Here is a 54,496-nt window from a genome sequence, read left to right on the forward strand (position 1 = left end):
CCGATTGCGTGTTTGTTGCTGGTATGCCGGTTTTGCGGGGGGGTGGTGAGTGGCAAGTGTCGTTAGAACCCCACTTGCCACTCACGACCTCCGCGCGAAGATGCGCAAAGTTCCCAAATCGGTCACTTTAGGCTGAAGAAGTGTCCTTTGTGGATGCTCGGGACCGTCTTCGTTCGACTGAAGGACGTCTTCCTCGCATGTGACGCGGTGAAAGCGCCCTTCGCTGCGTCTCATGCGGGGAAAGACCCCCCCTTCAGCCTCCCGGCCTTTCGTGGGTTGCGGCAGTGAGGCCCATCACGTAGCGTCCCGGCCACGAACATGAAGTCGGTTCATGTTCGTGGCCGGGAGGTGCGATTCATGACGGTGAGCCGGAGGCGGGTTCTCGCGGGCGCGGCGGCGTTGCCCGTCGCGGCGACCATGCTCGGCGCCCAGCAGGCGCAAGCGGCGCCGGCAAAGAATTTCCGCGTCGGCGTCGGCATCTCCGACGTCACCGGCCCGGCCGCCGAGAACGGCATGATGGGCTATTCGATGCCGCAGCAGCAGACCGCCGGCATCCACCTCCGCACCCGGGCGCGGGCGTTCGTGGTCGACGACGGTGCCAAGCGGATCGTCTTCGTCACCGCCGACCTCGGCGCCCTGTTCCAGTCCGTCCACCAGGGCGTCATGCGCAAGCTCCAGGCCGCGTACGGCGACCTGTACACCGAGCAGAACGTGCTGCTCAACGCCACGCACACCCACTCCGCGTGCGGCGGCGATTCCCATTACGCCGCTTACGATCTGGCGATCCTGGGTTTCCAGCAGGAGGTCTACGACGCCGTCGTCGACGGGATTTTCGAGGCCATCGGCCGCGCGCACGCGAACCTCGCGCCCGGGTCGATCCGGCTCGGCCGCGCCGAGCTGACCAAGGCGAGCGTCAACCGCTCCCGCAAGGCCTTCGACCTGAACCCGCAGGCCGACAAGGACCACTTCCCGCAGGCGATCGACCCGGCCGTCACGGTGCTGCGGTTCAGCCAGAACGGCGTCGACGTCGGCGCGATCAGCTGGTTCGCCACGCACGGGACGTCGATGAGCAACGGCAATCACCTGATCAGCGGCGACAACAAGGGTTACGCCGCCTACGAGTGGGAACACGACCACGCCGGCGTGCGCTACCTCGACGGGAACCCGCGGTTCGTCGCCGCGTTCCCGCAGACCAACACCGGCGACATGAGCCCGAACCTGAACCTCGAACCGGGCACCCCCGAAACCGAATTCGAGAACACCCGCACCATCGGGGATCTCCAGTTCCGCGCGGCGAAGAGCGCCTTCGACGCGGCCGCCGAAGCCGTGACGGGCGGCGTCGACCACCGGATGTGCTACGTGGACATGTCCGATGTGGCCATCGACGCGAAGTACACGCCGAACGGGCGGCCGCAGCGTACCTGCACGGCCGCGATCGGGGTCTCGATGCTGGCGGGCAGCCGCGAGGACGGCCCCGGCCTGCCGCTCCCGGAAGGCGTGAAGAACCCGTTCATCGACTGGCTCGGCGGCATCGACGCGCCGATCCCGCAGGCTCTGGCCGACGCGCACGCGCCGAAGGTGATCGCGGTGCCGTTCGGCGCGATGAAGCCGTATCCGTGGACGCCGGAGGTCCTGCCGCTGCAGCTCGTCCGGATCGGGCAGCTGCATCTCGTGGCCGTACCGGCCGAGCTGACCATCGTCTCCGGGCTGCGGTTGCGCCGGACCGTCGCCGCCGAACTCGGTGTCCCGCTGGAGAACGTGCTCGTCCAGGGCTACTCCAACGCCTACAGCCAGTACGTCACCACGCCGGAGGAATACGACTCGCAGCAGTACGAAGGCGCGTCGACTCTCTACGGTCGCTACACGCTTCCGGCGTACCAGCAGGAATTCGCCAAACTCGCGGCCGCGATGAAGGCGGGGACGTCGGTCCCGCACGGGCCGACACCGCGGGATCTGCGCGGCAAGCTGATCAACTTCCAGCCCGGCGTCGTCTTCGACAGCGCGCCCGCGTTCAAGAACTTCGGCGACGTCCTGGCCGACGCGAAGAGCACCTACGCGCGCGGCGAGCAGGTCGCGGTCGAGTTCGTCACGGGGCATCCGAAGAACGATCTGCGGCGCGGCGGCACCTTCCTGGAGATCCAGCGGCTGGTCGACGGCAAGTGGATCCGCCACGCCGACGACGGTGACTGGGACACGAAGTACCACTGGGCGCGGACGTTCGTCGCCGAATCGAAAGCCGTCGTCCACTGGAAGATCCCCGCGAACGCCCCGATCGGCAAGTATCGCGTGGTCCACTTCGGCAACTGGAAGAACGGCTGGAACGGGGCGATCTCCGCGTTCAGCGGAACCTCGCGGACGTTCGTCGTCTCCTGACCCCGGAAGGAATCTTCGTGCGGAAGCTCGCCGTACTCGCCATCGCCGCCGCGATGTTCGCCGGAACCGCCGTGCCCGCCCAGGCCGCGGTCTCGGTGAAGGTCATGGCGTTCAATATTTGGCAGTTGCCTTGGATCGCCAGCCCGAACACCTCGGACAAGCAGGCGCGGGCGCGCGCGGCCGAGGCCGTCATCCGCGCGAACGACGCCGACGTCGTCGTCCTGGACGAGGCTTTCAGCGCCCAGGCGGAGGAAATGCGGAACCGGCTGAAGGACGTCTGGCCGCATCAGACGCCGCTCGTCGGCCAGTACTGCTCCACGTCACCGGGCTGGACCACGGTGAACGGCAACTGCTCGAATTCCCCGATCGTGGTCAACGGCGGGGTCACCGTGCTGAGCAAGGCGCCGGTGACCGAACAGCACCAGCTGGTCTTCCGCAATTCCTACTCGGGCACCGCGGACTACCTGTCCAACAAGGGCGCCGCGCTCGCCCGCCTGGTCGTCAACGGGAAGCCGGTCTGGATCGCGGGTACGCATATGCAGGCCGACGAGGGGCCGGAGACGCTGCCGAAGGCGCACGACATCCGGATGGCGCAGCTCGGCGAGATCCGGGAGCTGATCACGAAATACGCCCCCGCCCGAGAGTCGGTCGTCGTCGCGGGCGACCTGAACATCGAGTACTGGGCGGGACAAGCGCGCAAGGACTCCCTCGGCCGGACCCAGGTTCAGCAAGGTGAAGCCTTCCTCGACGGCGTTCTCCGCACGACGGGCGAAGGCGCGTACACCTTCGACGCGGCGACGAACCCCAATGCGGCGAAGTCCGTTCCGGCGACCTACCGCGACTCGCTCGACTATGTGGGAGCCGTCCGCGCGGGTGGCCGTCCACTCGCCGCTGTCGGCCCGGTACAGCTCGTGCATTACGACGGTGGCACGATTCCCTCCGACCACTACCCGGTGGTGGCCAAGATCCAATACTGAGGCCTTCATCGGGAGAATCGCCTCGAGGAGGATCATGGCATCGCTGCCAGCACGGACGAGGTACCGCTACTCGCTCGGCTCGTTCGTCACCGGCGCCTTCGGCACGGTTCCCGGCCTGCTCCTCCTGAAGTACCTCACCGACACGATGGGCGTCGCGGCGGGCGTGGCCGGCCTGATCGTGTTCGTTCCCAAAGCGTGGGACGTGCTTTTCAACCCGATCGCGGGAAGGCTGTCGGACGCGGACATGGTCCGCACCGGCAGCCGCCGCCGGTTCCTGCTCTACGGGGGCATCGGTGTCGCGATTCTCTTCGCCGCCCTGTTCGCGCACCCGGGCTTCGGCGGCCCGGTGCCCGACGCGATCTACGTCGTTGTCGTCTTCCTGTTGTGTGCCACCGCGTACGCCTTCTTTCAAGTGCCGTTCAACGCGTTGCCCGCCGAGCTGACGGACTCGGCCGAAGAGCGCACGAAGCTGACCAGTGTCCGGATCGGCTTCCTCGCGGTCGCCATCCTGGTCTCCGGTGGCGGCGCGCCCGCGATCACCGACCTCATCGGCGGCATCGCCGGTTACCGGGTGATGGGCCTGTTCATCGCCGTGGTCATCCTGCTCGCGACGCTCGGCGTGTACTTCGGGCTCAAGGACGCTCCCGTCGGCGCGCTGCGGCCGAACACGGTGAGCCCGCGTGAACTGCTCCGGACACTCGCGCAGTGGCGGCCGTTCCGCTGGCTGCTCGGGGTCTATTTCATCCAGGCGCTCGGCATTGGCACGGTACTGGCCGCGATCCCGTTCTTCGCCGAGCGGATCCTCGGCAGCTCCGGCTACTCGACGGTCCTGTTCGTCGGCTTCGTGGGCCCGGCCCTGCTCACCATGCCGCTGTGGCCGAGACTCGGTGCGAGCGTCGGGAAACTGGCCGGGTTCCGCATCGCCACCGCCGCGTTCGGCGTCGGCCTGCTCGGGCTCCTCGGCGCCGAGGTGTTCCCGTTCGCCGTCACGATGGTGTTCGTCGCCTTCTGCGGGGTCGGCTACGCGGGGATTTCGGTCTTCCCGCTGGCGATCCTGCCGGACCTGATCAGCGACGAGGAGGAGCGGACCGGCAAGACCAGGGCCGGGGTCGCGGCCGGCGTCTGGACGGCGTCGGAAACGCTGGGGCTCGCGCTCGGACCGGGTTTGTGGGGGCTCGTGCTGCAGCTCGGCGGATACCAGTCCAGCCTCGACGCCAAGGCCGCCCAGCCGGACAGCGCGCTCACGGCGATCCTGCTCGGCGCGTCGATCCTCCCGGCCGTGCTGATCGTGCTCGGCATCCCGCTGCTGCGCAAGTCGGTGCTGGAGCGCCGGTCGTGACCGCCGAGGACATCCTGAAGGAGCTGCGGGAGCTGCGCGCGGGGGACCTGCCGACCCACGGCGGCCGGACGCTCGCGTACGTCTACGACAGCGGTCTGTCCGAAGTGGACGAACTCGGCGCCGCCGCGCACGCGCTGGCCTCGTCGGCCAACGGGCTCGACCCGACGGCGTTCCCGAGCCTGCTGCGGATGGAGAACGACCTCGTCGGCACCGCCGCCCGGTTGCTCGGCGGTACGGCGGAGACGGTCGGTTCGGTGACGTCGGGCGGCACGGAGTCGTGCATGCTCGCGGTCCTGGCCGCCCGCGACGCGCGTCCGGACGTGTCCTCGCCGAGCATCGTGCTGCCGACGACCGCGCACGCCGCGTTCCACAAGGCGGCGCATTTCTTCGGGGTGCGCGTGGTTTCGGTGCCGGTCGATCCGGTGAGCTTCCGCGCCGTTCCCGAGGCGATGGCCGCGGCGGCCGACGACAGCACGGTGCTCGTCGTCGCGAGCGCGCCGTCGTACGCCCATGGTGTCCTCGACCCGATCCCGGAGATCGCCGCGCTGCTGGACGGCGTCCGGTTCCATGTCGACGCCTGTATCGGCGGCTGGGTGCTGCCGTACTTGGGGCTCGGCCCGTTCGGCTTCGACGTCCCCGGCGTCACCAGCGTCTCGGTCGATCTGCACAAGTACGCGTACTGCCCGAAAGGCGTGTCGGTTCTCTTGCACGCCGACGCCGGGCTGCGCCGTTCGCAGTACTTCGCCAGTGCCGACTGGCCCGGCTACACGATGCTGAACACCACCCTGCAGAGCACGCGTTCGGGTGGTCCGCTCGCCGCGGCGTGGGCCGTCGTGCGGCATGTCGGCGAAGAGGGCTACCGGAAGCTGGCGTCGTCGGCGCGTGAGGCGGCCGTGGAGATCCGCACGGGAATCGAGGCGCTGGACGGCTTGCGCGTTCTCGGCGATCCGGTCTCGACGCTGCTCGCGTTCACCGTGGCGGACGGCGCCGGATTCGACCTGTTCACCGTCGCGGACGAGATGCGCGAGCGAGGCTGGTACGTCCAGCCGCAGTTCGCCCACGAGTCGTCACCCGCGAACCTGCACCTGACCGTGACGGCCGCGAACCGGGGGAGTGAAAAGGAGTTCCTGGCCGATCTCGCAGCTTCGGTCGTGGCCGCCCGTGAAGCGGGGCCGATCGTCGTCGACCCGCAGGTGGCCGAGTTCGTCGCGGCGCTGGACCCGGCGACCTTGACGCCGGAGCAGTTCGCCGGACTGCTGGCCGCGGCCGGTCTCGGTGGCGACGCGGGGCTGCCCACCCGGATGGCGGAGATCAACGCCCTGTTGGCCACGGCACCCGGCCCGCTGCGGGAGCGGCTGCTGCTCGAGTTCCTCGGCGCGCTGTACACGGCTTCCTGAGCCGCACCTTGACGCAATCGCTCGGTTGCTATACAAAGTTATAGCAACCGATTGATTGCTACTTGAGGAGGCCGTCGTGGGATTCCCCGACCGGATCGAACGCACCGTCGAAATCGCCCATCCGCCCGCGAAGGTCTGGGCCGCGCTGACCACGGCCGAGGGCCTGGGCACCTGGTTCGGGAACCAGGCGAGCATCGACCTGCGGCCCGGCGGTCAGGCCGAGATGAAATGGGACGAGGGGCACAAGGCGAACATGCGCGTCGAGCGCGTCGAGGAGCCGGAGATCTTCGGCTTCACCTGGAACATCTACGGCCTTCCCGACGACGATCCTCGCCGCACCTATGTCGAGTTCACCCTCGCCCCGAACGGCGACGGCACGCGTCTCACCGTCGTCGAAACCGGTTTCTCCCAGCTGCCGGACGACGTCCACGGTGTCGCTTTCGATGGGAACACGAAGGGGTGGGCGGCGGAGCTGGGCGAACTGATCGAATACCTCGATGCCGCCTGACACCGAAGCGATCGCCGAACAGGTCTTCGTCGCATTGGCCGACCCGAGCAGGCGGAGCATCCTCGCCACGCTCGCCTCGGGCGGCCCCGCCACGGCGACCGACCTGGCCGAACGGCTGCCGATCACGCGGCAGGCCATCGCCAAACATCTCGCGCTGCTCACCGACGCCGGCCTGGTGACCCCGGAACAAGGGGAACGGCGCCGCGTCCGTTACCGGCTGCGGTCGGCCCCGATGCAGGTCGCCCAGCAGTTCCTCGCCGCGCTCGCCCGCGATTGGGACGGGCCGCTCGCGGCCTTGAAAGACCATCTGGAGGGAACATCATGAGCTTCACGACGAGTTTCACCGCGGATCAGACGCCGCAGCAGGTCTTCGACCCCGCGGAGCCGGCGTGATGAACACGGTGTCCGCGGCCGAATGGGAGGAAGCGCGCCTTCGGTTGCTGGTGAAGGAAAAGGAACTGACCCGCGCCCGCGACGCGCTCGCGGCCGAGCGGCGGCGGATGCCGTGGCTCGCGGTCGAAAAATCGTACGAGTTCGACGGCCCGTCCGGGACGGTCAACCTGTTAGACCTGTTCGAAGGACGCCGTCAGCTGATCGTCTACCGGGCCTTCTTCGACCCCGGCGTGGACGGTTTCCCTGACCACGCCTGCAAAGGCTGCTCGCTGGTGGCCGACCAGGTCGCGCACGTCGCGCATCTGAACGCCCGCGACACCACGCTCGCCTTCGCCTCGCGAGGCACGCAACCGGACATCGTGCGGCTGAAGACGCGGATGGGCTGGACGATGCCGTGGTACACGATCACCAGCGACTTCGACGCCGACTTCGGTGTCGACGAGTGGCACGGCACCAACGCCTTCATCCGCGAAGGTGATCAGGTGTTCCGCACGTACTTCGTCAACGATCGCGGCGACGAGGCGATGGGCGGCACCTGGAGTTACCTCGACATCACCGCCCTGGGACGGCAGGAGGAGTGGGAGGACTCACCGGAGGGGTATCCGCAGACGCCGCCGTACGAATGGTGGAACTGGCACGACGCTTACGAGGGTGCCGCTCCGGCCGGTGGCTGCTGCTCGGGATCTTGACCCTGGGCTAGGGTCCGGCCGGTGGAGAGTCTGTTCCTGGCCCGGGTGCTGGACGCGCTGCGTTCGGGGGGCGACGAGGTGCTGTTCGTCCAGGACGGCCGGGAGACCGGCTACGGGCAGGCGCTCGAACTGGTACGCCGGATGTACGCGGCGCTGCCGGAGCGCGGGGTGGTCGCCATCGACGCCGGCAACCGGCCGGAAACCGTCCTCCTTCAGATCGCCGCGCAGCTGCGGGGTTCGACGGTGTTGCTCGTCGCCGCGTCGGCGAGTACGCCGGACCGGCTCGCCGCGGTCGAGGCGGCCGGGGTCACGACCCTGGTGACCGAGCGGCCGGCGGACTGGCCCGCCGTCGACGCGCGGGTGACCACGCTCGACGACCTGGTGGACCGCGACGGTACCGACCCGGGAGAGCTGCCAGGGTCGGTCACCGTCATCTTTCCCACCGGCGGTACCACCGGGGCGCCGAAACTCATCCGGCACAGCGGGATCTACGACGGGATGGCCCATATCTTCGCGCCGGATCCGGCGGGGCTGGGACGCACGCTGCTGATCGCGCCGATGACACATATGACCGGCAACGCCACCGTGCTGGGAGCGATCCTACGGCGGGAGAGTGTCGTGCTGCTGCGGGGTTTCGACGCGGGCAAGGTGCTGGACGCGATCGCGCAACACCGGATCACCGCGTTGTCCCTCACTCCCGCGCGCCTGGCGGAGATGCTCGACCATCCGGCCATGGCGTCGAGCGACGTCAGCAGTGTGCGGCAGCTTTCGCTGGGTGCCGCCCCGCTTCCGCCGAGACGGCTGGCTCAGGCGCTCGAGGTGTTTGGGCCCGTCGTCGGGCAGGGATACGGGCTCACCGAGGCGCCGATGATCGCGAGCATCTCCGCGGCGGAGCTCGCCGGACGGCCGGAGCGGCTCGAGTCCGTGGGCCGGATCGTGCCGGGCATGGAGGCCAGGATCGACGACGGGGAGGTCCTGGTGCGCGGACTGTCCATGATGGTCGGCTACCACGGGGCGGCGCCGATCGGGAACGGCTGGCTGCGGACCGGTGATCTCGGGCGCTTCGACGACGAGGGATATCTCTACCTGCTGGACCGGGCGAACGACGTCATCATCACCGGCGAGCACGGCACCAAGGTGTACTCGACCGTGGTCGAAAACGCGCTCGCGCGGCATCCGCTGATCCGTTCCGCGGCCGTGTTCGGCGTGCCGGGCGACGGCGGCGAGGGCGAGCGGGTCCACGCCGTGGTGGTGCCGGTCGCCTCAGGGGCGCTGTCGGTCGAAGAAGTCCGTTCGCATGCCCGGGAGTTCTTCGGGCGGGAACATTTCGTACCGTCCGATGTGGACTTCGCCGAGGCGCTGCCGCTGACGGCGATCGGCAAGGTCGACAAGCGGGCGCTCCGGGAGCCGTTTTGGGCCGGGCATCGCCGCCACATCGCTTGACCGTGAAGAGCACTTGACCTCCAGTCAAGTGGAGGTCGCACGATGGGCTCATGAAACTGGGTGTGATCCTCCCGGCCGACGATCTCCGTGTGTCCGCCCGGCAGGCAGAGGACGCGGGTCTCGACAGTGTGTTCCTCGGCGATCACCTGATGACCGGACGTCCTTCGCTGGACAGCACGGTCGGGCTGGCGGTCGCCGCCGCGGTCACCACCCGGATCCGGATCGGGCTGAGTGTGTTCGTCCCGGCGATGCGCCCGTTGGCGTGGGCGGCCAAGCAGATCGCCTCGTTGCAGCAGGTGTCGGGCGAACGGCTCATCCTCGGCATCGGCTCGGGCGGGGGAGAGGCCCAGTTCGCGGCGGCCGGGATGCCGTTCGCCGAACGCGGCCCGCGCACCGACCAGGCGCTTCGCCTGCTGCCGGAGCTGCTGGCAGGCAAGGAGGTGCGGATCGGCGACGCCGTCGTCGAACTGGCCCCGCCGGCGGCGGTCCCGCCGATCTGGGTCGGCAACCGGGGCAGGCTCGTGCTCCGGCGGGTCGCCGAATACGGCACCGGGTGGTTCCCCTCCCTCCTGTCGCCGGAAGCCGTCGCCGCCGGACGGCGACGGCTGATCGATCTCGGTGTCGCGGATCCGGTGATCGCGGTCGGCGCCACCGGCGCGGTGGGCGGGGACGCCGACCTGCCGCCGGTGGAGGACCTGGCGAAAGGGATCGGCGACGCCTACGGGATGCCCCTCGACCAGGCGATCTCCCTGCCGCTCAACGGTTCCGCCGAGGCCGTCGCCGAACGGCTGTCGGCTTACCGTGAGGCGGGAGCGGCCCACGTCGTCGTCGGACTGGCGGGCCCGCTCTGGGCCGACCAGGTGCGGACACTCGGTCGGGTGAGCACGCTGCTGGACCGGTAGTCCGGTGCTACGGTCCGCCTGATCAGGCGTTTTCGATCAGGAAGGATCCAGTGACGACCGCCGCGCACACCGAACACGCCGGCCATACGCACGCTCACGGTGAGGGCTGCGGCCATGTCGCGGTGCCGCACGGCGACCACGGCGACCACGTCGACTACGTGCACGACGGCCACCGGCACGCCGCGCACGGCGACCATTACGACGACCACTGACTCACGACGACCCTGACCCGCCTGTCGCGAAAGCCACTTTCGAGACGTCACACGTCGCGAAAGTGGCTTTCGCGACGTACGCCCAGGCCATGAGGCCTACCAGAGCCCCGCTACCTGGCCGACCACCGCTGCCGCTGACGTTACGAAAGATGGCTTTCGCAACCCGGCACCCTGCGCACCCGGTCGCCGCACGTGTCCCCTGTGGACACTCGTGGCATGGTCGCGACACCCGAACCACGACCTCAGTGGACGTGCACGGCTTCCCACTCCGGAAACGGATCCGCACCGGCCGAGCCGGCGGCCAGGCAAGACCGGAGCGAGTCCAGCAGCGCGTCCTTCTCCAGCCCCACCCCGATGAACACCAGTTCCTGCCGCGGCGCCTCCTCGACGCCCTGCGGTTCGAACCGGGCGACCGAACCCGCCTGCGACCACAGCCCGGTCACCCCGGGCCGCGACGCCAGCGAGAAGAACCCCTTCGACCGCAAGACCGTCCCGAACTCCCCGGTGTCGAGCCGCGCGACGAAGTCCCACAGCCGTTCCGGATCGAACGCGAGCCCGGCGCGGAAGACCACGCTGGAGATCCCGTACTCCTCCGTCTCCGGAACATGATCGCCGTTGAGCTCCGCCACCCAGCCGGGTGCTTCCTGCGCCCGCTCGACGTCGTAACGCCCGGTGCCGAGCAGCCTGTCGAGCGGGACCCGGCCGTGCGTCGAGACGACGACCTCCGCGACCGGGTTGAGCCGCCGCAGCATCGCCGTCAGCCGGTCGAGAGAGCCGGCCGGGACCAGGTCCGCCTTGTTCAGCAGGAGGACGTCCGCGAACTCGATCTGGTCCATCAGCAGGTCGCTGACCGTCCGCTCGTCCCCGTCGTACTGGTCCAGCCCGCGTTCGGTCAGCGCGTCCCCGGCCGCGAGTTCCCGCTCGAAGTTCACCGCGTCGACCACGGTCACCATCGTGTCGAGCCGCGCGGAATCCAAGAAGGAGAACGTCGCCGCCACGGGCATCGGCTCGGAGATCCCGCTCGATTCGATGAGCAGGTAGTCGAACCGGCCGTCCTCGCACAGCCGCGAGACCTCTTCCAGCAGGTCGTCGCGCAGCGTGCAGCAGATGCAGCCGTTGGTCATCTCGACGAGCCGTTCCTCGGTGCGGGACAGGCTGTTCCCGTCCCGCACCAGCGCGGCGTCGATGTTGACCTCGCTCATGTCGTTCACGATCACCGCCACCCGCAGCCCGTCGCGGTTGGCGAGGACGTGATTGAGCACGGTCGTCTTGCCCGCCCCGAGGAATCCGGACAGCACCGTGACCGGCGTCGTCATTCCCCACCTTCGTGAAAGTGTTTCATCAGCTTGCGTGGCACGAGCTTCGTCTCACCGTTCACCTTGATCGGCACCAGATCCGGCACGGCCGCCTTCCACTGCGAACGCCGGGACCGGGTGTTGCTGCGCGACATCTTCCGCTTCGGGACGGCCATTACTTCGACCCTCCGCGGCGTCCGTAGCGGCGGTGGAACTTCTCGACCTGGCCGGCGCTGTCCATGATCCGCTGGTTGCCGGTCCAGAACGGGTGCGACCACGAGCTGATCTCGACGTTCACCACCGGATAGGTGTTGCCGTCGCTCCACTCGATGGTCTGGTCCGAGGTGGCGGTGGAGCGCGTCAGGAAGGCGTCCCCGGTGGAGAGGTCTTTGAACACCACAGGGTGGTAGTCGGGGTGGATTCCCGGTTTCACTGCGTTTCGTCCTTTCGGTTCGACGCGTTCGCGTCGTGCTTCTCGGGGTCGGTTTCCGTGTCCTCACACGGTTCTTCGTGCCACTCGCCGAACGGATCGGGGTAGCTGAGCCATTCCTGCTCTCCGGCGGCGAGTTCCTCTTCGGTCAGCAGGGCCCCGTTCAGGGCGGCTTCGATCTCCTCGGGGGTGGCCTGATCGGTGACGACGACGAGTTCCTGCGCGCGGTCGCCGAACAGCGGGTCCCAGCGCAGGGAGGCGAGAGTGCGGCGTTCGGGGGAGACGTCGGCCCAGTCCGGACCGTCGGGGGCGGCGAGCCACGGCCCGGCGTGCCCGACGGCGAGACCGCCGCCCGCGGACTCGATCCACAGCGCCATGTCCGGCTGGCTCGCCACCCAGAGCCGTCCCCGGGTGCGGACGACGCCGTCGAGCAGGACGTCGATCGCGTCGTGGAGGCGTTCGGGGTGGAACGGACGCTGCGAGGTGAAGGTCAGCAGCCCGATCCCGCAATCGGTGTGCAACGGCGGCTGGCCGCGCAGCAGCGGTCCGTGCATGTCGGTGACCTCGCCGCGCCGGGCGTCGGCGGGGACGGCGTCGAGCACGGTCTTCCCGTCCACAGAGGACAGTTCCACGCGGGGGATCGACGGTGCGACGCGGTCGAGTACGGCCGAGGCCTTCGCCGCGGACCACGCGTCGGTCGCCGCGCCGGCGAGGACGATCAGGTCGGCGAACTCGACTTGGGTGAGCGCGACCTGGGCGACTGTGCGCTCGTCTTCGGGGCTCGCCCGCAGGTTCCGTTCGGCGAGGGTGTCGTCGCCGGTGCTGTCGGCCAGCCAGCCCGCGCAGTCGACGACCGTCAGCACGGCGCGCAGATCGACGTCCTCGATCACCGGCCGCTCGCCGACGAGGACGTGGTGCAGCGCCCAGCTGACCGGCTCGGGCTCCATCGCCTCGTCGAGCCGGACCACGATGCGCCGCACCTGCGGCATTTGGGAGAGCTCGCGCAGCAGCGGCAGCAGATCCTCGCGCAGCGTGCACGAGACGCAGCCGTGCGCGAGTTCGAGGACGGTCAGCTGGTCGCGGTCGCCGAGCCGGATCCGCCGTCGGACCACTCCGGAGTGGATCTGCCTCAGGTCGTGATGCACGACGGCGGTGCCGGGTTCGGCGAGGCGCAGCCGTTCGGCGAGGTCGGCGTTCGGTCCCGGTGCGAGGCCACCGATCAGGACGAGGGGCACGCGGGGGTTGTCGGTCACTGAAGCTCCGGGGCGTCGGGGGCGTTCTGGTTCGGCTGTGTAGAGTAAATGAAAACGACAACCGATATCAACTCGGGAGGGTGTATGTCCGCCGTGTGCCAGGTCACCGGCCGCAAACCGGGCTACGGGAAGCAGGTGTCGCATTCGCATCGGCGCACGTCCCGGCGCTGGGAGCCGAACCTGCAAGCCAAGCGGTACTTCGTGCCGAGCGAAGGGCGCTGGGTCCGGCTGCGGGTCTCGGTGAAGGGCATGAAGACCATCGACAAGCGGGGGATCGAGGCCGTTGTGGCCGAACTCCGCGCGAAAGGGGTGAAGCTCTGATGGCCAAGAGCACCGACATCCGGCCGATCATCAAGCTCCGCTCGACCGCGGGCACCGGCTACACCTACGTCACCAAGAAGAACCGGCGGAACGACCCGGACCGCATGGTGCTGCGCAAATACGACCCGGTCGCGCGCAAGCACGTCGAGTTCAAGGAGGAGCGCTGATGGCCAAGAAGTCCAAGATCGCCATGAACGAACAGCGCAAGGTCGTCGCCGCCCGCTACGTCGAACGACGGCGTGAGCTGAAGGCCACCATCGCCTCGCCCTCCGCGTCGCCGGAGGAGAAGGCGGCCGCCGTGTCGGCCCTGCAGGCGATGCCGCGCGACGCGAGCGCGACCCGGATCCGCAACCGCGACGCCGCAGACGGCCGCCCTCGCGGTTACCTGCGGAAATTCGGGCTCTCGCGGGTCCGGATGCGGCAGATGGCGCACAACGGCGAACTGCCCGGCGTCACGAAGTCGAGCTGGTGAGGCCGAACCGGGACCGCCCCGTCAAGCGCAAGACGAACCTGTTGCACGCCAACAAGATCACCGAGGTCGACTGGAAGGACGTCGATCTGCTGCGGAAGTTCATCTCCGATCGCGGCAAGATCCGCGCCCGCCGGGTCACCGGGCTGACGCCCCAGCAGCAGAAACAGGTCGCCACGGCGATCAAGAACGCCCGCGAGATGGCGTTGCTGCCCTACCCCAACGCGGGGCGCTGACGCCACCGGTCCGGGTGGTGCGACGCGCCGCCCGGACCGCGGCTCGGCGTGGGAGGATCGGGCCCATGACGGAGAACCCCGGACAGGCCGAGGAATTCGATCCCGAACTGCTGGAGTTGTGGGCCAAGGTGTTCGGCTTCGCCCGCTCCGGCGCGACGGCCGAGCTCGCCGCGTACGTCGACGCGGGCGTTTCGGCGAACCTGACCAACGACCGGGGCGACACGCTGGTCATGCTCGCCGCCTACCACGGGCACGCGGAGACCGTCGCGGCGCTGATCGACCGCGGCGCCGATCCGAACCGTGAGAACGACCGTGGTCAGAGCCCGCTCGCCGGCGCGGTCTTCAAGAACGAACCCGAGGTCGTGAAGGCCCTTCTCAAGGGCGGCGCGGACGCGACGGCGGGGGAGCCGTCGGCGATCGACGCGGCCAGGATGTTCGGCAACACCGAACTGCTGGCGCTGCTCCAGGGCTGAGGCGGTTCTCACTCGGATCGCGGTCCGGGCCGCTGAATCCTTACACTGCCCCGCATGGATGACCCGCATTACCTCTCCGGCCTCGACCTGGCCGGCCGTCGTGTCGTGATGATCGGTGGCGGGACGGTCGCCCAGCGCCGCTTGCCACGGTTGATCAGCGCCGGCGCGCGGGTCGAACTGGTCTCGCCCCACACCACGCCGTCGGTGAGCGCCATGGCCGACGCCGGCGAGATCGTCTGGCACGAGCGCCGCTACACCGAGGGCGACCTCACCGACGCCTGGTACGCGCTGGCGTGCACGAACGACCCCGAGGTCAACGCCGCCGTCTGCGCCGAGGCCGAACGCGCGCGGGTGTTCTGCGTCCGCGCCGACGACGGAGACCTCGGCAGCGCGGTCACCCCGGCCTCGGGCAGGCACGGCGGGCTCCTGGTCGGCGTCCTCTCCGGCGGCGAGCCGTTGCGGTCGGCCACCGTCCGGGACAGCGTCCTCGACGGCCTCCGCGCCGGCACCGTCGCTGACGGCCGCGTACCGGACGCCGGTGACGACTTGCCCGGCGTCGCCCTCGTGGGCGGTGGCCCGGGGGACCCGGAGCTGATCACCGTCCGCGGCCGCCGTCTCCTCGCCAGGGCCGACGTCGTGGTCGCCGACCGGCTGGCCCCGCGCGAGCTGCTCGACGAGCTCTCGCCCCACGTTGAGATCGTCGACGCCGCGAAGATCCCGTACGGGCGCGCCGCCAGCCAGGACGTGATCAACTCGACGCTGATCGACCGGGCCAAGGCCGGGAAGTTCGTCGTGCGGCTCAAGGGCGGCGACCCGTACCTGTTCGGCCGTGGCTTCGAAGAAGTCCTCGCCTGCGCGGAAGCGGGCATCCCGGTGACGATGGTCCCCGGCATCACGAGCGCGTTCTCCGTCCCCGCCGCGGCGGACGTCCCGGTGACCCACCGCGGCGTCGCCCACGAGGTCGTCGTGGTGTCCGGGCACGTCGCGCCGGACGACGAGAAGTCGCTGGTGGACTGGGATCAGCTGGCGAAGATGCGCGGCACGATCGTGCTGATGATGGGCGTCGAGCGGCTTCCGCTGTTCGCCAAGGCGCTGCGGGCGGGGCGGCCGGGCGACACGCCGGTGGCGATCGTCGAGGACGGCACCATGCGCACGCAGCGGGTTCTCCGCTCCACTTTGGACAAGGTGGTCGAGGACGCGGCCGCGGCCGGGGTGCGGCCGCCCGCGGTGATCGTGTTCGGTCCGGTGGCGGGGCTGGCTCAGCCCTCGTAACCACGGTCCGAGACGTAGAACCAGTCGGCCCCGTCGTCGCCGGGGGAGTCGAGGTACTCCGCGCGGACCAGCCCGGACCGCAGTGCCACCCGTTGCGACGCGACGTTCTCCGGCCGGACGCGGGCGATCACGAGGTCGTCCGGCCGGTGGACGCGGGCCCAGCCGACCGCCGCGGTGGCGGCCTCGCCGGCGTATCCGGCGCCCCACGAGGACGGGAACAACCGGTAGAAGAGGTTCAACACGGGACGGCGCCGGAAGCCGACGATCTTCACCCCGCAGAACCCCAGCACCTCCGGCGAGTCGTGGCGCCGGATCGTCCAGTACCCGAAGCCGTACCGGTTCCACTGGTGCGTCCAGCGGAGCAGCAGCAACTCGGCCTCTTTGCGCGTGCCGACCATGTCGGACGGGTTGTGCGCGCAGGCCTCAGGATCGGTGTGGAGAGCGAAGATCGCGTCGAGGTCCTCAGGGCCGGGACGGCGTAGGAGCAGGCGCCCGGTCCGCAGCTCTTCCGCGGCCGTGTCCCGGGTCGGCGCCGGTTCAACGGTCATGGCAGCGCGCCGAGAAGTCGGTGATGGCCTCGGTCAGGCGGGTCGGATCGAAGCGCAGTTCGACCGGGCTGCGCGCCTGGACGAACTCGGCCGCCGGCATGTCCGCGGCCAGCGTGTCGGCGTCGCCGAACGGGTGGATCGGGTCGCGCTCGTGCCCGATGACCAGTGCCGGGGTCTCGATCTTCCGCCGGATCGACTTGGGCGGCGCGATCCGGCCGAACAGCACGCCGTGCAGGAGCGCGGCCATCGGCGCGGGCTCCTGGGACAGCGTGTCGGTGACGACGTCGACCCACTGGTTGCCGTGCGGCACGAGTTTCGCCGCCAGCGCCACTCCCTGCACAGTCACCGGCAGGAACCTGGCGGCCATCAGTAGTGGCGCGAACGTGATCAGCCCGGCGACGATCGCGTTGTCCAGCACGGGCATCTCGACGACCAGGCCCAATGCGCGCTCCGGCGCGGCGACGCCCACTTCGAGCGCGACGTTCGCGCCCAGCGACGTCCCGCCGATGACGGCGGTGTCGATCTCCAAGTGGTCGAGCAGTGCGACGGTCTGCTCCGCGAACGCGGGCATCGAGTACAGCCACGAGTCGGTCGGCCGGTCCGAATCGCCGTGACCGAGCAGGTCGAGCGTCACCGCCCGGAAGCCCGCCCGCGCCAGCCTGCGGGCGAGCGGCGCGTGCATCCGCCTCGTCAGCATGATGCCGTGGGTGAGCACGACCACCCGGTCGCCGGAACCGAATTCGGTGTACGCGAGCCGGTGACCCTCATGGGTGAAGGATCCCGACAGCTCGATCGGCCGGGAGGATCGTTCCCGTCGCCGTCCGGGGGTCGGCGCGGGCAGGTCGGCGACCGCGGTGGCGCTGCTGACCGGGCTCATATCCCACCGTCCTTCGTCGATCGTCGGTACTCACCGGTAGTACTCGCTGGTACCAGGAAAGCATCTCGTGGCCACCGTGGCACAGTGGCCGTTGGCAGCCTGTCAATCACATGAGTCAAGATGACCTCATGACCGCTACAGCTGACAGTCTTCCCGATCTCGTTTCGCTCAAGGTGGAGATCGACGGGCACGTCGCCGAAGTGACGCTGCTCGGTCCGTCCAAGGGCAACGCGATGGGCCCCGATTTTTGGCGTGAGCTGCCGATCGTCTTCCGTGCGCTGGACGCGGACCCGCAGGTCAGGGCGGTCGTGCTGACCGGGAGCGGCAAGCACTTCTCCTACGGGCTCGACCTGCCCGCGATGATGCCGAGCTGGGGCGAAATGCTCGGCGGCGACGCGCTCGCGGGCCCGCGGACGAAGTTCCTCGACGAGGTCAAGACCCTCCAGGCGAGCGTCTCCTCGATCGCCGAATGCCGCAAACCGGTCATCGCGGCCATTTCCGGCTGGTGCATCGGCGGCGGTGTCGACGTGGTCGCGGCCGCGGACATCCGCCTGGCGAGCACCGACGCGAAGTTCAGCGTGCGCGAGGTCAAGGTCGCGATCGTGGCCGACCTCGGCAGCCTCCAGCGGCTCGCGCCGATCATCGGCGAGGGGCACCTGCGCGAACTGGCCCTCACCGGCAAGGACGTCGACGCCGCCCGCGCGGAGAAGATCGGCCTGGTCAACGACGTCTACGCGGATCAGGAGACCCTTCTCGCCGAGGCGCGCAAGCTGGCGGGGGAGATCGCCGCGAACCCGCCGCTGGTCGTGCAGGGCACCAAGAACGTCCTCTCGGCCAACACCGAACGCCAGGTCGCGGACGGCCTGCGTTACGTCTCGGCCTGGAACGCGGCGTTCCTGCCCAGCAAGGACCTCGGCGAGGCCGTGCAGGCCTTCCTCGAGCGCCGCGCGCCCGAGTTCAAGGGAGAGTAGAAAGAACCGGCGGCCACCCAGGACCAGGAGGACGATCGTGAGCGCTTCGGAGGCATACCGCACGTTCCGCGAGGCACGGGACTATCTGCAGGCCCATCGCGAGGACTACGAAACCGCCTATCGGGACTTCACCTGGCCCCAGCCCGCCGAGTTCAACTGGGCGCTGGACTGGTTCGACGTCGTCGCGGCCGATCCGGCCAATCAGGACCGGTACGCGCTCTGGATCGTCGAAGAGGACGGCATCGAGAATCGCTGGACCTATCCGGAGATGGCGCGGCGGTCCAATCAGGTCGCGAACTGGCTGCGCTCGCTCGGCGTGGCCAGGGGCGACCGGCTGATCCTGATGCTGGGCAACCAGGGTGAGCTGTGGCAGACGATCCTCGCCGCGATCAAACTGGGCGCCGTCATCATCCCGGCCTCGACCCTGCTCGGCCCGGCGGACCTCACCGACCGGGTCGAGCGGGGTGCGGCGAAACACGTCGTGATCCGGTCCGTCGACGCGCACAAGTTCGAGAACGTCGAGGGCGGCTACACCCGCATCGCCGTCGGCGAACCGGTCGAGGGCTGGCGGTCCTTCGTGGACGCCTACGAGGAAGCGGACACCTTCACGCCCGACGGCCCGACGGCGGCGGAAGACCCGCTGCTGCTGTACTTCACCTCGGGGACCACCGCGAAGCCGAAACTGGTGCAGCACACGCAGGTCTCGTACCCGATCGGCCATCTGTCCACAATGTACTGGATCGGTCTGGAACCGGGTGACGTCCACCTCAACATCTCCTCGCCCGGCTGGGCGAAACACGCGTGGAGCAACGTTTTCGCGCCGTGGAACGCCGAGGCGACGGTGTTCCTCTACAACTACGCGCGGTTCGACGCGGTCTCCCTGATGGCGCAGATGGAACGCTGCGGGATCACCAGTTTCTGCGCCCCGCCGACGGTGTGGCGCATGCTCATCCAAGCGGATCTCACCGTGCTGAAGACGCCGCCGAGCAAGGTGGTCGGCGCGGGCGAACCGCTCAACCCCGAAGTGATCGACCAGGTCGAAAAGGCTTGGGGCGTCACGATTCGCGACGGTTTCGGGCAGACGGAAAGCAGTGTCCAGATCGCCAACACCCCGGGGCAGGAGGTCGTGCCGGGCTCGATGGGCCGCCCGCTGCCCGGCTTCACTGTGGCGCTCGTGGACCCCGTCACCGGCGAGCGTGCGCAGGAGGGCGAGATCTGCCTCGACCTCGACAAGCGGCCGGTCGGGCTGATGGCCGGGTACGCGGACGACGAGGAGCGCTCCGCCGCCGCCTTCGCGAACGGCTTCTACCACACCGGGGACGTCGGTTCGATCGACGAACGCGGCTACATCACCTATGTGGGCCGCACGGACGACGTCTTCAAGGCGTCGGACTACCGGATCTCGCCGTTCGAACTGGAAAGTGTCCTGCTGGAACACGAAGCGGTCGCCGAAGCGGCGGTGGTCCCCGCGCCCGACCCGATCCGGCTCGCCGTGCCGAAGGCCTACGTCGTCCTGACGAACGGGCACGAGCCCACGGCCGACACCGCGGTGTCCATCCTGGCCTTCTGCCGGGAACATTTGGCTCCGTACAAGCGAATCCGGCGGCTGGAGTTCACCGAGCTGCCGAAGACCATCTCCGGCAAGATCCGGCGGGTCGAACTGCGCGGACGGGAGAACGAGGCCGACGGACGGCCGGCGGGGGAGTTCCGCGAAGAGGACTTCCCACAGCTGAAGGGCTGACGGCCTGTCCGTGAAGGCCTCCTTGAGGGAACCAGAGTCCCTCAAGGAGGCCTTCACGGACTTCGACAGGCCCGACTGGGCACGTGTGGGTCGAACGACCCACAGCGCGGCAACGGGAACCGCGTTAGCATCCTCGGCAGTGAATCGTTGACAACCCGTGGGGGTCACGGGTCTCACCTTCCCTGCTTTGAAAGGTGTTCCTGTCATGCGCATTCGTTTCCTCCTGCCGATGCTCGCCCTGGTGGCCGGGCTCGGTACCGCGGTGGCCGCCCCGGCCGCCGCAGATCCAGGCCCGGTGACGGCGGGCGAAGTGTCCGTCGCCGACGCCTGCTACTCCTGGGGACGCACGTTGTCCCAGGGCGCGTCGGGCGAGGACGTCCGGCAACTGCAGATCCGGGTCGCCGGGTACCCCGGTTACGGTGGCGTCCTCGCCATCGACGGCCAGTTCGGCGCGGGCACCAAGGCCGCGGTCACCCGCTTCCAGCAGGCGTACGGGCTGGGCGCGGACGGCATCGCCGGCTCGGCCACGTTCTCGAAGCTCTACGCGTTGCAGGACGACGACTGCACGCCGGTCAACTTCACCTACGCGGAACTGAACCGGTGCAACTCCGACTGGTCGGGCGGCAACGTGTCACCGGCGACGGCGAAGGCCAACGCGCTGGTCTCGATGTGGAAGCTGCAGGCGATGCGGCACGCCATGGGCGACCGGCCGATCGACGTCAACGGCGGCTTCCGCAGCGTCGCCTGCAACAACGCGGTCGGCGGCGCGACCAACAGCCGTCATCTCTACGGTGACGCCGTCGACCTCGGCGCCGGTTCGCAGGGCTTCTGCGGGCTGGCGAAGCAGGCCCGTAACCACGGGTTCGCCGAGATCCTCGGGCCGGGCTACCCCGGCCACAACGATCACACCCACGTGGCACACCGGTCGACGCGGTTCTGGTCGGCGTCCTCCTGCGGGATCTGACCTCGTCACTCCCAGCGCCACAACGACGGCGGCCGTCCTCCCTTGGGGAGGGCGGCCGCGTGTTCGGTGGTGCGCCGCAGTCCGGGGACCCGCTCCATCGTCCGGCCGAGGTTAGCCGGATAGGGGCGGTCCCCGGTCAGCGCTTCGGTGGCGTCCAACGCCTGCGCGGTGGTGAAGATCGGTCCCAGCAGCCCGGCGGTGAAGGCGACGTCGCGCCACAGCCGTTCGGCCAGCATCGGGCGGCAGTCGGCGACGATCCGGTCGTGGTCGAAAGCCAGCGGCGGGACCTCGTCCAGCGGCGCCCACACGACGTTCCCCGGGACGTCCAGCGCGGGATTCACGGTGGCCCACAAGGCGATGGAGAGCGTGGGGCCACGGGGGTCACGGTTCGGCTCGTCGAAGGTGGCGAGCTGTCCCGTCGCCGAGACCGCGTCGGGCGGGAGGCCGAGTTTGCCGACCACCGCCCGGCTCGCCGCCTCCCGCAGCCGTTCCCCGAGCCCGAGCAGCACCCCGGGCAGGGCCAGTTCCCCCGCGAACGGCTCGGCCGCCCGCGGCGCGATTCCCAGCAGGACGTTCCGGGTGCCGGGGGCGAACCGCACCACGAGCACATCAACGGACACCGGCGTCGACTCGATCACGCGTAGATTGTCGACCTTGCCTCCGCGACCCGGTAACCGGCCCTGTCCGGGCCATACCCGGTGACGGCCACCGGCAGCCGCGCGCCGAACCACGCCAGCGGATCCGGCAGGTCGACGGCGGGGGAGCCGTCCCCGGGTACGACCTTCAGCCCGGTCGCGTCGAGATGCGTCACCGCGAGCGCGTCCACGCCGTCGCAGGCCGCGATCGCGTAATCCAGCAGGGCCGCGTCGAGATGGCCCGCCCGCCACGCGCCCTGAAATTCGCCGGTTTCGTTGTGCGCCTCGGGAAAGCGGGCGAGGACGGAGGCGGATTCCGTGGGCAGCGGCCCCGCCCCGTGCCGGGTGAGATAGGTCCGCGTGACACCCACGACGGCGTGCGGTCGCCCGCCGAGCAGTGCGCGGGCATTGTGCGGCGTGGTCGTGGACCAGGTCGTGTGCGGGTGGAACCCGTGGTGCTGGTCGAGGAGAGCCCCCTGCGCTCCCTCGAAGACCAGCCGCCCGGAATCCGCCAGCCGTCCCGTTTCGTCCCCGTCGGTGATGCGCACCGCGCCCGCGAAATCGCGGTACAGCGCCACCAGTTCGTCGACGCTGTGCGGCGGCGTGGCGAGCGGCGCGTAGAACCGCGCGAGTGCGTCCAGCTTGCGTCGCAGCACCGACGGCCGGGCGCAGTCGGCGACCGTGGGCGCTTCCCCCGGCGTCCCGATCACCTCCTGGCTCTCCACGACGTCACCCGGCGCGGCCCCGGGCAGCAGCGAGTACCAGACGGTCTCGCCGATGCCCTTGCCGCACGAACCGTGCCGGTTCACGCCGCGGGCCCCCTCCCTGGCCCGGTTGGCGTGGATGTGGAACGGCGTCGTGAGCAGCGCCCGGCCGTCCACGCTCAGCAGCGAGAGCGGATTCCGGACGCCTGCCGCTTCGAGCCGCCGCGCTTCCGCGGCCAGGGCGAACGGCTCGACGAGCACGTACCGCGACAGATGGGTGGGCACGCCGGCGAACGTGCCCGCCCCGAACTGGCTGAAGGTGTGGTGCCGCCCGTCCACGACGACGTTGTGCGCGGCCTGCGCGCCCCCGTTGAAGCGGACCACGGCGGTGGTGGGCCGGGCGGCGCAGAGCGCGTCGACCACCGCGCCCTTGCCTTCGTCGCCGAAGCCGAGCCCGACCACCACCACGTGACCGTCCAGGAGACTCATCGCAGCACCACGTCGCTCGGCCCGTCGTCCGCGGGCACCGCCGAGGTGACGACCGATTTGGTGCCCAGCTTCGCCAGCGCCTTGCCGACCGCCTTGCTTTCGGCGACCGAGCCGACGTCCGCGAGATCGGCGAGCGCCCGGTCGACGTCGACGACCCGCTCTTCCAGCCCGATGGTGGCCGCGATCAGCTCGCACACCGCGCCAGGGTCGTCCAGCTTCAGGAAGTTCTGGCCGAGCAGACCGCTCCAGTGCTCGCCGATCTGCGGGTCGTTGTAGTACGAAGACTGGTTCGGCAGCACGAAGTAGACGTTCCACTTGCGGGCCAGCTCCCGGTACACCGAGGCCGGGTCGATGTCTTCCCGCACGTCGTCCCCGATCACGCGGCGGATGTGGCGGGCCTCCAGCGCGGGCTTGTTCAGCTCGTCGCCGATGATGAACAGATAGCCCTTGCGGCCGCGGTTCTGCCACGCGTCGGTCACCACGTGCCTGGCCATGAAGTAGGCGGCCAGTTCGTAGGACTCGCTCTTCTGCCCGCCGCCCCCGCCTTCGAGGAACATCGTGCGCAGCTGCTCGTCCATCCGGTTGTCCGATTCGAACTGCCCGACCTGCAAGGGAACCCGGTCGCTGTCGGCGTCGCCGATCGCGCCGAACAGCACCTGCGGGTCGGTCAGATACCCCCGGCGCTTCAGCAGGCCGTGCAGTTTGCCGAGCTTGCCCTGCATGATCCTCGGCACCCGGCGCATCGACCCGGTGACGTCGAACAGCACCGCGATCGGCGTCGAATCGGTGTGGTCGGCCGAATCCCGGCATTCCCGCACGGCGTTCAGCGGGTCGAGCGCGGGCGCGACCTTCCATTCCTTCGCGGGTTTGGAGCGGAGATCGGCGGTGTAGCCGAAATCGTCCTCGCCCTTGGCCGCGCGGAAGGTCTTCGCGGCGGCGTAGGCGTTGTCGTCCCAGTGTCCGTGTCCCATGGTCAGGCTCCTGTCTCGGGGATGGTGAACGGTCGGAAGGTGCGAGGGCCGTACAGGTCGTCGAGCAGTTCGTCGTACTCGTCGAGCAGATCGGCGGCCTCGGGTCGTTGTGCCGGGATGTCCTGTGTGCACCACGTCGCGAACTCGCGTTGGCGGGTTTCGTTCGGTGCCAACAGTTCCAGCATCATGCGGTGGAGCATGTGGACGTCGGTGGCCGTGGTCATCGGTAGTCCTTTGTGGACTTCCGGTGGATAGTGGACGGACTTGTCCGCCGCGAGCGGGAGCGCCCCGGCTTCGACGGCGAAGGACCAACCGACCAGGACGATGCCGTGCTGTCCGGGATGGACGAGCACGTTGTCCGCGGTGAGATGGCCGTGGACCAGACCCGCGCGATGCGCGCCCGCCACCGCCCGCAGGAGGCGACGGTGCATCCAGGCGTAGTCGCGGCCGTCGAGCCCGCCGGGGAAGGCCTTCCCGATCTCGGCGAGAGTGACGAAACCGTCGACGAGCGGATCGAGGACGCTGAACGCGCGGTCGCCCCTGGCCACCGGACCGGAGGTATCGAGCAGCCGCGGGTAGTAGGGCCGGAGCCAGCGGTGCCGTTCGGTGAAACCGTCGAGCGCGCGCAACGCCTCCCATTCGGCGTGGATCAGCAGATTGAGCGCCGGCTCGCGGACGAGTTTGACCAGATGCGGGCCGGTGGTCCGGTAGGTCGTGGCGACACTGCCCACCGCGTGCGGCGCGACGAGGGTGTAGGACGACGTCGCCGTGGTGACCGTCTGGCGCCGGGCGCGTTTCCAGTCGTCGTGAAGGCGGTTGAGGGTGGCGGCGGCGCGATGGACGCGCTCGTCGCCGGGGTTGCGGTCCGGGTGGAGTACGGCCGCCAGTTCGCGGTAGCGATGGTGGGCGAACAGAGTGGCCGCGTCGACCGTGTTCTCGATCATCGTCACGGCGTCTTCCCTGGTGAGCATAGTTTGAGTCTAGACGACTCTTACTTCGGCCCGCAAGGGGGTGGGTACAAATCCCGTGCCGTCCGGTGGCCTCGGAGCACTAGGCTCGGCAAGCCGGACAGGGGGTGTTGGTGGTCTTCCAGGAACTGGATCGGAACGCGGAACGGCGGACGAACGCGATGGTCATCGTGTTCCTGATCGGGATCGTCTTCGGATTCGTCGCGGCCTTCGTCGGACGGTGGACCGTCGAAGGGATAGCCGGCACTTACGACGTGCGCGCGGTGATCTCCGAATGGAACTCCAAGACCACCGAAGGACAGGACGGCCCGCATACCGGCTACGAGGTCATGGCGATCACCGAGGACGGCCGTGCGATCGAGGTGCCGACACGAGACGCGTTCGGCCTCGCGGATCCGGTGGTCGCCCGGTTTTCGTCGGTGACGGACAGGGTGTTGTCCGTGCGCGGGGCGGACAGGGTCGTGGAAGCCCACCATCCGTGGGAGAAGATCACGGCGATGTCGCTCGGCTGGGCACTCCTGGTGCTCGCGGCCGTCGTGCTGGTCAAAGTTGCGAGACCGGGGAAGTCGCTGCCGTTCCTGGCCGGACTGGCTTTCGGCGCCTTCATCGTGCTGACGCCGGTCGGATTCGGCGGCACGGCCTATCGCGAGGCGGCCGACCCCGTCCCGAATTTCTGGGAACATCGTCGCGACTTGTGGGGACCGCCGCCGGTGTTCGCCCCTGGGCAGACCGCCGTATCCGGGGAGTCGGCCGTGCGTGTGCTCGACAGCAGGCCCGGAGCGCCCGATGGAGCCGAGGCGTGGTTGAGCGGATTCCACGTGCTCACCTTGCGGATCGAGGCGTCTCGCCTCGGTGACACGGCACTGGAGTTGTCAGCCGACGAACACGGTGAGCCGGCGCGGGTCAAGGACTGTGCGGGCGCTCCCGGCGCTTTCGACGGCACCACCGGGCTCGTCTGTTTCGTGGTCCCGCCCGGATACCGGACCGAGTACCTGCTCGTCGGCAAGCTCGACCGAGAAGTCCTGCTGAAGCTCCAGTGACCGACGAAAGGACTCCAGTGTCGGAAGAAGCACGGAAATCCGGAGTTCTTTCCCCGGTGCTTTCGACCGTGATCCCTCTTCTGGTGCTCTTCGGAATCGTTTGGGCCTTCCTCGGTTCCAGTATCGGTGAGTTGAGTACCGGCGAGGACGTCACGGTCACCGAGATCTCGGGGTGCACGTCGGAGGGATCCGCGGTGAACGGCCAGACCCCTTACTGCGCCGGGAAATGGCGCTTCGCCGACGGCCGTACCGGCGGCGGCCGGATCCTGGGAGAGGACATCTCGGCGGGTGACACGGTTTTCGCCGGTGATGGATTCGCCTATCGGTCGAGATCGCCGTTGATCTGGAAGGTCTCGGCGGGCGGCGCGCTGGGCCTCTTTCTCACGGGCATGGTGATCGTGGGCGGTGTCCTGTACCGGCTGGACGTGGGGAAGAGACGACGCGAGGATCATCGAGAGTAAGACAAGGTGGCGTGTTCGCGGGAGCGGCCGGTGGCGGGGTGATGGCTCCCTTCACTGTCTCTGATGCGGTGAAAGGAGCTTTCGGCCCAGGTCGTGAGTGGCGTTTCGGGGGCAGAGTCAAGAGCGTCTTGGGTATCTGCTGGATCTGCCGCGGCTGATCGCGGGTCCGGTAGTGAAGGCCTCCTTGCCTACCCTGACGGTAGCGAAGGAGGCCTTCACTACCGTCAGGATCGCCTTCCCAAGTACATGAAGGCCCCCTTCCTTGCGCCAGGCGCAAGGAAGGGGGCCTTCATGTACTTCAGGGGGCACGGGCGCCGGGACCGCGCCGCGGGACGGCGGGTTCTCGGGACAGAAGTTCGAGGCTTACACCATGTGCGGCGCCGTCTGGGGAAACTGACGCTCAGGAGCGGGTCGCTTCGATCTGGCGCTCGTCTTCGGTCGAGCAACTCGTCACCGGATCGTTCGGCCCGCTCCCGCAGGTCCACGCCCCGATCACGACGGGGCCGGGCCCCTGCGGTGACGCCGCCTCTGCGGGCGTCAGCTTGGCGAAGTAGTCCGTGAGCACCTGCGTCGCTTCGGCGCAGTCCGTCTTTCCGTGCGCGACGACCTTGTTCTTCGCGCCCTGGAGCCCGGCGACCTCGCCGCAGGGCGTCCCGGCGGGCGCCGAGGTGGCGGCGGGGGAGGACGGCGCGGGTGCGGCGGCGGGAGCGGGATCGGCGCCGCAGCCGCTCAGCAGGACGACGGCGAGCGCGGCGGGAAGCACGGCGAGGCTCTTCATGGGCCCTTCTTTTCGGGGATGGTTCATTCGACGGGGACGACGGCGGCGAACACGTTCTGCTCGCCCTTGCTGCAACTGGTGCCGCCTTGTGCGGCGGGAGCGCCGGAGACGCACAGCCAGCCGTCCACGGTCTCGCTGACCGGCTCGTCCGAGCCCGCGGACTGACGTCCGGCGATCCTCTTGTGGAACGAACCGACGATTCCGGTCGCGTCCGCGCAGGAGACACCGGGGCCGTTGAGCACCTGCAAGGTCAGTCCGCTCGCCGCGGTCACCGTTCCGCAGGACCCCTGTACCGGTTCAGCGGGCTTCGGTTCGGGGGCGGGAGCCGGTGCGGCGGACGGGCTCGGCGCGGTTTGCGACGGGATCGGTGGCACTGACACAGGGGAAACGCTCAAAGAGGGTGAAGACGGTGAGACCGACATCGAAGTGACAGGCGGTGGCGGATCTTCGCCCGAACAGGCGGCGAGTGTTCCGGCGACGGCGCAGACCGCGAACAGGCGCCGCCACGTTCCGGTGGTCGTCGAGACGGGCAAGGCGATCCTTTCGTCGGCCGGTCGTGGCCGGCCCATTCTGACCCGGCCGGGCCCGATGCCGTGGCATTGAGCCACGTTCGATGCGCGGGAGGCTATCGCGCCCCCGCCGCCGCGATACGCGAGGACCGCTCAATCACTGTCCATTGTAGACAATTAATATGCCGTTCACGGCGCGGCAACACCCTGCTGTCGTCGCGAACCGATCGGACGAATCCGGCGCGGAGCCGTTAACGCGCGGCCCCGTTCCGCCGAAAAGACAAGTAGCGCTCCGGCGTGTCCCAGTCCCCGTCACCGAAACCGTGAGAGCGATGAAGACCGACGAACAGACCGACCCCGCGTCACCCCAGGCCACCGCACCGGCGAGCACGGAGCTGCCACCGACGGCGCCGTGCACCGTCGTCTGGTGCGGCGGCCGCCCGTACGTCCTGGAGAGCTCGGCCGGCCACCATCGCTGGATGGGCACCGACCACCGGGGCAGGCCCGTGGCGCTGACCAGCGCGGACCTGCAACGCCGCGGCTGGACGCACACCCGGGCCAGCTGACGCGGGACGACCTGCCGCCGCTGGCTAGGCTGAGCGGGTGAGTACGCCCCCCGAACCGAGCGTGACCAGCGAAGAGCCTTCCCTGCTGCGGCAGGCCCTGAACGTCCCCAACATGCTTTCGATCCTCCGGCTCGCCGGGGTGCCGGTCTTCCTGTGGCTGCTCCTCGGCCCGAAGGAGGACGGCTGGGCGCTCGCGCTGCTCGTGTTCAGCGCGCTCACCGACTGGCTCGACGGCAAACTCGCCCGCTGGCTCAACCAGATGTCGCGGCTCGGCCAGCTGCTCGACCCCGCCGCCGACCGGCTCTACATCCTCGCGACCCTCATCGCCTTCCTGATCCGCGACATCATCCCGTGGTGGCTGGTGGTCCCGCTGGTCGTCCGAGAGGCCGTCCTCGGCGTCTGCGTCCTGCTGCTGCGGCGCCGGGGGTTCGCCCCGCCCGAGGTCACCTACATCGGCAAGGGCGCCACCTTCGTGCTGATGTACGCCTTCCCGTTCCTGCTGCTCACCCAGGGTGGTTCCGACATCGCCGCGATCGCCCGGCCGATCGGCTACGCCTTCACGGCGTGGGGTGCGGTCCTGTACGTCTATTCGGGCGTGCTGTACGTCGTACAGACGGTACGGGCGCTGCGATCGGCCGATCCCGGCGAGTTACGGGAGGCGCCGGGCGCGTGACCCGGCGGGATGCGAAACTGCGCGCGTCGGTTTCGAGTGAGGGCACCAGAAAGGGGAGCGGCGTTGTCCACTCCAGAAGAACTGCGGTACACCGAGGAGCACGAGTGGGTCTCCGTGCGCGACGGCGGGCTCGTGCGCGTGGGCATCACGGAGTACGCCCAGGACCAGCTCGGTGACGTGGTGTTCGTCGAACTGCCCGAGGTCGGCAAGCAGGTCGGTTCGGGCGACGCGTTCGGCGAGGTCGAGTCGACCAAGAGCGTCTCGGAGCTGTTCGCCCCGCTCGACGGCGAGGTGGTCGCGGTCAACGACGCGGTGACCGAGTCGCCCGAGCTGATCAACAGCGACCCGTACGGCGAGGGCTGGCTGATCGAGCTCCGCCTCGACGACGCGAGCTCGGTGGAATCCCTGCTGGAGGCCGAGGCGTACCAGGCGCTGATCAAGGAATAGCCGCAGGCCGTGGCCCTTCGGGAAGAGTAGGGGGAGCCGCGGGCCGGAGATTCGATCAGGCACGGTACGTTTGACCTCCACACGTTCTTGAGTAGTGGCAACACACATGCGTTAGGAGAGCTCAGGTGAGCACGAACGACGGGCCCGGCGTTCCCCCGGAGCAGTCTCCGGAGCGGACTTCTGTCTTCCGGGCCGACTTCCTGGCCGACGTCGAAGGCACTGAGGCTCCTCCGGCTGCCGAGGCCCCTGTCCAGGGTGTGGACGCGCTGCCCGCGGGTTCCGCGCTGCTGGTCGTCAAGCGGGGCCCCAACGCGGGTTCGCGCTTCCTGCTGGACCGCGACACCACCAGTGCGGGACGGCACCCGGACAGCGACATCTTCCTCGACGACGTCACGGTCTCCCGGCGGCACGCCGAATTCCGCCGTGAGGGCGGCGAGTTCGTCGTCATCGACGTCGGCAGCCTCAACGGCACCTACGTCAACCGCGAGCCGGTCGACCAGGCCGTCCTCGCCGGTGGCGACGAGGTGCAGATCGGCAAGTTCCGCCTGGTCTTCCTGACCGGCCCGGGTCACGGGGGCCAGGGGGCACGGTGACGGCGGCCGGGCGGCCTGATCGGGATGCGTCGCAGCGCGATGGGTTGAGCATCGGGGCCGTGCTGGCACAGCTGCGCGGCGACTTCCCCGATGTCACCATCTCCAAGATCCGGTTCCTCGAGGCGGAGGGTCTGGTCCAGCCGGGCCGGACCCCGTCGGGGTACCGGCAGTTCGCTCCGGCGGACGTGGAGCGGTTGCGGTTCGTCCTGTCCGCCCAGCGGGATCATTACCTTCCGCTGAAGGTCATCAAGGAACAACTGGACGCGGCGGATCAGGGCGCCGCGTCCGCCGAGCACACCGTGGCGATGCCGAGGCTGCCGCGAAAACTCGTTTCACTCGACGCCCCCGGGGAGAACGGCGGACTGCCGTCCCCCGGGGACTTCGAGACCGATCGCGAGATCAGGCTGACGGAGGAAGATCTGCTCCGCCAGGCCGGGATCGACGCCGCCACCCTGGCTGAGCTGCGGCAATACGGTCTGGTCCGCCCAGGCGCGGCGGGGTTCTTCGACCCCGACGCGGTCCTCGTGGCGAAGACCGTGAAAGCGATGACCGAATTCGGTATAGAGCCGAGACATCTGCGTGCCTTCCGCGCCGCGGCCGACCGCGAGGTCGGCCTGCTGGAGCAGATCGTGACCCCGGTGTATCGGCATCGTGACGAGGACGCCCAGGCGAGGGGCGACGAAGTCGTCCGTGAGCTCGCCGCCTTGACCGTGGCGTTGCACACGCTCTTGGTGAAGGCCGGAATACGGGCTGTCACGGGCGGTTGAACGGGTCCGGGGGACCGGGAACCGTTGTGAGGCCACTTGTCAATGACTGAATGTTCGGCACCCTATGCCGTACCGTGAGAGTTGGGTTTGCCAAGGGCGAACCGGAATGTCGGAGACAGCGAGCACAGCGCTCGGAAGACGGGTAGCGTCGGGACTGCCGTCGCTTGGTCGTCGAGACAAGCGTTGCAGCCCGTGCGCACGAGAGGGAGGCGAAGCCCGATGAGCGAGATGCGCGTCGTCGGCGTGCGGGTGGAGCTGCCCGCGAATCAGCCGATCTTGTTGCTGCGGGAAACCGAAGGCGAGCGTTACCTGCCGATCTGGATCGGCTCGGTCGAGGCCACCGCCATCGCCTTGGAGCAGCAGGGAGTCCGCCCGGCCCGTCCACTCACCCATGACCTGCTCAAGGAGGTCATCGGAGCGCTGGGCCGTGAGCTGGAACAGGTCGTCATCACCGACCTGAAGGAAGGCACGTTCTTCGCGGAGCTGGTCTTCGACGGGGACATCCGGGTTTCGGCGCGGCCGAGCGATTCGGTGGCGCTGGCCTTGCGGGTGGGAGTGCCCATCCACGCCGTGGACGCGGTGCTGGAGGAAGCGGGCCTCATCATCCCCGACGAGCAGGAGGACGAGGTCGAGAAGTTCCGCGAGTTCCTCGACTCCGTCTCGCCGGAGGACTTCCGCGGCGCGGACACCTGATCCTGTCGTGAGTGGTAATGACGGTTCCGACCGTCATTACCACTCACGAGTCAGGCCGCGGTCGCCTTGAGGAACAGGTCCGCCAGCTCCCGGCCGTACCGCTCCAGGTCCAGCTTCGGATCCGCCGCGAACTTCGCCGCGACGCCATCGATGGCCTGCGCGATCGACAGCGCCATCACGTCCGGCGCGAACTCGCCGAAAGCGCCTTCACGCTGCCCCTGCCGCAACTGGCGTTCGAGCCGGCCGGTGCGGAGCTCTTCGACCAGCGGTGCCGACATGAACCAGCCCTCGGCGTCCGAGCCGCTCGAAGCCATCTCGACCATGACCCGCACCAGTTCCGGGTATGAGCCGAGGAACGCGATCTCCGATTCGATATAGCCGCGCAGCAGCCCGGCCCGGTCGGTCGTGCCCTGAGTCCGCTCCTCGAGGAACTTGTCCTTCATCCCGGTCGCGGTGGTGACCACGGCCTGCATCAAGCCGGCCTTGTTGGTGAAGTGGTACGAGATGATCCGGGTGCTGGACAGCCCGGCCCGCTCCTTGATCTTCGCGAACGACGTCTTGTGGTAGCCGAGGTCGGAGATCGTCGCGATCGTGGCCCCGATGATCTGCGCCCGCCGGGCCGCCTCGGTGACCGACAGCCCCAGCTCCGCCTGGACCTCTTGCATGGCACTTTGGGTGGAGGGTGTTACTTGCATGAGTAAAAATTAACACGGCTGAGTAAAACCGGCAAGTGTGCGGCCGAACGGGGGACTGTCCTCGACAAGCCTCAAGAAGAGCTTGAGGCCGACCGCGCGTCGCGTTGACCGCTTTGCCGGACGCGCTTACCGTCAATGAAGGTGAATCGCCAAGGTGTGATTCGGATGTCTGGGGCATTCGTCTTGACGAGGAACTCCGGTGCGGACTCACATGGGTCCGCGCGGCTTTGTTCGCCGGCCGCCAGGTCGGGCGAGGGGAGGCATGGCGTGGTCGAGGCTGGTAGCCCTCAAGAGCCGCTCGTTCCGGTCGCTGACGGCGAGCAGGGCGAGCTGTTCCCCGACTCTTCCCTTCCGGACGAACTCGTCGGTTACCGTGGTCCCGCCGCCTGCCAGATCGCCGGCATCACGTACCGGCAGCTCGACTACTGGGCCCGCACGAAGCTGGTCGCGCCGAGTATCCGCACGGCGCACGGTTCCGGTTCGCAGCGGCTCTACTCGTTCAAGGACATCCTCGTCCTGAAGGTGGTCAAGCGGCTGCTGGACACCGGCGTCTCCCTGCAGAACATCCGGGTCGCCGTCGACCACCTGCGCCTGCGCGGCGTCCGCGACCTCGCCAAGGTCACCCTGTTCTCCGACGGCACCACCGTCTACGAGTGCACCTCGCCCGAAGAGATCGTCGATTTACTGCAGGGCGGGCAGGGCGTCTTCGGGATCGCGGTCAGCGGCGCGATGCAGGAGATCAGCGGCACCATCCACGAGTTCCCGGCCGAGCGGGCCGACGGCGGCGTGATCGAAACGGTCACGCCGGACGAGCTCACGCAGCGTCGTAACGCACGTCGCACCGGCTGATCATGAAGCCGCGAGGGCGGCAGGGTAGGCTCACTTCCGCGGTCGACGAATCCGCGCGGGAGAGACCGAGCCGATAACCGTTGAGCTCGGCGCCGAAGGAGCAAGTCCTCCCCGGAACCTCTCAGGCACCCTGGACCGCGCGGAAGAGACGCCTCTGGAAAGTGGTTCGCCAGGTCACAGCCTGGCGGCCCCGCCGACGGTGCAAGCCCGGCTCAACACTCGGGCGAAACTCTCAGGCGCCCCCACGGGGGTACGGACAGAGTGGGGAGGGCCAGGACAATCGTCCCGGCCCCACCCCCGCGTCTTGGGAGGTTCCCGATGGAGCCCGTTTCACTGGCCGCTCTCGAATCCGGGACTCCCTTCGCGGACCGGCACATCGGTCCCGGCACCGAAGAACTCGCGCGCATCCTCGACGTCGTCGGCGTCGCCTCTCTCGACGAGCTCGCCGAGCGGGCCGTCCCCGCGTCGCTGCGGGAGTCCGCGACTCCGCCGGACCTGCCGCCGCCCTCCAGCGAGACCGGTGCGCTCGCCGAACTCCGCGCGCTGGCCGCACGCAACCGGCCGATGGTCCAGATGATCGGCCTCGGCTACCACGACACCGTGACCCCGCCGGTGATCCGCCGCAACGTGCTGGAGAGCCCGGCCTGGTACACCGCGTACACGCCGTATCAGCCGGAGATCTCGCAAGGGCGCCTCGAAGCGCTGCTCAACTTCCAGACCATGGTCGCCGATCTGACCGGCCTCCCGATCGCCAACGCGTCCATGCTGGACGAGGCGACCGCGGCGGCGGAGGCGATGACACTGGTCCGCCGGGCGAGCAAGGCGAAATCGCATCGGTTCGTGGTCGACGAGGACACCCTTCCCCAGACGATCGAGGTCCTGCGCACCCGTGCCGAACCGCTCGGCATCGACCTGGTGACCGCCGACCTGTCGCAGGGCATCACCGGGCTCGGACTCGGCGGCGACTTCTTCGGAGTGCTGCTGTCGTATCCGGGCGCTTCGGGCGTCGTCCGCGAATGGGAGCACACCATCTCCGAGGTCAAGGCGCTGGGCGCCGCCGTGGTGATGGCCGCCGATCCGCTCGCGCTGACCCTGCTGCGGTCACCCGGTGAACTCGGCGCCGACGTCGCGATCGGGTCGACGCAGCGGTTCGGCGTCCCGATGGGCTTCGGCGGACCGCACGCGGCGTACCTCGCCGTCCGGAAGGGCCTCGAACGGCAGCTGCCCGGACGGCTGGTCGGGGTGTCGAAGGACGCCGACGGCGCGCCCGCGTACCGGCTCGCGTTGCAGACCCGCGAGCAGCACATCCGCCGCGAGAAGGCGACGAGCAACATCTGCACCGCCCAGGTGCTTTTGGCGGTCATCGCGTCGATGTACGCGGTGTACCACGGTCCCGAAGGCCTGCGCGCCATCGCGAACCGCGCGCACCGGATGGCCACCGTGCTCGCGGCCGGGCTCGCCGAGAGTGGTGTCGACGTCGTGCACTGCGAGTTCTTCGACACCGTCATGGTCGCCGTTCCCGGCCGCGCGACCGGGGTGGTCGCCACCGCGAGGGAACTCGGGGTCAACCTGCGGCTCGTGGACGCGGACCATGTCGCCATCGCCTGTGACGAGACGACGACCCGCGAACATCTTTCCTTGGTATGGAAGGCCTTCGGTGTCGCGGTGTCCGATGTGGACTCGCTCGACGCGGACACCGCGGACGGCTTCCCGCCGGATCTGCGCCGCACCAGTGAGTACCTGACTCATCCGGTCTTCCACGCGCACCGCTCGGAGACGGCGCTGCTGCGGTACCTGAGGGCGTTGTCCGACAAGGACGTCGCGCTCGACCGGAGCATGATCCCGCTGGGCTCCTGCACGATGAAACTCAACGCCACGGCCGAGATGGAGCCGATCACGTGGCCCGAGTTCGCCGGTCTGCATCCGTTCGCGCCGGCCGAGGACGCGGCCGGCCTGCTCAGCGTCGTGAAGGATCTGGAGCGGTGGCTCGCCGGGATCACCGGCTACGACGCGGTCTCCTTGCAGCCGAACGCCGGAAGCCAGGGCGAGTTCGCCGGCCTGCTGGCCATTCGGGCCTATCACCGCGAACGCGGGAACGCGGCGCGTGACGTCTGCCTGATCCCCTCCAGCGCGCACGGGACGAACGCGGCCAGCGCCGTTATGGCCGGGATGCGGGTGGTCGTCGTGAAATGCGACGACGAGGGCAATATCGACCTCGGCCACCTCAAGTCCACTGTGGACGAACACGCGGACGACCTCGCCGCGATCATGATCACCTATCCCTCGACGCACGGCGTGTACGAGGACACCGTCCGCGAGGTCTGCGCGCTGGTGCACGACGCGGGCGGTCAGGTGTACGTCGACGGCGCGAACCTGAACGCCCTGATCGGGGTGGCGCAATACGGCAGGTTCGGTGCGGATGTCTCCCATCTGAACCTGCACAAGACCTTCTGCATCCCGCACGGTGGCGGCGGGCCGGGCATCGGGCCGATCGGCGTCCGCGCGCATCTGGCGCCGTACCTGCCGAACCACCCGCTGCAGGCGGACGCCGGCCCGGCGACCGGCGTGGGACCGATCAGCGCCGCGCCGTGGGGGAGCGCGTCGATCCTGCCGATCTCGTGGGCCTACGTCCGGATGATGGGCGCCGACGGGCTGCGGCGCGCGACCTTGACCGCGGTCGCGAACGCCAACTACGTCGCCAAACGCCTCGCCGAGCACTACCCGGTGCTGTACTCCGGGCACGAGGGACTCGTGGCGCACGAATGCATCCTCGATCTCCGCGCGCTCACCAAACGGACCGGCGTCACCGTCGACGACGTCGCCAAACGGCTGGCCGACTACGGCCTCCACGCGCCGACGATGTCCTTCCCGGTCGCCGGAACGCTCATGGTCGAGCCCACCGAGAGCGAGGATCTCGGCGAACTCGACCGGTTCTGCGACGCGATGATCGCGATCCGCGGCGAGATCGAGAAGGTCGCCGCGGGGGAGTGGCCGGTGGACGGAAGCCCGCTGCGCAACGCCCCGCACACCGCGCGGTGTCTCGCGGGGGAGTGGGATCGCCCGTACAGCAGGGAGATCGCGGTCTTCCCCGCCGGTTTCACCGCCGCCAAGATCTGGCCTCCGGTGCGGCGCATCGACGGGGCCGCGGGCGACCGCAACCTCGTCTGCTCCTGCCCGCCACCGGAGGCCTTCGCCTGATGGTCAGCCGGGCATCTTGTCGAGAAAGCCCAGCACCTGCTTGATCCGCCCGTCCTCGACGGCGATGACGTCGAAGCCGATCGCCAGCGGCTCCTCCGCGCCCTCCGGGCCGAGGTGCCACTGGAACCGCGCGATGTCGTGGTGCGCGTCGGGCGCCGCGGGCAGGCTGAACTTCAAGCCCGCGAACTGGGCCTGCGCGCCGGCGATGAAGCCGTCGACACCGTCGTGGCCGGTGACGGCGCCGAGCGGGTCGGTGTAGGCGGCGTCCTCGGTGAACACTTCGGCGATGAGCGCGCGGCGCTGGTCCGCGTCGGTCTCGTTCCACACGGCGATGTACTGCTCGGCGACGCGCTGGATGTCCGACATGGTGTCTCCTCGTTTCCTTGGGGGCTAACCGATGTCGCAACTCTGTCGGCTGAAGGTGGGTCCCGTCGATTACGCGGGAGGTAATGGCGGCGCGGCGCGGGTGGCCGTAGGTTCGTGATCGTGACGACCACAGTGACCGCGGGCCGCCCCGTCGGGGAACTCCTCCGCGAATGGCGTGACCGCCGCCGGATCAGCCAGCTGGACCTCGCCATCTCGGCGGACATCTCCACCCGGCACCTGAGCTTCGTCGAGACCGGCCGGTCCAAGCCCAGCCGCGAGATGGTGCTGCGGCTCGGCGAACATCTGGAGGTGCCCTTGCGGGAACGCAATCAGCTGCTGCTGGCCGCGGGATACGCGCCCGCGTACGCGGAAACCGGTCTCGGAACGCCCGAACTGGCGGCCGTCCGCAAGGCGGTCCGTCAGCTGATGACCGGCCACGAGCCGTATCCGGCCGCCGTCGTCGACCGCTGGTGGAACCTGGTCGACGCCAACGCGAGCATCTCGATCATGACCGATCTGGTCTCGCCCGCCTTGATGACGCCACCGGTCAACGTCCTGCGGGTGACCCTGCATCCGGACGGGATGGCGCCGCACGTGCTGAACCTGGGGGAGTGGCGCGCCCATCTGCTCGGCAGGCTGCGGCGTCAGGTGATCCAGACCGCCGACCCGGTGCTGACCGAGCTGCTGGAGGAACTGCGCACCTACCCGTGCGCGGATCCCGTCCCCGAGGTCGAGGTCCCCGGACCGGGTGACATCTTCGTCCCGTTGAAGCTGCGGCACGAGGACGCCGAGCTCACGTTCTTCAGCACGGTCTCCACCTTCGGGACGCCGTTGGACGTCACGGTCGCCGAGCTGGTGATCGAGTCGTTCTTTCCGGCCGACGCGGACACGGCGGAGTATTTGCGCGCGTACGCGGCGCGCGGGGTGGAATGATGCGGGGCAAGAGCCCTGCCACAGACCCCAGTGAGGATTTCCCTTCCATGGCCGTGCCTTCCGTCGTCCTGAACAACGAGGTAGCCATCCCCCAACTCGGTTTCGGCGTCTGGCAGGTACCCGCGGCCGATACGGCCAAGGTCGTCCGGACCGCCATCGAGGCCGGGTACCGCAGTATCGACACCGCCGCTTCGTACCGGAACGAAGCCGGTGTCGGCGAGGCGATCCGCTCGGCGGGAGTGCCCCGCGACGAGCTGTTCATCACCACGAAACTGCCGAATCCTGGCCACGGGTACGACGAGGCGCTGCGGGCGTTCGACGCGAGCCTCGCGGAGCTCGGGCTGGACCGCGTCGACCTGTACCTGATCCACTGGCCGATGCCGTCCCGCGGGAAGTACGTCGAAACCTGGCGGGCGCTGGAAAAGCTCTACGCGGACGGGCGGGTGCGCGCGATCGGGGTGTCGAACTTCCACGTCCCGCATCTGCGGCGGCTCTTCGACGAGACCGGGATCGTCCCCGCGGTCAACCAGGTCGAGTTGCACCCCCGCCTGCAGCAGAAGGCGTTGCGCGAGTTCCACGCCGGACACGGCATCGTCACCGAGGCGTGGAGCCCGCTCGCGCAAGGCTCGTTGCTCTCGGATGCGACGCTGACCGCCCTCGCCGCCAAGTACGGCAAGAGCCCGGCGCAGCTGGTGTTGCGCTGGCATCTGCAGCTCGGCACGGTCGCCATCCCGAAATCCGTGACCCCGTCCCGGATCCGCGAGAACTTCGACGTCTTCGACTTCGAACTGGCCGAAGACGACCTCGCCGCCCTCGCCGAATTCGACGACGGGACGCGTACCGGCCCGGACCCGGACACCTTCTCCTCGTGAGCAGTCGCCGCACTCGCGTGATCAGGGACGGAACTCGCGTGATCGGAGACGGAACTCGCGTGTTCAGGCGCCGTACATCCGAGTGCGGTGTCCAGTCACGCGAGTCACGTCCCTGATCACGCGAGTCACGGGTCTGATCACGCGAGTCACGAGGCTCGAGGTACGGGAAAGGCCCCTTCCCGAGCGGCGAAGGGGCCTTTCCCGTGGTTCAGGGCCTCAGGTGGCCTTGATGCCCGCGGCGGCGAAGTCGGCCTGCTGGGCGGGCTGCTGCAGGTACTGGCGGAACGTCTGCGAGGCGCGCATCTGGACCTCGTCGATGGTCTTGCCGGCGAGCCCGACGAGCGGGTAGTCGGCCGAACGCGCCGTCGCGACCGACTGGGCGGGCGAACCGACCAGTTCGGGCTTGGCGGTGTTCAGCTCGGTCACCCAGTAGGACGACTCGGGGATCCAGGCGGCGGGAAGGCCGCCGATGGAGTCGAGGTTGGTCCGTCCGACAAGGCCGTCGAGCACGGAAGCGGAGGACAGCGCGTCGACCTGGATGATCACGCAGTGGTCGCGGACCACGGTCGCGGCGGTGTTCCACCGCTCGGCGGCCGCCCGGACGGGCTTCTCGATGCTGGGGGTGACGATGACCCGCATCGGGGTGTCGCCGGCGCTGCACCCCTTGGCCTGGGCTTCGGCGCGGGTGTTGAGCTCGCCGTCGGCCCAGTTCCAGCCGAACACGCCGATCGCGACCAGGACCACGAGGACCAGGCAGGCGATGGGCCACTTGGCGATCCGCCGCCGCGGGGCCTTCTTCCCGACGATCCGGTGCGAACCGGTCGCCTCACCGCGACCCTGAGGCCGCTTCGGCGGGTCGAGGGGATGCGGCACCGGCTCTTCGGCCACGCTGTGTCGCCCCATCGTTGTCCTTTCGAAACGTGCGCGCTCGCGCTGCGTATGCAATCAAACCGTTATCACTCTAACAGGGGAGGATGTTACGGGGAATGCGACGACTCACAGTTGTTTTCCGCGTGTCGCGGAAACTTCCCTTAACTCGGCGAGGAGCCGTTGGCAATGCGCTATCAGGTGCTCACGCAGCGGCGCGGCCCGGCGGGCGAACCCGGCCTGCGCGCGGGCGTACTCAGCCCGTCCTTCCGGGGTCTCGATCCGCACGGGTGAGTACCCGAACTCCGCCAGATCGTACGGGCTGGCCCGCATGTCCAGCTCACGGACGTCCGCCGCCAGCTCGAAACAGTCCCCGACCAGCTCGGCGGGCACGAAGGGATCGAGTTTGTACGCCCACTTGAACAAGTCCATGTTGGCGTGGAGGCAGCCGGGCTGCTCGAACTCGATCTGGTTCTCCCGCTCCGGCCGCAGGGTGTTGAGCGGCCGGGCGGGCTCGGTGAAGAACCGAAACGCGTCGAAATGTCCGCATCGGATCTCCAGCGACTCGACGACGCCGTCGGTTCCGGCCGAACCGAGCCGGAGCGGAAGTTGTGAGTGACGAACCTCATTCGCCGATTCCCGGTAAACCATTGCCCATTCGTGAAGCCCGAAACAACTGAGTCTGGGCGAGCGGGACGCGGTCGCGGAAAGCAGGCCGAGAACGAATTCGGCGGTCTTGGCCCGGCCCTCGGTGAAGCCCGCCGGATCGAGCATGACGCCGTCCGGAGTCTCCAGGTAACCCTTCCGCTCCAGGAACCGGCGTGCGGACGCGCCTTCGAGCACGACGCCCGGGCCCGGCTGCCAGCGTTCGAGATGCCCTGGTCGGTGCGAGTAATAGGTGAAGAGGAAGTCGAGCACCGGATGCTTCTCGCCCCGCGAGCGGCGGCGCTGGTGCGGTGTCGTCCAGCGCCGCATCCGCGTGACGTGGTCGTCCTCCCGAGCCCGCCAGACGGGCTCGGGAAGGACGATAGGGCCGGTCATGACATGACGTGGGTACCGTCGCGGACAGTTCCCACGTATTCCTCGACGAGGTCCTCGAGCGCGACGACGCCGACCGCGGCCCCCGCCGGGCTCAGCGCCCGCGCCAGGTGGCTGCCTTCCTTGCGCATCGCCGACAACGCCTCGTCCAACCGGGCGTCGGCGTGCAGTTCGGTGAGCGCCCGCGTCTTGTCCGGCGGCACCACGGTGGTCGGATCCTCGCCCACGAGGTCGAGGATGTCCTTGACGTGGATGTAGCCGGTCAGCGTCCCGTCGTCGGTGCACACCGGGAAGCGGGAGAACCCGGTCGAGGACACCGCGCGTTCGACGTCGCCCAAGGTGGGCGAACAGGGCAGCGTGGTCAGCTGAGCCGTCGGGACCAGCACGTCCGCGACCGTCTTCTCCACCGAAGACAGCGTCTTGCTCAGGCGCTGGTGCTCGGAGTGCTCCAGCAGCCCCTCGCGGCGAGACTCGCTGAGCAGTTCGGCGAGTTCGTCGGAGGTGTACGCGGTTTCCAGCTCGTCCTTCGGCTCGACCTTGAACACCCGCAGCAGCGAATTCGCCACGAAGTTCAGCAGCCAGATGAACGGGTTGGCGATCTTCACCCAGGCCACGTGCACCGGGACCAGCCACAGCGCCAGCCGCTCGGGCTCCGCGATCGCGAGGTTCTTCGGCACCATCTCGCCGATGAGGACGTGCAGGATGGTGATGAACGCCAGCGCGATCGCGAACGAGATCGGGTGCAGCAGCACCTCCGGGATCCCGAACAGTTCGAAGAACCCGGCCAGCTGGTGGGCGATGGCGGGCTCACCGAGCCGCCCCAGCAGCAGCGAGCAGATCGTGATGCCGAGCTGCGCGCCGGCGAGCATCAGCGAAACGTTCTTGCTCGCGTTGATCACGATCTTGGCCCGAGTCTTTCCCTGCTCCAGCAAGGCTTCCAGCCGGTCGCGCCGCGACGAGATCAGCGCGAACTCGGCACCGACGAAGAACGCGTTGGCCAGCAGCAGGACCACGACGAGGAAGATGTTGAACCAGTCGCTCATCGGGCGGGCTCCTGCTCGGCGGAGGTCGCGGTTTCGCTGACCCGGCGGACTTCGACCTCGGCGATGCGGAGACGGTCCATTTTGGTCACCGTGAGCCGCCAGGCGTCGAGATCGGTGGCGTCACCGGGAGAGGGGATCCGGCCGAGTCGTTCGAGGATCAGCCCGGCGATGGTCTCGTAGTCGCCGTCGGGCATCCGGAACCCGGTCTCGTCGGTGACCTCGTCGGCGCGGAGCTGTCCAGAGACGAGCCAGTTGTCGGCGCCGACCTGCTGGGACGACGGCGCTTCCCGCTCGTCGTGCTCGTCGCGGACGTCGCCGATGATCTCCTCGACCACGTCCTCCAAGGTCACCAGGCCCGCGGTGCCGCCGTATTCGTCGACGACGATCGCGAGCTGGAACCGGGAATCGCGCAGCCGGTTGAGCAGCGAGTCGCCCGGCAGCGATTCGGGCACCGTCGGGATCGGCCGCATGACCGAACCGATCCGTACCGTGGCGCGCTGGGCGGCCGGGACGGTGAACGCCTGCTTGATGTGCACCGCGCCCTGCACGTCGTCGAGATCCTCGGTGTAGACCGGGAAACGCGAAAAGCCGGTGCGGCGTGAGATCTCGATGAGGTCGGAGATCGTGTCGTCCACGGTCAGCGATTCGAGCTGGACGCGCGGTGTCATCAGCTCGTCGGCCGTCCGCTCGCCGAAGCGCAGCGACTTGTCCAGCAGCTCGGCCGTCGACGTGTCGAGCGTGCCGCTTTCCGCGCTGGAGCGCACGATCGAGCCGAGTTCCTGCGGCGACCGGGCCGACCGCAGTTCTTCCTGCGGCTCGACGCCGAACTTGCGGACGAGGAAGTTGGCGCTGTTGTTCATCAGGGTGATGAGCCAGCGGAACAGGGAAGAGAACCGCGAGTGGTACCCCGCGACGGCACGCGCGGTCTGCAGGGGCCGGGCGATCGCGAGGTTCTTCGGCATCATTTCGCCGAGGACCATCGACAGCGATGTGGCAACGATCAGCGCCACCGTCAGCGACACGCCGTTCGCCACGCCCTCGGAGAACCCGACGGCGGTGAACAGCGGGTGCAGCAGGTCACCGATCACCGGCTCCGCGAGATAACCGGTGATCAGGGTGGTGATGGTGATCGCCACCTGCGCGCCGGAGAGCTGGAACGAGAGCGTGCGGTGCGCCTTCTGCACGGTGTGCGCACGCTTGTCGCCGACCTGGCGGACGTTCGCCTCGACCGTGCTGCGCTCGAGCGCGGTGAGGGAGAACTCGGCGGCGACGGCGAGGCCGGTGCCGACGGTCAGCAGGAGGAACAGGAGAATGCCGAGAACGGCGAGCAGGATTTCCATCATCGCCTGCCGGCAAAGTCGGCGGGAAGAGCCGCGGAACAGCCGGGTGTGCCACCCGGCTCGATACTGTCACCAGGTGACTGCGCGTCGCGCACGAAAAGAGTCACTCCTCGATCGAAATCAACTGACACCGCCGCTGTACTGCGACGATGGGACAATCTTAACGCGTTCCCCCGGCCGCGTGGGCACGGTGCCGCCGCACGCTCTCCTCGACCAGGTCGAGGACAGGGCCGAGATCGTCACCCGGCTGGCCCATCGCGAGGTGGGACACGAGCCCCTCGAGAACGAGTTCGAGGTACGCGGTCAGGACGTCGACGTCGACGTCGTCACGCAGGATCCCGGCGTCGCGCTGACGCAGCAGACGGCGGCGGGTCGCGGCGGTCAGCTGATGGGACCGCTCGGCCCAGCGGGCGCGGAACTCGGGGTCGGTGCGCAAGCGCCGGGAGACCTCCAGCCGCGTGCCGAGCCAGTCGGCGGGATGCTCGCTGCGGTTCGTCAGCAGCTCGCGCATCACCTGGACGAGACCCTGCTCGGCGACGATGTCGGCCATGCGCACAGCGTCGTCCTCGGCCAAGGCCAGGAAGAGGGACTCCTTGTCGCGGAAATGGTGGAAGATCGCACCGCGGGAAAGGCCGGTGGCTTCTTCCAGCCGCCGGACGGTGGCGCCTTCGTAGCCGTAGCGTGCGAAGCACACGCGGGAGCCGTCGAGGATCTGGCGCCGGCGTGCGTCGAGGTGATCCTGGCTGACCCGTGGCATCCTGGAATCCTGTCACCGGGAACCGGGTCAATGCAATCCGTACGTACGTACTGTGACCAGTTCGCGGGATGATCCGCCCCTGCCGGGAACCGGACGGCTTCGAGACACGTCCGATCACTCGGCCGGATCGGCTGACACGCCGTCCGCCGCTTGGCTACTCTTTGTCCATCACCGTGTGTGAGTGCTGAGGGGAAGGTGCGGGTGTGAACATCATCGACGACGCCGCGAGCGCGATCAAGGCCGTCTGGGGTGACCTCACCACGCCGAAGGAACCGACCGTCTACGGCGGTGGGGGCGGCGGTGGCGGCGGGTTCGAGATGAGCCCTGAGGAGCTGAAGACCGTCATCGGGCTGTGGCAGGACGAGCTTGAGAAGGTCGTCGACGACGGCGACAAGATCGACATGATCGTCGGTGACCTGATGCCGCCGGGGCAGGACGAGGCCAGCACGAGCTACGTGAACTCCGGGCTCGACTCCTTGTTGTCTCTGCAGAAGCAGAACGAGTCGATGAGGGCCTACATCGAGGGCTACATCCAGAAACTCGAGCTCGCCCGAACCAAGACAATGGCGACCGACCAGGCCAACACTCTGCGTACGACCTGAGGATGCCGAACGTGTTGAGGAATCGCGCCGCGGTGGCGGCGCTCGTGCTCGTTTCCGTCGCGGTCGCCGGCTGTACCGGGGAGACGCCCGGTACGGCTACGCCGACCTCGGGAACCTCGCCGTCGTCTGCGTCTTCTGCCGCACCGGAGGACCCGAACGTCCCGAAGGTGGCGAATCCACTGGACGCCTCGGCGTTCGTCGGCGACGTGTGCAAGCTGCTCCCGCCCGCTGCGGCCGCGGACCTGGGGTTCACCGCGCCCGGCGAGTCGAAGGGCGAAGGCAGCAATCCGGGTTGCAGCTGGCAGATTCGCGGCAAGGCCGACAGTTTGCTGATCATCCTCGGCAGCGGCAACCGCGAAAAGGGTATGGGCGGTCTGGCGGGCCTGCACAAAGCCAAGGAAGCCGGACAGCTGAGGTTCCTCGAGCCCGGCCCGGAGGTCGACGGTTATCCGACCGTTTACTACGGGTTGCAGGACCGGCGAGCGAGTGGCAGCTGCGATCTCGCGGTGGGCGTCGCCGACGATCTGGCGATCAGCACCCTCGCCAAGGGGTACGACAACGAGCAGGATTCATGCGGGACCGCGCAGAAACTCGCGTCGGCCGTGATCAAGACACTCAAGGGGGCATGAGGGTGGACGGCAAACAGATCTACGAGAACTTCACCCAGGGCGACACGCGCAACCTGCGCAGCGCGGCCGACCGCGTCGCGGAGCTTTCCGACGCGTATGTCGAGCGCGGCATGGCCATCAAGGCCCTGCAGACGCGGATGGCGTCCTCCTGGACCGGTTCCGCCGCCGACGCGGCCAACGCCGGTGCGGGCCCGCTGGAGCAGGCATTCAAGGAGACGGCGGACCCGCTGTTCACGACCAGGAATTCGGTCACCACGCAGGCCGACAGTTTCGACGACTCGGGGTCGTCGGTCGTCCCCGTGCCGCCGAAGCCGGACAAGCCCAACCCCTGGACCACCGGCCTGAAGGGCGCGATCCCGATCGCCGGGCCGTTCATGGTCAACAACGACATCAAGAACTACCAAGAGGGCGTCGCGAAGCACGAGGCGGCGAACCAGAACAACGTCCGCGTGATGGACCAGTACGACTCGGTCACCAGCAGCACGAGCTCCAGCCTGCCGACCGACTACGGTGTGCTGAAGAACGACGGCGCGGACGTCAGCGTCAAGACCCCCGGCGGTAAGCCCCCGATCACCCCGCCGGTCATCCCGGTCAAGCCCATCAGGAACGGCGGCGGGGACGACGACGGCGGCACCGACACCAGCGGTACGGACGACAACGGCACCACCAACCCGAACCAGAACAAGCCGGGCGACGAGCGCACGCCGACCAAACCGGGCCCGAACGACGACCGCCCGGTGATCCCGAGGGATCGGCCGGAGCCCACCATCCCGCCGACGACGCGCAAGCCGGGCGACGGGGACGACACCACGCGCCCGTCGGGTGGCGGCAAGGGCAGGCCGGGGCCGAGGACCGAGCTCCCGGGCAGGATCCCCGGACGTGGTCCCGGCGGCGACTCGGACACGGTCGTCGGCCTCCCGAACGGCCCCGGTCAGAACTACAACCCCGGCGGCGGCCCTGGGCAGAACCCGCCCGGAAGCACCGGCGGACGCAACGTGCCCCCGTCCAACAGCGCCGCGGGCAGGCTGCTCGGTGGCGAGGGCGGCACCGGTGGCCGGGCGGGCGCTCCCGGTTCCGGCGGTCTGGGCTCGGGCAGGGGATCCGGCATGGGCGGCCTGGGTGGCGCCGACCACCTGGCCGGTTCCGGCGGCCGTGGAGCGGGCGGACGTGGCGGTGGCCAGATGGGTCCGATGGGGGCAGGCGGCAGGCGTGCCGACGGCGAGGAGGACGACGAGCACCAGCGTCCCGACTACCTGATCGAGGCCGACCCGGACGCGATCTTCGGCACCGACCAGCGGACCAGTCCGCCGGTCATCGGCGAGTAGCGGATGACCGTGAGAACAGGCCGGGTGGACGTCCCGGTCGAAGCCTTGGCGGTGCTCGCCGAACGCGAACGCGTCGGCGACCTGCACATCACGCTGCGTCCCGAACCGCGCTGGCTGTCCAGGACGGCCCGCGCGGAGGCGGACAAGCGAGTGGAAGCGGCGCTGGCGCAAGCCGGGCTGCTGGATTCGAGCGGCCGCGCGTCGGTCGACTTCCTGGACTGGCTTCCGGTACTCACGAAACCGGCCATCGAGTACTACGGCTGGGTGAACACCGGAGGCGAGACCTACGGCGTCCTCGCCGCCTCGCTGGGACTGCAGGCGGTCCTGGCGGTGGCGTCCGGCGACTGGGTCGGGCTGCAGGAGATCGATCGGCGACGGCTGCCCGAAACCCTGATCGAGCAGCTGCCGCCCGTTCCGGCGGGCGGCGGCAGGCTGCGCACGGTCCGCGCGTACGAGCTCGAAGAGGCGGCCCGCCGCGGCCCGGACACGCATTCGCTGCCCCCGGTGATCGCGGACATCGTCAGCCTCGTGCAGCGGCCGGTCGAGGGGAGCGGTGAGCTCTACGTCGGCAAGCGGGACGAGGTCGGCAGGCATGTGGCCGTCGAGGATCCGCTCCATTTCGCCGACACCGACTGGGGCCGGTACCTCAGTTACACGACCGGCCACGGCAACGACGCCGTGGTCCACATCGGACCCGCCGGCCAGGCGGAGCTGGCGGACGCGCTTCGGCACGTCGCCAGCACCCTGGGCGGCTAGGGGGCTCTCTGTGCCACCTTCGAGTGTCCACTAAGGACGCTGGTGGTGGCCTGGGGTCCGTTTGATGTGTATATGTACGGTTTTCGCGTGGGGTCGTGAGTGGCAAGTGTCGTTATTGAGGGGTAAGTCAAACGTGTCGCGGCGTGGGGCCGGTAGTGAAGGCCTCCTTGCCTACTCTGACGGTAGCGAAGGAGGCTTTCGCTACCGTGAGATGTGATTCGTGGTGACAGTGGGACGGCTGCTTCCTCGGCGGCCGGTCGTGAAGTACATGAAGGCCCCCTTCCTTGCGCTAGACGTAAGGAAGGGGGCCTTCATGTACTTCGGTAAGGCGTGAACACGCGAGTTCCGTCTACGAACACGCGAGATCCGGGGCTGAGCACGCGAGTGCGGTGTCGCGTCACCCCAGCCCACCGTCTCGCGGGTGGCGGCTTCCCGCGAGTGGGCGACACCTGGGTGCGGAGACCACCAACAGGGCTTGCGGGACACCGCCTAGTCACATCGGAAACACCGCCCGGAGGGCGGCCGAGATCGGTTCGAGGTCGGCGACGAGGCGCTCGAGTTCGTGAGGACTCAGGGCGTTGTAAGGCGCCTCCGCGAGCCGGTCGGTCATGGCCTCGACGCGTTCCTTCGTAGCGCGCCCGGCCGAGGTGAGCCAGCCGTCCGCCCCGACGAGGCCGCGGTCGCGCATGCCGTCGACGACCGCGGTCAGTCGCGCGGCGGGGAGATGGCCTACCCGGCCGAACTCGTGCGCGGGCATGCCGACGGACAGGGCGTGGAGCACGTGGGACTCGGTTCCGCCGATGTCCTCGGCCAGCAAGGCGACGGTGTGGCCGTCGCCGCGGTGCTCCCGCAGGAGAGTGGCGGCGTGCCACAGCCTGGCGACGGGCTCCTTCGGGACAGCGACAGTGCGGAGGGCGGCGTAGAGGGCACGTCCTTCCACAGGTGCACTGGTCGCCGCCTTCAGCAGGAGGTCGCCGGCGCGCGTGACGCCGGGGGCGTCGGCAAGGGCACCGAGGATCCGCCGCATTCCCGCCACACATCCCCGCTCGCGGGCGGCCAGCGCCGCCTCGGGCGTGGTCAGCTCCCAGACCTTCGGAAGGTGGCGCGCCACCTCGCCGGGGGCGAAGTTGTAGAAGATCGCGTGGATCACCTCGGCGGGCACCGACCGGCCGAACGGCGCGGCGCGTCCGGCGAAGTAGGCGTCCCACTGGTTGCGCAGCCCGAGCGCCATCAAGGCCTCGTCGGACTCGTCGGCGAAGTAGGGCACCAGGCCGATGGGCTCGATCAGGTCGTACATGCGGCGGGCGTGCGACATCTCATCCCCTGAGGTTCGTGGCGGCGCCCTGGTGGCGGCCGCTCACCTTCTCCACGAACGCCCGCTGCCGGAACAGACACTCTGGCCGGAAGTATTTGCCCGCCGCTATTGTGACAGCGCTGTTGTATTTCTGGCGGGGTCTGGGAGGACGAGAACGTGACACGGCTGTATCCGGAAATCGAACCGTACGACCACGGGATGCTCGACGTCGGCGACGGGCACCTCGTGTACTGGGAGGTCTGCGGGAACCCTGATGGCAAGCCCGCCGTCACGCTGCACGGCGGCCCCGGAAGCGGCTGCAGTACCGGCCTGCGCCGGTACTTCGACCCGGCGAAGTACCGCGTCGTGCTGTTCGACCAGCGAGGCTGCGGCCGGAGCACCCCGCACGCGGGTGAGCCCGAGGCCGACCTCTCCGCCAACACCACCGACCACCTGATCGCCGACATGGAGCGGCTTCGCGAGCATCTGGGCATCGAGAAATGGCTGCTCTTCGGCGGTTCCTGGGGCTCGGTGCTCGGGCTGGTCTACGCGGAGCGCCAACCGGACCGGGTTTCGGAGATGGTCCTGATGGGCTTGGCGACCGGACGCCGGAGCGAGACCGACCTGCTCACCCGCGGCCTCGGCGGTGTCTTCCCCGAGGCGTGGGCGAAGTTCCGCGACGGTGTTCCCGAAGAGGACCGCGACGGCGACCTGGCGGCCGCGTACCTGAAGCTGCTGATGGACCCGGATCCGGCGGTGCACGAGAAGGCGGCGGCCGCCTGGTGCGCCTGGGAGGACGCGATCATCCCGACCTCCCCGCCGTACAAGAGCTTCGAGAGTCCGAAGTTCCGGCTCGCCTTCGCCAGGCTGGTCACGCACTACTGGAGCCAAGGGTCCTTTTTGGACGAAGGCGTGGTCCTGCGGGAGGCCGGGAAGCTGGCCCACATCCCGGCCGTGCTCGCCGAAGGAAGCCTCGACCTGAGCAACCTCGTCGGCACCCCGTGGGAGCTGGCGCACGCTTGGCCCGGCAGCGAACTGGTGGTCATCGACGACGTCGGCCACAGCACCCAGGACGAACCGATGCGCGAAGTCCTCGTCGGCGCGACGGACCGCTTCGCCTCCTGAGCCACGGATTGCGCGTGAAGGCCCCCTGTCCTCGGCTCAGTCGAGGGCAGGGGGCCTTCACGCGCGTTGTCAGGGGATGACCAGCGCGGGGGCGGTTTCGGGAGTGGCGGCGTCCGAACGGGTGGTTTCGGCGAGCCGCAGCCCGGTGGTGCGGGGAGCGATCCGGTCGAGGTTCCACGAACTCAGCAGCAGGGCCACCTTCGCCCGCATCTCGGTCCGCAGACGCAGGAACGAATCGGCCGGATCGGCGCCGACCTCGCCGAGCAGGAGCCACCAGGCCCACGCGGCTGCGCCGGCGTTCGCGACGAAGTCCGGGATCACCGGGATGCCGCGGGCCGCCAGTCCTGCTTCGGCGTCGGGTGTGGTCGCCGCGTTGGCCGCTTCGATGACGACCTTCGCCTTGACGGCGCCCTGATTCCCGGCGCGCAGCGCGTACGAGATCGCCGCCGGGACGAGGATGTCGGCCTCCGTCGAAACGATCTCGTCGCGGGGGAGCAGCCGGACGTCGGCGGGGAGCCGGCTCCGGTCGATCTCGCCGTAGGAGTCGCGCAGTTCCAGCAGCGCCGGGATGTCGAGGCCTTCGGGCCGGTACAGCGTCCCGGCCGCGTCGGCGACCGCGACGACCTTCATCCCGGCTTCGTGCAGGTACCAGGCCGCGCCGCCACCCATGGTGCCGATGCCCTGGACGGCGACCGTGGTGTTCTCCGCGGTCCATTCCCACGCGTCGGCGACACCGAGGCAGGCCTGCGCGACGCCATAGCCGCCGATCACGTCGCCGAGCAGGAGCCCTCCGGGGACCGGGGTGCTCAGACCGGCCTGCACGCGCCGAAGGGTGCGCGCCGGATCGGCCGAACGACGGATCGCGGCGTGGTACGACTGCTCGAGCCCGAGTTTCGCGAACACCTCGTCGATCAGGTGCTGGGGCACACCGAGGTCTTCGGCGGTCACCCAGTGGTTGTCGATCCACGGCCGCAGGAACGCGCAGAACCGTTCCAGCACACCGAAAGCACGTTCGTCCTTCGGATCGAAGTCGATGCCGCCCTTGGCCCCGCCGACCGGCAGGCCGAAGGTCGCGGTCTTGTTCGCCATCCCCCTCGCCAGGTCCTCGACCTCGGTCATCGTGCAGCCCGCGCGCATCCGGGTCCCGCCGGTCGCGATACCGGAGACCAGGGTGTGCACTACGAGGTAGCCGGTGGCACCGGTGACGGGGTCGGTCCAGACAAGCCTCATCAGCGGTTCGGCGTTCCTCGCGGCCATGCGGCCACCTCCTTCGTGGATTCGGGGTCGTCCTGCGTCACTTCCGAGGGTGCGCCCCGGCGGGCGCGCGCGTCCATTTACCGAATCTGAACGATGACGTGCAGAGAAACTGGTGTAACGCGCCATCCGGCGTCCGCGACCGCGCCCGATTACGTTGGGACCATGGAGCTTTCGTTGCACCGCCTGCGGATGCTCCGCGAGCTGAGCCGGCGCGGCACCGTCACGGCGGCCGCCGCTTCGCTGCATTACACCGCTTCGGCGGTATCGCAGCAGCTGGCTCAGCTGGAGCGGGACGTGGGCGCGAAGCTGTTCGAACGATTCGGCAGGCGGGTGCAGCTGACCGAACTGGGGTTGCTGCTCACCGAACACGCCGAGGAGATCCTGGGGTCGGTCGAACGCGCGACATTGGCCTTGGAGGAGGCCCAGGCGACCGTTTCGGTCCGCCTGATGGCCGGGGTGTGGGCGTCGGTCGCTTCGGGCCTGTTGCCGCATGCGCTGGCCGCGCTCGCGGGTGAGCATCCGGGGATCCAGGTCCGGACCCGTGAGCTGGCCCCCGAGGACACCGCCGACGCCGTCCGAGACGGCGAACTGGACCTGTCGTTCGTCCTCGACTATTCCGACGCGCCGATGCCGTGGGACGCGGGCCTGGAACGCGCGGTGATCGCGGTCGAACGGCTGCACGCCGCCGTACCCGCCGGTGCGGTGCCCGCCGGGAGTGCTTCCTTACTCGAACTGGGTGAGCACCCCTGGATCCTGGCCAGCCCGAAGAGTCATTTCGGCCGCGCGGTGCGCACAGCGTGTCACCGCCACGGGTTCGAGCCCAAGATCAACCACGAGGTCGAGGAGCAGTCCACGGCGATGGCGATGGTCAGGGCGGGGCTCGGAGTGACCCTCGTTTCCGACCTCGGGCTCGGGCTCCGGCCGCCGGGGATCGACGTCGTCGCGTTGACCACACCGTTGCTGCGGACGGTTTCGATCGCCTACCGGACGACCTCGTCGCGGCGACCGGCGTTGCAGCTGGTGATCGAGGCGGTCCGCAACGCGGCCGCGGCGTTGGGGCTGGGCACTGAGCCCGCTTTGCCCTGATCGTCCCGTCCCGAGAGCTGGTCCGGCGATCCTGCCCGGCAAGAACCGGCCTGAATTTGTCGGACCTCGCGTGTAGCGTCCGAAGTCAAGGTATCTCAGGTATCGGACAACCGACTGGACGGCGGAAAGATGACTACTGTTCATGATTTCCCCGAGAAGTCCGGGAGCGCGTCGAACGCGACGGCGAAGGTCCTGTCGGACCGCGCCGAAGGTGAGGCGTATGTGGCTTCCGTGTGCTTCAAACACGGGCCACCGAGACTTCTCGGCGTAGAGCTGGAATTCACCGTGCACTACGCCGACGAGCCCGCCCGGCCGCTCGATCCCGACGATCTCGCCACCGCGCTCGGCCCGCATACGCCGCGGACCCTGCGCCCCGACAGCCCCGCCCTCCCGCTTCCGGCAGGTTCGCCGCTGAGCCTCGAGCCCGGATGCCAGGTGGAGATCTCCGCTCAACCACAGACCACGCTGCGTCACCTGGACGCCGTCGTCTCGGCCGATCTGGCCCATCTCGAAAGTCTTCTCGCCGCACGAGGCCTGTACCTGGGTGACACCGGGATAGACAGGTATCGCGCCCCCGCCCGCAAACTGGGCACCCCGCGTTACGCCGCGATGGAACGCCGCTTCGCCCCGATGGGCGACGGTGGCGCGACGATGATGTGCAGCACCGCGGGCCTGCAGGTCTGTGTGGACGCCGGCGAGGCGCACGACCTGGCCGTCCGCTGGGCCGCCGTCCACGCGCTCGGTCCGCCCTTGCTCGCCACCTTCGCCAATTCCCGGATCCACGCCGGACGCGACACCGGCCACGCGTCCGCTCGCTGGCTCGCCGTGATGGAAACGGAAAAGGCCCGCACCCGGTCGGCGGAACCGAGTGACGATCCGGCCGCGGAGTGGGCGGGCAGGATCCTGGACACCCCGCTGATGGTCCTTCCCGGCCCCGGCGGCCGCTGGGACGCGCCCGAGTCCCTGACCTTCGCCGACTGGATCGACGGGCGGGGCGAGGGCTCCGGGCTCGGCAGGCCGACCGAGGACGACCTGGCCTATCACCTGACGACGTTCTTCACCCCGGTCCGTCCACAGGGGTATCTGGAGATCCGCTACCTGGACGCCCAGCCCGCCGCCAGGTGGCTGCACCCGGTGGCCCTGCTGGCCGCACTGCTCGCGCGCCCGTCCACAGTGGACAAGGTGCTCGAACTGTGCGAACCGGTCATGGGCCGATGGGAGCGCGCGGCCCGGTTCGGCCTGGCCGACCGGGCGATCGCCGCCGTCGCCAGCAAGGTGGTGGACCTCGGCTGTGCCGAACTGGGCACGACCGGTCTGCCGCCGGAGACCATCACCGAGATCAGCGAGGGCGTGCAGTCCCTCGTCCGCGGTTCGAGGAGCCACCAGTCATGAGCGTGGAAAGCACCGAGACCAACCCGCTTCGCGCGCTGAGCCCGCAAGACCTGCGGGCGCACGCGGCCGAGGCGCTCACCAGGGCCCGCGAGCGCAGCGTCGCGCTGACGGACGTCGACGACGAAGACCTGGTCCGTCAGCATTCGAAACTGATGTCGCCGCTGGTCTGGGACCTCGCGCACATCGGCAGCCAGGAGGAGCTCTGGCTGGTGCGCGACGTCGGCGGCCGCGAGGCGCTCCGGCCCGACATCGACGACATCTACGACGCGTTCCAGCACGCCCGCGCGGATCGCCCGGCGCTGCCGCTGCTGGGCCCGGAGGAAGCGCGCAAGTACGTCCGCGAGGTCAGGGAGAAATCCTTCGACATCCTGGAATCCGTTCCGCTGCAAGGCAGGCGGCTCACCGAGGACGCCTTCGCCTTCGGCATGATCACCCAGCACGAGCAGCAGCACGACGAGACGATGCTGGCCACCCATCAGCTGCGCAAGGGCGATCCGGTGCTGCACGCGCCCGCCCCGCCGCCGTCGCGGTCCGGGCCGCTGCCCGCGGAGGTGTTCGTGCCCGGCGGGGCCTTCACCATGGGTACTTCCGCCGAGCCGTGGGCGCTGGACAACGAGCGGCCGGCGCACGAGGTCGCGGTGGAGGCGTTCTTCATCGACACCGCGCCCGTCACCTGCGGGGCGTACGCCGATTTCCTCGACTCCGGCGGTTACGAAGACCCGAAGTGGTGGAGCGAGCGCGGCTGGGCGTATCGCAGCGAGCACGGCATCCACGCGCCTCGTTTCTGGAAACGGGAGCAGGACGGCTGGTGGCGGACGCGGTTCGGCGTCTACGAGAAGGTGCCCGCCGCGGAACCCGTCGTCCACGTTTCCTTCCACGAGGCCGAGGCGTACGCCGCCTGGGCTGGACGGCGCCTGCCGACGGAGCCGGAATGGGAGAAGGCCGCCCGGTTCGACCCGGCGACCGGACGTTCGCGCCGGTTCCCCTGGGGCGACGAGGAACCCAGCCCCGACCACGCCAACCTCGGGCAGCGGCACCTGCGGCCCGCGGAGGTCGGCGCGTACCCGGCGGGTGCGTCGCCGCTGGGTGTCCACCAGCTGATCGGCGACGTCTGGGAGTGGACCAGCAGCGGCTTCGAGGCGTATCCGGGTTTCGCCGCGTTCCCGTACAAGGAGTACTCGGAGGTGTTCTTCGGCGGGGACTACCGGATCCTGCGCGGTGGCTCGTTCGGCACGGACGCGGCGGCCATCCGCGGCACGTTCCGCAACTGGGATCACCCGATCCGGCGGCAGATCTTCTCCGGGTTCCGCTGTGCCCGGGACGCGCGGCCGAGCGAGGTGGCCTGAGCGGCATGTGCCGTCATCTCGCGTATCTCGGCGAGCCGCGTTCGCCCGCCGAGACGCTCTTTCACGCCCCTCATTCGCTGCTCGTGCAGTCCTACGCTCCCCGTGACATGCGGGGAGGCGGCTCGGTCAACGCGGACGGGTACGGCCTCGGCTGGTACGCCGAAGGTCCCGAACCGTTGCGGCTGCGCCGGTCCGCTCCCTTGTGGACGGACGGTGATCTGCCCGCCCTCGCCGGCTCGGTCCGGTCGCACGCCTTCCTGGCGGCGGTCCGGAACGGGACGACGGGGATGCCGGTGGTCGAGGCGGCGAACGCGCCGTTCACCGGCGGCGGCTACCTCTTCAGCCACAA

The 54,496-nt window shown here is 69.1% G+C and carries 61 protein-coding genes and 1 riboswitch (1 of these 62 cut by a window edge); of the genes, 40 read left to right on the top strand and 21 right to left on the bottom strand.

Annotation, left to right across the window (positions count from 1 at the left end):
- The first annotated feature begins 357 nt into the window (after window positions 1–357).
- The 10 genes from ACIRGA_RS19840 to ACIRGA_RS19885 all read left to right on the top strand — a co-directional run bounded on the left by ACIRGA_RS19840 (window position 358) and on the right by ACIRGA_RS19885 (window position 10,233).
- On the top strand, window positions 358–2,373 hold the full coding sequence (locus tag ACIRGA_RS19840; RefSeq protein ID WP_400942928.1) for a neutral/alkaline ceramidase: 2,016 nt from the start codon (window positions 358–360) through the stop codon (window positions 2,371–2,373).
- Between the two features lie 17 nt (window positions 2,374–2,390).
- A complete protein-coding gene (locus tag ACIRGA_RS19845) occupies window positions 2,391–3,350 on the top strand; it encodes a sphingomyelin phosphodiesterase (protein ID WP_400942930.1) in 960 nt (319 codons plus the stop codon).
- Window positions 3,351–3,384: 34 nt separating this feature from the next.
- Window positions 3,385–4,689, top strand: coding sequence for an MFS transporter (locus tag ACIRGA_RS19850; RefSeq protein WP_400942931.1), 1,305 nt, complete (start codon window positions 3,385–3,387; stop codon window positions 4,687–4,689).
- Complete coding sequence (locus tag ACIRGA_RS19855) at window positions 4,686–6,086, top strand: pyridoxal phosphate-dependent decarboxylase family protein (protein ID WP_400942933.1); 1,401 nt, start codon at window positions 4,686–4,688, stop codon at window positions 6,084–6,086. Before ACIRGA_RS19850 ends, ACIRGA_RS19855 begins: the two co-directional genes overlap by 4 nt.
- A gap of 76 nt (window positions 6,087–6,162) precedes the next feature.
- The gene (locus tag ACIRGA_RS19860; RefSeq protein ID WP_400942934.1) at window positions 6,163–6,594 is read left to right on the top strand and encodes an SRPBCC domain-containing protein; all 432 of its coding nucleotides are present in this window, start codon (window positions 6,163–6,165) and stop codon (window positions 6,592–6,594) included.
- A complete protein-coding gene (locus tag ACIRGA_RS19865; RefSeq protein ID WP_400942935.1) occupies window positions 6,584–6,919 on the top strand; it encodes an ArsR/SmtB family transcription factor in 336 nt (111 codons plus the stop codon). Before ACIRGA_RS19860 ends, ACIRGA_RS19865 begins: the two co-directional genes overlap by 11 nt.
- 67 nt (window positions 6,920–6,986) lie before the next feature.
- Complete coding sequence (locus tag ACIRGA_RS19870) at window positions 6,987–7,676, top strand: DUF899 domain-containing protein (protein ID WP_400942937.1); 690 nt, start codon at window positions 6,987–6,989, stop codon at window positions 7,674–7,676.
- Window positions 7,677–7,697: 21 nt separating this feature from the next.
- Window positions 7,698–9,119, top strand: coding sequence for a class I adenylate-forming enzyme family protein (locus ACIRGA_RS19875; RefSeq protein WP_400942938.1), 1,422 nt, complete (start codon window positions 7,698–7,700; stop codon window positions 9,117–9,119).
- A gap of 50 nt (window positions 9,120–9,169) precedes the next feature.
- Window positions 9,170–10,021: an LLM class flavin-dependent oxidoreductase gene (locus ACIRGA_RS19880; protein WP_400942939.1), complete on the top strand. Its 852-nt coding sequence runs from the start codon at window positions 9,170–9,172 to the stop codon at window positions 10,019–10,021.
- A 50-nt stretch (window positions 10,022–10,071) separates the two neighbouring features.
- Complete coding sequence (locus tag ACIRGA_RS19885) at window positions 10,072–10,233, top strand: hypothetical protein (RefSeq protein WP_400942941.1); 162 nt, start codon at window positions 10,072–10,074, stop codon at window positions 10,231–10,233.
- A 242-nt stretch (window positions 10,234–10,475) separates the two neighbouring features.
- Here the strand turns inward: ACIRGA_RS19885 and ACIRGA_RS19890 are convergent, their stop codons facing one another.
- From ACIRGA_RS19890 to mrf, 4 genes are read right to left on the bottom strand one after another with little or no spacing between them, the layout of a single operon-like run.
- On the bottom strand, window positions 10,476–11,549 hold the full coding sequence (locus tag ACIRGA_RS19890; RefSeq protein WP_400942943.1) for a GTP-binding protein: 1,074 nt from the start codon (window positions 11,547–11,549) through the stop codon (window positions 10,476–10,478).
- Entirely contained in the window at window positions 11,546–11,704 is a 159-nt protein-coding gene (rpmF, locus tag ACIRGA_RS19895; protein ID WP_181774007.1) for a 50S ribosomal protein L32, read from the bottom strand. The genes ACIRGA_RS19890 and rpmF overlap by 4 nt, the downstream gene beginning before the upstream one ends.
- Window positions 11,704–11,961, bottom strand: coding sequence for a type B 50S ribosomal protein L31 (locus ACIRGA_RS19900; RefSeq protein WP_007032638.1), 258 nt, complete (start codon window positions 11,959–11,961; stop codon window positions 11,704–11,706). The genes rpmF and ACIRGA_RS19900 overlap by 1 nt, the downstream gene beginning before the upstream one ends.
- The gene (gene mrf / locus ACIRGA_RS19905) at window positions 11,958–13,211 is read right to left on the bottom strand and encodes a ribosome hibernation factor-recruiting GTPase MRF (protein WP_400942946.1); all 1,254 of its coding nucleotides are present in this window, start codon (window positions 13,209–13,211) and stop codon (window positions 11,958–11,960) included. Before mrf ends, ACIRGA_RS19900 begins: the two co-directional genes overlap by 4 nt.
- Before the next feature lie 84 nt (window positions 13,212–13,295).
- On the opposite strand from mrf, the gene rpmB reads away from it, so the two are divergent.
- The 6 genes from rpmB to cobA all read left to right on the top strand — a co-directional run bounded on the left by rpmB (window position 13,296) and on the right by cobA (window position 15,982).
- Window positions 13,296–13,532, top strand: a complete 237-nt coding sequence (rpmB, locus tag ACIRGA_RS19910; RefSeq protein WP_005149951.1) for a 50S ribosomal protein L28 — start codon at window positions 13,296–13,298, stop codon at window positions 13,530–13,532.
- Entirely contained in the window at window positions 13,532–13,699 is a 168-nt protein-coding gene (gene rpmG / locus ACIRGA_RS19915; protein ID WP_005149953.1) for a 50S ribosomal protein L33, read from the top strand. Before rpmB ends, rpmG begins: the two co-directional genes overlap by 1 nt.
- Complete coding sequence (rpsN, locus tag ACIRGA_RS19920) at window positions 13,699–14,004, top strand: 30S ribosomal protein S14 (protein WP_400942947.1); 306 nt, start codon at window positions 13,699–13,701, stop codon at window positions 14,002–14,004. Before rpmG ends, rpsN begins: the two co-directional genes overlap by 1 nt.
- Window positions 13,998–14,237 (top strand): 30S ribosomal protein S18, encoded by a 240-nt coding sequence (rpsR, locus tag ACIRGA_RS19925; protein WP_400943072.1) that lies wholly within the window; start codon window positions 13,998–14,000, stop codon window positions 14,235–14,237. Before rpsN ends, rpsR begins: the two co-directional genes overlap by 7 nt.
- Window positions 14,238–14,302: 65 nt before the next feature.
- Window positions 14,303–14,710 carry an ankyrin repeat domain-containing protein gene (locus ACIRGA_RS19930; protein WP_400942948.1) on the top strand — a complete coding sequence of 136 codons (408 nt, stop codon included), beginning with the start codon at window positions 14,303–14,305 and terminating at the stop codon, window positions 14,708–14,710.
- Window positions 14,711–14,764: 54 nt separating this feature from the next.
- A complete protein-coding gene (cobA, locus tag ACIRGA_RS19935; RefSeq protein ID WP_400942949.1) occupies window positions 14,765–15,982 on the top strand; it encodes a uroporphyrinogen-III C-methyltransferase in 1,218 nt (405 codons plus the stop codon).
- Here the strand turns inward: cobA and ACIRGA_RS19940 are convergent.
- Window positions 15,970–16,530 (bottom strand): GNAT family N-acetyltransferase, encoded by a 561-nt coding sequence (locus ACIRGA_RS19940; protein WP_400942951.1) that lies wholly within the window; start codon window positions 16,528–16,530, stop codon window positions 15,970–15,972. The genes cobA and ACIRGA_RS19940 overlap by 13 nt on opposite strands.
- Window positions 16,520–17,407 carry an alpha/beta fold hydrolase gene (locus ACIRGA_RS19945; protein ID WP_400942952.1) on the bottom strand — a complete coding sequence of 296 codons (888 nt, stop codon included), beginning with the start codon at window positions 17,405–17,407 and terminating at the stop codon, window positions 16,520–16,522. The genes ACIRGA_RS19940 and ACIRGA_RS19945 overlap by 11 nt, the downstream gene beginning before the upstream one ends.
- A gap of 128 nt (window positions 17,408–17,535) precedes the next feature.
- Between ACIRGA_RS19945 and ACIRGA_RS19950 the strand changes: the two genes are divergently transcribed.
- From ACIRGA_RS19950 to ACIRGA_RS19960, 3 genes are all read left to right on the top strand, one after another.
- Complete coding sequence (locus tag ACIRGA_RS19950) at window positions 17,536–18,378, top strand: crotonase/enoyl-CoA hydratase family protein (protein WP_400942953.1); 843 nt, start codon at window positions 17,536–17,538, stop codon at window positions 18,376–18,378.
- A gap of 37 nt (window positions 18,379–18,415) precedes the next feature.
- Window positions 18,416–20,119 carry an AMP-binding protein gene (locus tag ACIRGA_RS19955; protein WP_400942955.1) on the top strand — a complete coding sequence of 568 codons (1,704 nt, stop codon included), beginning with the start codon at window positions 18,416–18,418 and terminating at the stop codon, window positions 20,117–20,119.
- Window positions 20,120–20,324: 205 nt separating this feature from the next.
- Complete coding sequence (locus tag ACIRGA_RS19960; RefSeq protein ID WP_400942957.1) at window positions 20,325–21,083, top strand: D-Ala-D-Ala carboxypeptidase family metallohydrolase; 759 nt, start codon at window positions 20,325–20,327, stop codon at window positions 21,081–21,083.
- A gap of 5 nt (window positions 21,084–21,088) precedes the next feature.
- Here the strand turns inward: ACIRGA_RS19960 and ACIRGA_RS19965 are convergent, their stop codons facing one another.
- Genes ACIRGA_RS19965 through ACIRGA_RS19980 form a run of 4 tightly spaced genes read right to left on the bottom strand, consistent with a single transcriptional unit; the run spans window position 21,089 to window position 24,853 of the window.
- Window positions 21,089–21,721, bottom strand: a complete 633-nt coding sequence (locus tag ACIRGA_RS19965) for an NUDIX domain-containing protein (RefSeq protein WP_400942958.1) — start codon at window positions 21,719–21,721, stop codon at window positions 21,089–21,091.
- Window positions 21,718–22,911: an adenylosuccinate synthetase gene (locus ACIRGA_RS19970; RefSeq protein ID WP_400942960.1), complete on the bottom strand. Its 1,194-nt coding sequence runs from the start codon at window positions 22,909–22,911 to the stop codon at window positions 21,718–21,720. Before ACIRGA_RS19970 ends, ACIRGA_RS19965 begins: the two co-directional genes overlap by 4 nt.
- Window positions 22,908–23,882, bottom strand: coding sequence for a hypothetical protein (locus ACIRGA_RS19975; RefSeq protein WP_400942961.1), 975 nt, complete (start codon window positions 23,880–23,882; stop codon window positions 22,908–22,910). Before ACIRGA_RS19975 ends, ACIRGA_RS19970 begins: the two co-directional genes overlap by 4 nt.
- A 2-nt stretch (window positions 23,883–23,884) precedes the next feature.
- Window positions 23,885–24,853: an adenylate cyclase gene (locus ACIRGA_RS19980; RefSeq protein ID WP_400942963.1), complete on the bottom strand. Its 969-nt coding sequence runs from the start codon at window positions 24,851–24,853 to the stop codon at window positions 23,885–23,887.
- Window positions 24,854–24,963: 110 nt separating this feature from the next.
- On the opposite strand from ACIRGA_RS19980, the gene ACIRGA_RS19985 reads away from it, so the two are divergent.
- Entirely contained in the window at window positions 24,964–25,890 is a 927-nt protein-coding gene (locus ACIRGA_RS19985; RefSeq protein ID WP_400942965.1) for a hypothetical protein, read from the top strand.
- 131 nt (window positions 25,891–26,021) lie between these two features.
- On the top strand, window positions 26,022–26,351 hold the full coding sequence (locus tag ACIRGA_RS19990; protein WP_400942967.1) for a hypothetical protein: 330 nt from the start codon (window positions 26,022–26,024) through the stop codon (window positions 26,349–26,351).
- Window positions 26,352–26,751: 400 nt separating this feature from the next.
- Here ACIRGA_RS19990 and ACIRGA_RS19995 read toward each other — a convergent pair whose 3' ends face one another.
- Window positions 26,752–27,129, bottom strand: a complete 378-nt coding sequence (locus tag ACIRGA_RS19995; RefSeq protein ID WP_400942969.1) for a hypothetical protein — start codon at window positions 27,127–27,129, stop codon at window positions 26,752–26,754.
- A 23-nt stretch (window positions 27,130–27,152) separates the two neighbouring features.
- On the bottom strand, window positions 27,153–27,509 hold the full coding sequence (locus ACIRGA_RS20000; RefSeq protein ID WP_400942970.1) for a hypothetical protein: 357 nt from the start codon (window positions 27,507–27,509) through the stop codon (window positions 27,153–27,155).
- 461 nt (window positions 27,510–27,970) lie between these two features.
- On the opposite strand from ACIRGA_RS20000, the gene ACIRGA_RS20005 reads away from it, so the two are divergent.
- From ACIRGA_RS20005 to ACIRGA_RS20030, 6 genes are all read left to right on the top strand, one after another.
- Window positions 27,971–28,204: a hypothetical protein gene (locus ACIRGA_RS20005; RefSeq protein WP_007032622.1), complete on the top strand. Its 234-nt coding sequence runs from the start codon at window positions 27,971–27,973 to the stop codon at window positions 28,202–28,204.
- A 37-nt stretch (window positions 28,205–28,241) separates the two neighbouring features.
- Entirely contained in the window at window positions 28,242–28,877 is a 636-nt protein-coding gene (locus tag ACIRGA_RS20010) for a CDP-alcohol phosphatidyltransferase family protein (RefSeq protein ID WP_400942971.1), read from the top strand.
- 63 nt (window positions 28,878–28,940) lie between these two features.
- Window positions 28,941–29,324, top strand: coding sequence for a glycine cleavage system protein GcvH (gene gcvH / locus ACIRGA_RS20015; protein WP_005150021.1), 384 nt, complete (start codon window positions 28,941–28,943; stop codon window positions 29,322–29,324).
- A 125-nt stretch (window positions 29,325–29,449) separates the two neighbouring features.
- Window positions 29,450–29,917 carry a glycogen accumulation regulator GarA gene (gene garA / locus ACIRGA_RS20020; protein ID WP_005150023.1) on the top strand — a complete coding sequence of 156 codons (468 nt, stop codon included), beginning with the start codon at window positions 29,450–29,452 and terminating at the stop codon, window positions 29,915–29,917.
- Window positions 29,914–30,684 (top strand): MerR family transcriptional regulator, encoded by a 771-nt coding sequence (locus ACIRGA_RS20025; protein WP_400942972.1) that lies wholly within the window; start codon window positions 29,914–29,916, stop codon window positions 30,682–30,684. The genes garA and ACIRGA_RS20025 overlap by 4 nt, the downstream gene beginning before the upstream one ends.
- Before the next feature lie 219 nt (window positions 30,685–30,903).
- Complete coding sequence (locus ACIRGA_RS20030; RefSeq protein WP_005150031.1) at window positions 30,904–31,377, top strand: bifunctional nuclease family protein; 474 nt, start codon at window positions 30,904–30,906, stop codon at window positions 31,375–31,377.
- Window positions 31,378–31,427: 50 nt separating this feature from the next.
- Here ACIRGA_RS20030 and ACIRGA_RS20035 read toward each other — a convergent pair whose 3' ends face one another.
- Window positions 31,428–32,042 carry a TetR/AcrR family transcriptional regulator gene (locus tag ACIRGA_RS20035; protein ID WP_400942973.1) on the bottom strand — a complete coding sequence of 205 codons (615 nt, stop codon included), beginning with the start codon at window positions 32,040–32,042 and terminating at the stop codon, window positions 31,428–31,430.
- A gap of 297 nt (window positions 32,043–32,339) precedes the next feature.
- On the opposite strand from ACIRGA_RS20035, the gene ACIRGA_RS20040 reads away from it, so the two are divergent.
- On the top strand, window positions 32,340–32,921 hold the full coding sequence (locus ACIRGA_RS20040; protein ID WP_005150040.1) for a MerR family transcriptional regulator: 582 nt from the start codon (window positions 32,340–32,342) through the stop codon (window positions 32,919–32,921).
- Between the two features lie 46 nt (window positions 32,922–32,967).
- Window positions 32,968–33,069, top strand: a riboswitch (glycine riboswitch).
- Window positions 33,070–33,239: 170 nt separating this feature from the next.
- Window positions 33,240–36,119 carry an aminomethyl-transferring glycine dehydrogenase gene (gcvP, locus tag ACIRGA_RS20045; protein ID WP_400942975.1) on the top strand — a complete coding sequence of 960 codons (2,880 nt, stop codon included), beginning with the start codon at window positions 33,240–33,242 and terminating at the stop codon, window positions 36,117–36,119.
- A 3-nt stretch (window positions 36,120–36,122) separates the two neighbouring features.
- Here the strand turns inward: gcvP and ACIRGA_RS20050 are convergent, their stop codons facing one another.
- Window positions 36,123–36,485, bottom strand: a complete 363-nt coding sequence (locus ACIRGA_RS20050; protein ID WP_400942976.1) for a nuclear transport factor 2 family protein — start codon at window positions 36,483–36,485, stop codon at window positions 36,123–36,125.
- Between the two features lie 114 nt (window positions 36,486–36,599).
- On the opposite strand from ACIRGA_RS20050, the gene ACIRGA_RS20055 reads away from it, so the two are divergent.
- Together ACIRGA_RS20055 and ACIRGA_RS20060 are read left to right on the top strand one after the other, a co-directional pair.
- Window positions 36,600–37,418 carry a helix-turn-helix domain-containing protein gene (locus tag ACIRGA_RS20055; protein WP_400942977.1) on the top strand — a complete coding sequence of 273 codons (819 nt, stop codon included), beginning with the start codon at window positions 36,600–36,602 and terminating at the stop codon, window positions 37,416–37,418.
- 47 nt (window positions 37,419–37,465) lie between these two features.
- Window positions 37,466–38,290, top strand: a complete 825-nt coding sequence (locus ACIRGA_RS20060) for an aldo/keto reductase (RefSeq protein WP_400942979.1) — start codon at window positions 37,466–37,468, stop codon at window positions 38,288–38,290.
- A gap of 216 nt (window positions 38,291–38,506) precedes the next feature.
- Here the strand turns inward: ACIRGA_RS20060 and ACIRGA_RS20065 are convergent, their stop codons facing one another.
- From ACIRGA_RS20065 to ACIRGA_RS20085, 5 genes are all read right to left on the bottom strand, one after another.
- A complete protein-coding gene (locus tag ACIRGA_RS20065) occupies window positions 38,507–39,193 on the bottom strand; it encodes a hypothetical protein (RefSeq protein ID WP_400942980.1) in 687 nt (228 codons plus the stop codon).
- Between the two features lie 93 nt (window positions 39,194–39,286).
- Window positions 39,287–40,198: a 3-methyladenine DNA glycosylase gene (locus ACIRGA_RS20070; RefSeq protein WP_400942981.1), complete on the bottom strand. Its 912-nt coding sequence runs from the start codon at window positions 40,196–40,198 to the stop codon at window positions 39,287–39,289.
- The gene (locus ACIRGA_RS20075; RefSeq protein WP_400942983.1) at window positions 40,195–41,238 is read right to left on the bottom strand and encodes a hemolysin family protein; all 1,044 of its coding nucleotides are present in this window, start codon (window positions 41,236–41,238) and stop codon (window positions 40,195–40,197) included. Before ACIRGA_RS20075 ends, ACIRGA_RS20070 begins: the two co-directional genes overlap by 4 nt.
- A complete protein-coding gene (locus tag ACIRGA_RS20080) occupies window positions 41,235–42,581 on the bottom strand; it encodes a hemolysin family protein (RefSeq protein WP_400942984.1) in 1,347 nt (448 codons plus the stop codon). Before ACIRGA_RS20080 ends, ACIRGA_RS20075 begins: the two co-directional genes overlap by 4 nt.
- A gap of 157 nt (window positions 42,582–42,738) precedes the next feature.
- Window positions 42,739–43,335: a TetR/AcrR family transcriptional regulator gene (locus ACIRGA_RS20085; RefSeq protein WP_125678272.1), complete on the bottom strand. Its 597-nt coding sequence runs from the start codon at window positions 43,333–43,335 to the stop codon at window positions 42,739–42,741.
- A gap of 203 nt (window positions 43,336–43,538) precedes the next feature.
- On the opposite strand from ACIRGA_RS20085, the gene ACIRGA_RS20090 reads away from it, so the two are divergent.
- The 4 genes from ACIRGA_RS20090 to ACIRGA_RS20105 are packed head-to-tail and all read left to right on the top strand — an operon-like array spanning window position 43,539 to window position 46,647.
- Window positions 43,539–43,937, top strand: a complete 399-nt coding sequence (locus tag ACIRGA_RS20090; RefSeq protein WP_400942985.1) for a hypothetical protein — start codon at window positions 43,539–43,541, stop codon at window positions 43,935–43,937.
- 2 nt (window positions 43,938–43,939) lie between these two features.
- The gene (locus ACIRGA_RS20095) at window positions 43,940–44,566 is read left to right on the top strand and encodes a DUF3558 domain-containing protein (RefSeq protein ID WP_400942986.1); all 627 of its coding nucleotides are present in this window, start codon (window positions 43,940–43,942) and stop codon (window positions 44,564–44,566) included.
- Window positions 44,563–45,891 carry a hypothetical protein gene (locus ACIRGA_RS20100; protein ID WP_400942988.1) on the top strand — a complete coding sequence of 443 codons (1,329 nt, stop codon included), beginning with the start codon at window positions 44,563–44,565 and terminating at the stop codon, window positions 45,889–45,891. The genes ACIRGA_RS20095 and ACIRGA_RS20100 overlap by 4 nt, the downstream gene beginning before the upstream one ends.
- Window positions 45,892–45,915: 24 nt before the next feature.
- Window positions 45,916–46,647: an ESX secretion-associated protein EspG gene (locus ACIRGA_RS20105; RefSeq protein WP_400943074.1), complete on the top strand. Its 732-nt coding sequence runs from the start codon at window positions 45,916–45,918 to the stop codon at window positions 46,645–46,647.
- A 493-nt stretch (window positions 46,648–47,140) separates the two neighbouring features.
- Here ACIRGA_RS20105 and ACIRGA_RS20110 read toward each other — a convergent pair whose 3' ends face one another.
- Window positions 47,141–47,962, bottom strand: coding sequence for a MarR family transcriptional regulator (locus ACIRGA_RS20110; RefSeq protein WP_400942990.1), 822 nt, complete (start codon window positions 47,960–47,962; stop codon window positions 47,141–47,143).
- A gap of 198 nt (window positions 47,963–48,160) precedes the next feature.
- On the opposite strand from ACIRGA_RS20110, the gene pip reads away from it, so the two are divergent.
- Entirely contained in the window at window positions 48,161–49,066 is a 906-nt protein-coding gene (gene pip / locus ACIRGA_RS20115) for a prolyl aminopeptidase (protein ID WP_400943076.1), read from the top strand.
- 69 nt (window positions 49,067–49,135) lie between these two features.
- Here pip and ACIRGA_RS20120 read toward each other — a convergent pair whose 3' ends face one another.
- Window positions 49,136–50,323, bottom strand: a complete 1,188-nt coding sequence (locus ACIRGA_RS20120) for a Glu/Leu/Phe/Val dehydrogenase dimerization domain-containing protein (protein ID WP_400942992.1) — start codon at window positions 50,321–50,323, stop codon at window positions 49,136–49,138.
- A gap of 162 nt (window positions 50,324–50,485) precedes the next feature.
- Here ACIRGA_RS20120 and ACIRGA_RS20125 point away from each other — a divergent pair, with 162 nt between their 5' ends.
- The 4 genes from ACIRGA_RS20125 to egtC form a co-directional block, all read left to right on the top strand.
- Window positions 50,486–51,409 (top strand): LysR family transcriptional regulator, encoded by a 924-nt coding sequence (locus ACIRGA_RS20125; protein WP_400942993.1) that lies wholly within the window; start codon window positions 50,486–50,488, stop codon window positions 51,407–51,409.
- Between the two features lie 129 nt (window positions 51,410–51,538).
- The gene (locus tag ACIRGA_RS20130) at window positions 51,539–52,801 is read left to right on the top strand and encodes a glutamate-cysteine ligase family protein (protein ID WP_400942995.1); all 1,263 of its coding nucleotides are present in this window, start codon (window positions 51,539–51,541) and stop codon (window positions 52,799–52,801) included.
- A complete protein-coding gene (gene egtB, locus ACIRGA_RS20135) occupies window positions 52,798–54,147 on the top strand; it encodes an ergothioneine biosynthesis protein EgtB (protein WP_400942997.1) in 1,350 nt (449 codons plus the stop codon). The genes ACIRGA_RS20130 and egtB overlap by 4 nt, the downstream gene beginning before the upstream one ends.
- A gap of 5 nt (window positions 54,148–54,152) precedes the next feature.
- A protein-coding gene (gene egtC, locus ACIRGA_RS20140; protein WP_400942998.1) for an ergothioneine biosynthesis protein EgtC crosses the window boundary here: on the top strand, window positions 54,153–54,496 show its start. Its footprint extends 421 nt past the window's final position; only the first 344 of its 765 coding nucleotides appear in the window; the start codon lies at window positions 54,153–54,155; its stop codon lies off the right edge, out of view.

It is taken from the genome of Amycolatopsis sp. NPDC102389 (assembly GCF_044765885.1).
Lineage (GTDB): Bacteria > Actinomycetota > Actinomycetes > Mycobacteriales > Pseudonocardiaceae > Amycolatopsis.

Coding starts and splice junctions, on each gene's coding strand:
- pip (WP_400943076.1), top strand. CDS start 48,161: ATGCTCGACGTCGGCGACGGGCACCTCGTGTACTGGGAGGTCTGCGGG.
- ACIRGA_RS20080 (WP_400942984.1), bottom strand. CDS start 42,581: ATGATGGAAATCCTGCTCGCCGTTCTCGGCATTCTCCTGTTCCTCCTG.
- ACIRGA_RS19995 (WP_400942969.1), bottom strand. CDS start 27,129: ATGAAGAGCCTCGCCGTGCTTCCCGCCGCGCTCGCCGTCGTCCTGCTG.
- ACIRGA_RS19865 (WP_400942935.1), top strand. CDS start 6,584: ATGCCGCCTGACACCGAAGCGATCGCCGAACAGGTCTTCGTCGCATTG.
- ACIRGA_RS20065 (WP_400942980.1), bottom strand. CDS start 39,193: ATGGGGCGACACAGCGTGGCCGAAGAGCCGGTGCCGCATCCCCTCGAC.
- ACIRGA_RS19850 (WP_400942931.1), top strand. CDS start 3,385: ATGGCATCGCTGCCAGCACGGACGAGGTACCGCTACTCGCTCGGCTCG.
- ACIRGA_RS20110 (WP_400942990.1), bottom strand. CDS start 47,962: ATGTCGCACGCCCGCCGCATGTACGACCTGATCGAGCCCATCGGCCTG.
- ACIRGA_RS20130 (WP_400942995.1), top strand. CDS start 51,539: ATGACTACTGTTCATGATTTCCCCGAGAAGTCCGGGAGCGCGTCGAAC.
- cobA (WP_400942949.1), top strand. CDS start 14,765: ATGGATGACCCGCATTACCTCTCCGGCCTCGACCTGGCCGGCCGTCGT.
- ACIRGA_RS20075 (WP_400942983.1), bottom strand. CDS start 41,238: ATGAGCGACTGGTTCAACATCTTCCTCGTCGTGGTCCTGCTGCTGGCC.
- ACIRGA_RS20070 (WP_400942981.1), bottom strand. CDS start 40,198: ATGACCGGCCCTATCGTCCTTCCCGAGCCCGTCTGGCGGGCTCGGGAG.
- ACIRGA_RS20125 (WP_400942993.1), top strand. CDS start 50,486: ATGGAGCTTTCGTTGCACCGCCTGCGGATGCTCCGCGAGCTGAGCCGG.
- ACIRGA_RS19950 (WP_400942953.1), top strand. CDS start 17,536: ATGACCGCTACAGCTGACAGTCTTCCCGATCTCGTTTCGCTCAAGGTG.
- ACIRGA_RS19945 (WP_400942952.1), bottom strand. CDS start 17,407: ATGAGCCCGGTCAGCAGCGCCACCGCGGTCGCCGACCTGCCCGCGCCG.
- rpsN (WP_400942947.1), top strand. CDS start 13,699: ATGGCCAAGAAGTCCAAGATCGCCATGAACGAACAGCGCAAGGTCGTC.
- gcvP (WP_400942975.1), top strand. CDS start 33,240: ATGGAGCCCGTTTCACTGGCCGCTCTCGAATCCGGGACTCCCTTCGCG.
- ACIRGA_RS19980 (WP_400942963.1), bottom strand. CDS start 24,853: ATGCTCACCAGGGAAGACGCCGTGACGATGATCGAGAACACGGTCGAC.
- ACIRGA_RS19870 (WP_400942937.1), top strand. CDS start 6,987: ATGAACACGGTGTCCGCGGCCGAATGGGAGGAAGCGCGCCTTCGGTTG.
- ACIRGA_RS19890 (WP_400942943.1), bottom strand. CDS start 11,549: ATGACGACGCCGGTCACGGTGCTGTCCGGATTCCTCGGGGCGGGCAAG.
- ACIRGA_RS19970 (WP_400942960.1), bottom strand. CDS start 22,911: ATGAGTCTCCTGGACGGTCACGTGGTGGTGGTCGGGCTCGGCTTCGGC.
- ACIRGA_RS20030 (WP_005150031.1), top strand. CDS start 30,904: ATGAGCGAGATGCGCGTCGTCGGCGTGCGGGTGGAGCTGCCCGCGAAT.
- ACIRGA_RS19930 (WP_400942948.1), top strand. CDS start 14,303: ATGACGGAGAACCCCGGACAGGCCGAGGAATTCGATCCCGAACTGCTG.
- rpmF (WP_181774007.1), bottom strand. CDS start 11,704: ATGGCCGTCCCGAAGCGGAAGATGTCGCGCAGCAACACCCGGTCCCGG.
- ACIRGA_RS20035 (WP_400942973.1), bottom strand. CDS start 32,042: ATGCAAGAGGTCCAGGCGGAGCTGGGGCTGTCGGTCACCGAGGCGGCC.
- ACIRGA_RS19975 (WP_400942961.1), bottom strand. CDS start 23,882: ATGGGACACGGACACTGGGACGACAACGCCTACGCCGCCGCGAAGACC.
- ACIRGA_RS20100 (WP_400942988.1), top strand. CDS start 44,563: ATGAGGGTGGACGGCAAACAGATCTACGAGAACTTCACCCAGGGCGAC.
- ACIRGA_RS19840 (WP_400942928.1), top strand. CDS start 358: ATGACGGTGAGCCGGAGGCGGGTTCTCGCGGGCGCGGCGGCGTTGCCC.
- rpmG (WP_005149953.1), top strand. CDS start 13,532: ATGGCCAAGAGCACCGACATCCGGCCGATCATCAAGCTCCGCTCGACC.
- ACIRGA_RS20095 (WP_400942986.1), top strand. CDS start 43,940: ATGCCGAACGTGTTGAGGAATCGCGCCGCGGTGGCGGCGCTCGTGCTC.
- ACIRGA_RS19940 (WP_400942951.1), bottom strand. CDS start 16,530: ATGACCGTTGAACCGGCGCCGACCCGGGACACGGCCGCGGAAGAGCTG.
- ACIRGA_RS19880 (WP_400942939.1), top strand. CDS start 9,170: ATGAAACTGGGTGTGATCCTCCCGGCCGACGATCTCCGTGTGTCCGCC.
- ACIRGA_RS20050 (WP_400942976.1), bottom strand. CDS start 36,485: ATGTCGGACATCCAGCGCGTCGCCGAGCAGTACATCGCCGTGTGGAAC.
- ACIRGA_RS20005 (WP_007032622.1), top strand. CDS start 27,971: ATGAAGACCGACGAACAGACCGACCCCGCGTCACCCCAGGCCACCGCA.
- egtB (WP_400942997.1), top strand. CDS start 52,798: ATGAGCGTGGAAAGCACCGAGACCAACCCGCTTCGCGCGCTGAGCCCG.
- rpmB (WP_005149951.1), top strand. CDS start 13,296: ATGTCCGCCGTGTGCCAGGTCACCGGCCGCAAACCGGGCTACGGGAAG.
- ACIRGA_RS20120 (WP_400942992.1), bottom strand. CDS start 50,323: ATGGCCGCGAGGAACGCCGAACCGCTGATGAGGCTTGTCTGGACCGAC.
- ACIRGA_RS20085 (WP_125678272.1), bottom strand. CDS start 43,335: ATGCCACGGGTCAGCCAGGATCACCTCGACGCACGCCGGCGCCAGATC.
- ACIRGA_RS19960 (WP_400942957.1), top strand. CDS start 20,325: ATGCGCATTCGTTTCCTCCTGCCGATGCTCGCCCTGGTGGCCGGGCTC.
- ACIRGA_RS20060 (WP_400942979.1), top strand. CDS start 37,466: ATGGCCGTGCCTTCCGTCGTCCTGAACAACGAGGTAGCCATCCCCCAA.